This window comes from uncultured Rhodococcus sp., assembly GCF_963525155.1.
GTDB classification, from domain to species: domain Bacteria; phylum Actinomycetota; class Actinomycetes; order Mycobacteriales; family Mycobacteriaceae; genus Rhodococcus_F; species Rhodococcus_F qingshengii.
In genome coordinates, this window is the sequence record NZ_CAURKP010000007.1 from 1 (window position 1) to 55,561 (window position 55,561).

Genomic DNA, 55,561 nt, shown 5'->3' on the forward strand with positions numbered 1-55,561 from the left:
CTCGCCGACACCGCAGCCGCACGTAACTCAGAAGCAGACAACTGCCACAGGCGTCCGCGCAACCCCACCGCAGAACCCGACACCACATCCGACAACAGAACACTCATTGAATCCCCCGATCCCCTCCCCAAATCATACTCGAACATGCGTTCGAGTCAAGAGGTGCTTTCGGGCTCGCTCTAGGATCGCTGGATGTTCACGTTGACTACGGAACGCCTTGTTCTTCGAGATTTCACTGCCGCGGATGAAGATGCCGTCCATCAGTACGCGTCCGACCCTGCCGTCTGTAGATATGTTGATTGGGGGCCGAACACCCCTGCGATGACCAGGGCATTCCTGGCTGACATGGCACTCGAAGCTGCGCTCGTCGAACGTCGCACGTTCACCCTGGCCATCACGTCGAAGGCTGATGGAACGGTCATCGGTTCGGTAGCTGTGTGGGAAGTGTCCGTCGCGCACCGGCGGGCGGAACTCGGTTTTGTCGTGAACCCGAAGTTCCAAGGACGAGGTTATGCATCCGAGGCAGGGAGCGCGGTCCTGGGACTCGCCTTCGCTCGCCTTGGAGCACAGCGCGTGCAGGCAACGTGTCGTCCGGAGAACTCGGCGTCGGCGTCGGTGCTCACCAAAATCGGAATGGTGGAGGAGGGGCGGATGAGGGCTCACATGGTGATCCGGGGGACCGCGGTGGATTCGCTGCTTTTTGCTGCAACACGACCTGCCGCCGTACAGCCATAGACCGCGTCGGCTCACTTTCGTGACCTTCCCGGGCCCTGGTGCGATACTCGAACCATGTTCGAGGATGCCTTGCTCATCGACGCGGCCGGCCGGCCCACTATGCAGCATCACCAGGCCTTTTCTCGGGACTGGGACCGCATCAAGGAGTGGTCCGACAACATCTACATGCCGTATACGGTCACGCCGATCGGAAGCCGGTTGAAGCCGGCTTCGGACATGTACTCCGCGGCAGTCGGCAAGATCGACGTCACCAGATTCTGTTACGGGATTCCGGTCTCCGTCGGTGAATGTTCGCCTGAGGCCGGAAACATTCTGGTTCTGACGACTATCAGAGGCAACGGTCGACATGCCCTCGGCGGAGGAGCTGCGGTGAATACTGCCGTGGGGGAGACCTTTGTCGCCGACTGTAGCCGGACCGACTACTTCGTCGAATTCGACGAAGATCATCTGCAGCTGAATCTCACTGTGCCGCATCAGCTTGTCGCCGATCACGCCATGCAATGGTTCGGGTCGGTTCCCGACGACCGTCTGTGGCGGCACAAGTGCACCATTGGCGGGCGGGGCTCGAGTTGGCTGGCATTGATGGACTACGTCGTTCGCGCAATTGCAGAGTCGCCTGAGGCGATGTCGAGCGAAAGGCTGGGTGCCAGGGTTCAAGAACTCATCGCGGCTCAGCTTCTCGACGAGTGGGCGACGCAGGCCGGGTTGCAACTCGGCGTCGACGTCGCCTCCGCCGAACCGGCCTACGTGCGATCGGCAGAGGAGTACATCGATACGTTTGCTCGCTCGGTGCCGACGGCGTCGGAGGTCGCGGCTGCGGTGGGTGTCAGTGTCCGGGCGCTCACTGCGGGATTTCGACGGTACCGAGACACCACGCCGGGGCAACGATTGCGCGCGCGTCGGCTGGAGGGGGTACGCAGCGAACTGTTGCGTTCCGATGGGAGAACCGTTTCGGAGATCGCAAACGCCTGGGGCTACGTCAATCTGGGCATGTTTGCAGCCGCCTACCGGAAACGGTTCGGAGAGTTGCCTTCCGAGACTCGGAACCCACTCTGAGGGCAGTTGTTTGAATGGTCATGACGATCGGTTTACGCACTCGATGAACTGCCGTGATCCGTTGTTTCGTGTCGGAGCGTTCTGCAAGGATTGAAATCGAACGTGACAGCAATACCACGAGCTAGGAGTACGTCATGGCAACTCGACTCAATCCGTACATCAGCTTCAACGGCAATGCCCGTGAGGCGTTGGAGTTCTACAAAGAAATCTTCGGTGGCACGCTGGCGCTGAGCACGTTCGGTGAGTTCGGCAATCCCGGTGAAGGCGGCGACAAGATCATGCACGGAATGCTCGAAACCGATCAGGGATACACCCTGATGGGTGCCGACACTCCGCCCGGCATGCCGTACAACCCCGGCGACAACATCACGGTCAGCCTCAGCGGCGACGACGGCGATGTGCTGCGCGGGTACTGGGAGCAGTTGTCGGGAACGGGAACGGTGAGCGTTCCACTCGAGAAGCAGATGTGGGGCGACGAATTCGGCGCCTGTACAGACAAATTCGGCATTTCCTGGCTGGTGAATATCGGAGCGCCCCAGAGCTGACTCCAAGCTCTGCCCGGTTCTGCCGAAACGAGACAGTTTTCCTGCCGTTTCGAGGCAGAACCGGGTATGTGATCGCCGTTACATTCTGTTCGACAAGACAAGTTGCAAGTCGGATGGAGAAATGCAGTGACGATCGAAGATATTGCGCGGAAGCCCCTTTCGAAGCAGCACCTCGACGAAGTGCTGGCGCGAGCAACTCAGGGGGCTGACCGAGTCCCGGGTGTCGTCGCGATGATCACGGATCGAGAAGGCAACATCTACGAGGGTGCAGCCGGTGAGCGGACTCTCGGTCACGGCGTTCCGATGACCCTCGATACAACCTTTGCGCTCTTCTCCACCACCAAGGCGATCACCGGTACCGCTGTCCTGCAATGTGTGGAGGAGGGATTGCTCGATCTCGATGCACCTGCAGCGACCTATGTTCCCGACATCGGTGAGCTGAAGGTCCTGGACGGTTTCGACGCCGGTGGAGACCCCGTTCTTCGGGAACCAAAGCGTGACATCACCACTCGCATGCTGCTCCTTCACACTGCAGGGTTCGGCTACGACTTCTTCAACGAGTCGTACAACCGGCTCTCACAGGAACATGGGCAGCCCAGCGTGATCACGTGTAGCAAAGCGGCGCTCACGACACCGCTGCTCTTCGACCCGGGTGAGAAGTGGGAGTACGGCACCAACATCGACTGGGCCGGACAGGTCGTCGAGTCGATTCGAGGTCAGCGACTCGGCGATGTCATGCGCGAGCGCATCTTCGAACCTCTCGAGATGACGGATACGGCATTCACGATGAGCCCGTCGATGAAGGATCGACTTGCACCGATCCATCAGCGCGAGAGCGACGGAAGCCTCACTCCGCTCATCGGATTCGAGCTTCCGGCCGAACCTGAGGTACACATGGGTGGTCACGGTTTGCACGGCACTGTCGGCGACTACATGAAGTTCATTCGTATGTGGCTGAACGACGGCGCGGGCACTTCGGGTCGCGTGTTGTCGCCGGAGACGGTAGCTGCAGCCGTACGGAACGGTCTCGAAGGCCAGCACGTGGGGTTGTTGCCCGGAGTTCTCCCGACACTGTCCAACGATGCGGAGTTCTTCCCCGGCGTCGCCAAGGGATGGGCGTACTCCTTCATGACGAATGAAGAGGTGGCCCCCACCGGTAGGCCGGCCGGATCGCTGGCTTGGGCGGGTCTGGCCAACCTCTATTACTGGATCGACCGGCAGACCGGCGTCGGTGGGTTCTGGGCAACGCAGATTCTGCCGTTCGCGGACGCTGGATCCATCAACGGATACCTGGAATTCGAGACCGCCGTTTACCCGTAACCGGCTGGATTCCCGCTGTCCGGGATCGACTGTTTCTTTCGGGCTGGTTCGGAGTACGCATGCAGTACAGCGCATGCTGGCATACGACGAACTAGGAGACGGCATGAACAGCCTCGAAGGCAGCTTCGAAGGAAAAGTTGCACTGATCACCGGCGCCGCACGCGGTCAGGGGCGCGCCCATGCTGTCGCATTCGCGGAGCGTGGCGCGGACATCGTGATCTGCGACCGGTGCGAGAACAGTGATGTCGTCGCCTACCCCCTCGCAACCGAGGAGGACCTGAAGGAAACTGTTCGGTTGGTGGAAGCCACCGGTCGTCGGTGCATTGCCGTCAAGGCGGATACGGCTGATCGCGAAGCAATGGACGCGCTCGTTTCCCGCGCTGAAGCCGAGTTCGGCCGTGTCGACATCGCCGTCGCGAATGCCGGTGTGTCCGTGCCCGCTCCGATCACGTCGATGACGTCGGCACAGTGGAACGAAGTCATCTCGTCGAACCTGACCGGTGTGTTCAACACCGTTGCGGCCGTGTCAGGTGGAATGGCGGAACGTGGTTACGGTCGCATCATCACGATTTCCTCGATGATGGGTCGATCCGGTGGCACCCAGATGGCGGCGTACGGCGCCTCCAAATGGGGCGTCATCGGTTTGACGAAGAGTGTGTCGCTCGAACTGGCCAACTCGGGTGTGACCGTGAATGCTATTGCGCCGGGGAATATCTCGACGCCGATGATTCACAACGACATGATGTACGCGATGATGCGGCCTGACCTCGAATCGCCGACGGCAGACGACGTCGAACCCGTGTACGCGACTCTGCATGCGCAGCCGGTCGGTTGGCTGGATCCCTTCGAGATCACGCGAGTAGTCCTGTTCCTCGCCGCCGACGCGAGTGCCCACATGAGTGGCATCGTGGTTCCTGTCGACGCCGGAGTAGCCGCTCGCTCGAACGCTTGACGGACAAGACTGTTCGCGCGAAAGCGCGGACCGGGTGGGTCGTCGGCGTCCTGAGTCTGAGCGGTGTGGTGGTCGCGCTGCAACAGACCTTGGTGGTGCCGGTCCTGCCTGCGTTCGCGACGGCATCGGGAGTATCGTCCTCCACCGCTTCCTGGCTGGTGACCTCGACGTTGCTGACCGGTGCCGTCGCGACCCCTCTCATCGGCAGACTCGCCGACATGTTCGGAAAGCGCGCGATGATGCTCGTCTGCCTTGCCGTGATGATCGTCGGCTGCATGGTTGCTGCGCTCAGCCAGAGTTTCTGGTTACTGATCCTCGGACGCTCGTTGCAGGGGTTCGCGACGGCACTTCTGCCCGTCGGAATCAGCATCATGCGCGATGTCCTTCCTCCGGAAAAGCTCAGTGGTGCAGTAGCTCTCATGAGTGCGACGTTGGGGATCGGCGGCATGTTCGGTATGCCGATGGCGGGGGTGATCTCGGCGCACTGGGGGCTACCCGCGCTTTTCTGGGTCACCGGTGGATTCGGGGTTGTACTGATAGTCGTCTTGCCTCTGGTGGTGCCGGAATCGGCTGTGAAGAGTCGCGGACGCTTCGACTTTCTGGGGGCCACGGTCCTCACACTCGCTATGACTGCACTGCTGCTGGCCGTTTCGAAAGGAACCGAATGGGGCTGGGCAAGCCCCGAGGTTCTGGTTCTGATCGCGTCCGGCGTGGTCTTGCTCTGTGGATGGATTCCGTGGGAACTGCACACGCCGGCACCGCTGGTCGATCTGCGGACTTCCCTTCGCGCTCCGATTCTGGTTTCGAACGTCTGCGCAGTATTACTCGGTTTTGCCATGTTCATCAGCGCCTTGGCGGCAACGCAGGAACTTCAGTTGCCCCTGGCGTCGGCGGACGGTCTCGGACTCTCAGCCGCCGAAGCCGGATTGGCGATGATGCCGGGCGGAGTTCTGATGATCGGATTGGCGCCGGTGTCGTCGAAGGTGACGAGGCGATGGGGAGCGAAGGCCACGTTGGCCTCAGGAGCGATCGTCATCGCAATCGGATACGTCTTGCGTGTGCTGTTGACGCCGACGCTGGTCAATATCGTGATCGGCGCTGCCGTGGTGTCCGCAGGTGTTGCATTTTCCCTGGCAGCCATGCCGACGCTGATCACCGAATCTGCACCGATCCATCAGACTGCCTCGGCCAACGGATTCAACAGCCTGCTCCGTTCGGTCGGTACCTCCACCGGAAGCGCCGTTGCGGCAGCGGTATTGGCCAGTTCAACGGTGGTGATCGGTGCGAGCGCTGTGCCGACCCTGCATTCGTTCGCGGTTTTGTACTGGATCGGAGCGGGCGTATCGGCACTGGCGGCCGCGGTGACGTTGGCAGTGAAGGTGGAGCGGACGGGGGCGGTATCGCTGCCCGAGCTACCAATTGCAGCCGAAACCGATGGCGCAACGAAGATCGGGTGAGTCGACGGACGCACCCGATCTTCGTCGTCACCGTTATCTTCGACTGGAATCAACCAGGTACCCGAGACCGGGAGATCCTAGGTGACCCTGGGAGGTGATGTTTCTGGCAATCCGGGGGGTGGTGGTCTGTTCTGTGGTGCAGCGTTTCGGACTGTTGCGTGAAAAATCCTGGAATGTGTCGGCCTCCTGGGTCACACTGGGGAACGGACTACCGACGGATTACCGATGCGGGAGGGCTCATGACCGAAGCGATTGTGGCCGAGGGGCTGGTCAAGAAGTACGGCGACGTCACGGCATTGGACGGCATCGACCTGGAAGTGCGCGAGGGTTCGGTGATGGCTCTGTTGGGCCCCAACGGCGCCGGAAAAACCACTGCGGTAAGGATATTCACGACGCTGCTCATTCCGGACGGTGGACGCGCCAAGGTTGCCGGGCTGGACGTGGTCGAGGATGCGCGGGCGTTGCGATCCAAGATCGGTGCTTCGGGTCAGTACGCCGCGGTCGACGAGTACCTGACGGGCTACGAGAATCTGGACATGGTCGGGCGGCTGTATCACCTCGGCGCCCGAAGCAGTAAGGCCCGAGCGCGTGAATTGCTCGAGCAGTTCGATCTCGTCGAGGCTGGAGATCGGCCGGTCAAGGGCTATTCCGGCGGAATGCGGCGACGTCTCGATCTCGCCGGCGCATTGGTTGCTCGGCCGCAGGTGTTGTTTCTCGACGAGCCGACCACCGGCCTCGATCCTCGGGCGCGACTCGGTCTCTGGGACGTCATCGAAGGGTTGGTGGCTCAGGGGACCACGCTGTTGCTCACGACGCAATACATGGAGGAAGCCGAGAGGTTGGCCGACCAGATCGCCGTCATCGACCGCGGCTCGGTCATCGCGCGCGGTACTGCAGATCAGTTGAAGGCGCGGGTCGGGGGTGAGCGCATTGAACTGAGTGTGCACGAGGTCGAGCATCTCGACATCGTCCGCGAGGAATTGCGCTCGCTTGCCGTGGGGGACATTCAGGTTCAAGAGAATGTCCGTCGCGTCACCGTTCCTGTCGACGACGGCACCGACGCGTTGGTCGCGGCGCTGAATCTTCTGTCGGCACGAGGCATCCGCGTATTCGACGTCGGCCTGCGCAGACCCACTCTCGACGATGTCTTCCTCACACTGACCGGGCACCAGGCTGAACTGGAGGATCAGAAATGACCGTGCAGATGGCGCTCGAAGACGGTTTGACCATCGCCAGGCGAAACTTGATCAAGATCAAGCGCGTTCCGGATCTGCTGGTGTTCACCACTTTGTCGCCGATCATGTTCGTGCTCTTGTTCGCGTATGTGTTCGGCAGTGCGATCTCCGTCCCGGGCACGTCGTATCGAGAATTCCTGATCGCCGGAATCTTCACGCAGACGGTCATATTCGGTGCTACCTGGACTGGTTTGGGGATGGTCGAAGACATTCAGAAAGGAATCATCGACAGATTTCGATCGCTGCCCATGGCTCCGTCTGCCGTGCTGACCGGCCGAACATCGAGTGACGTGTTGATCAACGTCATCAGTTTGGTGGTCATGTCGTTGACCGGTCTTCTGGTCGGGTGGCGGATTCACTCCAGTTTCCTCGAAGCGGTGGCGGGTTATGCGCTGCTTCTGTTCTTCGCGTACGCGTTGTCGTGGGTCATGGCTGTTGTCGGGCTTTGGATCCGGACACCGGAGGTATTCAACAACGCGAGCTTCATCGTCATCTTTCCGCTGTCGTTCATCGCGAACACTTTTGTCGAGACCACCAATCTTCCCGGCCCGCTCAAAGTGATCGCCGAATGGAATCCGGTGTCGGCGGTGACTCAGGCGGTGCGTGAATTGTTCGGCAATACCAATCCTGCGATGACGGTTCCGGATGCGTGGCCGCTGCAGAATCCGGTCATCGCGTCGTTGTTGTGGACTTTCGGTTTGCTGATCGTCTTCGTGCCGTTCGCTATTCGTCGGTATCAGAAGGCAGTCAGCCGCTGACCTGGTGATTCCGGCCGGTAGGGTGGATGTGTGCCGGAGCCCGAACGCATCGACAAACGCAGCCTGAGATACGCCGGGCGACGTGAGGAGTTGCTCGACGCGCTGACCCGCTACGTCATCGACAACGGTGTCGGGGAGTTGACGGTGAGGCAGCTTGCCAAGGCCGTGGGTGTGTCGCATGCGTCGTTGCTCAACCATTTCGAGAGCAAGGAGAATTTGCTCTCCGAGGTCATCGAGAACATGCGTGGTGAGTCCATTCCGATTGCGGTGCCGATGAAACCGGGGGTCGATCCGGCGACAGTGCTGACTGCGTGGTGGACCGAACGTACGACGCCGGAGGTCCTGCCGCGGTTCCGGGTGATGGTCGAGATCTACGCCCTCGCGCTCGGCGACCGCGACCGCTACGGACGGTTCCTGGACCGTTTTGTGGGCGATTGGATCGAGGCACTGGAAGCCGGTCTACGACAAGCGGGTTGCCCCGAGGACGATGTTGCCTCTGTCGCTACTCTGTTGCTCTCGCAAATGCGGGGTCTGTCGATGGATCTTCTGGCCACCGGGGACCGGGCCCGCGTCGATCGTGCGTTCGGGCTTTTTGTCGACGGCTTTGCCGCCCGCGCTCGGGAGTGGTCCACGCCAAGATCCGATCGCCTTCAACGCTGACCGATCACCACGGTCGACGCGGTCTCGCAGTAGGTTGCCACCCGAGTGAGAAACCCTCCCCGAGTGAATGTTTCAACAGTCATTTCGACCTGCTCCGTACTCGTCTCGACGAGAAGACAGCCACCCGGTCGTAGCCACGGCGCGGCGTCCGCGATGATGCGACGCTGCAGGTCCAGTCCGTCGGTACCGCCGTCCAACGAGACCAGCGGTTCGTGAAGACGGGCTTCGGGCGGCATCAGCCTGATCGATTCGGTGGGGACGTAAGGTGCATTGGCGACGACGACATCCACGCGACCGAGTAATTTCGTCGGCAGTGGTTCGAAGAGATCGCCTTCGAGTACACGCTCGGGCGGTGTGATGTTTCGGCGAGCGCACCGCACTGCGGCCGGTTCCACGTCTACCGCGTACAAATCGACGGCGTTGAGCGTCGACTGCAGGACAACACCGACAGCTCCTGAGCCGCAACACATGTCGACGACGACGCTTCCTGGGGTGACAAGTGAGCAGGCCTGCCGGGCGAGGAACTCGGTGCGCCGGCGTGGGACGAAGACTCCGGAGTCGATGTGAATGCGCAAGCCGCAGAACTCGGCCCATCCGAGGACGGGTTCGAGTGGTTCGCCGGCAACTCGTCGGTCGACCATCGCGTCGAGTTCATCGCGAGAGCGTGCGGTGTGAAGAAGTAGGCGAGCCTCGTCTTCGGCGAAGACGCAACCTGCTGCTCGGAGGATCGCGGCCACCGACTTCTGCTGCGAAGCAGGGAAGGTCGGGAGATCAGGTGCTGACATGAGAGAGCCTTTCGGCCTCCTGATCTCGCTGGGACCTGCACGTATCGAACACTGCCACCCTACCCGAGCAGGCGTGTCACGACGGTAGATGCGGAGCGGGAATCTAGGTTGACCAATTGGTAAGGCTGTTCTATGGTCTGAACTCGATCGGCTGATGTGGGACCGATCACCACAGATGCACCGTCACCGCAATCGTAGGAGAAGTACGTGAGTAAGCGACTGGGTAGGACGCTCGTCGGGCTGAGTGCGAGTGCATTGGTGGCGTTGACAGTTGCGGCGTCGGCCGGAGCGGAACCGAATGATGCTCCGGGTGCTGTCGTGAGTCGGGAGTTACTCGGTCCCGATCGGGTGATCCCGGGTGCCGTGAGCGCAACAAAGCTGACGTACTGGTCGACGGGCCCGAAGGACGCGCCGATGACGAGTACCGGTGTGGTGTATCGCCCAGAGGGATCTCCGCCCGAGGGTGGTTGGCCGGTCATCTCCTACGCGCACGGGACGGTGGGTGTCGCGGATCAGTGTGCGCCGAGCAGCAGTGTTCCACTCGAACGGACTGCGACGCATCTGGGTCACTGGCTGGAGCAGGGATACGCGGTCGTGACCACCGACTACGTGGGGCTCGGAACACCCGGTGTTCACCCGTATCTCGACGGTCGTTCCGCTGCACACAGCGTTGTGGACATGGTGCGTGCCGCTCGTGCGGTCGACGACGACCTGTCGAGCGCATGGGTTGCGATGGGGCAGTCGCAGGGCGGGCAGGCGACTATGTTCACCGCTTCGCTTGCCACTGATTACGCGCCGGAGTTGGACTACCGCGGCGCTGTCGCCACTGGTGTCCCCTCGAACATCGAGAATCTTCTACCGCTCGGTGGTCCGGCTTTCCCGGCGCTTCCGCTCAAGGGTACGACGGTCTACATCGCGAACGTTCTTGACGGACTGCGTGCTTCGCGGCCGGATATCGACATCGACTCGTATCTGACCCCGCTCGGCAAGACCATCCTCGACGACGTCGAGAACAACATGTGCTACACCGAGGCGCGCACGAAGTACGGAACCGTCACACTCGGGCAGGTGCTGACGAAGTCGCTGGACAATCCAGTATTCATGGAGGCTGCGCGTGACCTGCTCACTGTGCCGACCGCAGGATACGACCGCCCGTTCTTCATCGGTCAGGGGTTGTCGGACATCGATGTTCCGGCACCGCTGACACTGAAGTTCGCGGCCGACCTTACTGCCAACGGTGTCGACTTTGCATTCCATACCTATCCCACTGATCATCTGGGAACCGTTCCGGCTTCGGTTCCAGACAGTACCCCGTTTGTCGCGGCACTGTTCTCTGGTCAACGACCCTGCACCGGAAGCCTCTGCTGACCAACATCTTTCAGGTGGCACCAACTCCGCGCAGATAGATGTCGATCGGGATCCGAAGTTGCCGAACGGTTTCGGAGGAGCGGGGATCTCGGCTACGCGCTCCGAGGCAGTAGTCGAAGATCAAGCCCTCCAGAAGGCTCAGAAAATTTGCGGCGGCGACGTCAGGATCGTCAACGCCAACGATGTCGAAGACAGGCCTTGCCTTCTCCCGTGAAAACAGGCTGTCTTCGAGGAGTTGGTGCAATGCCGAATCTCGGGGAGTTTCCAAGAGCAGTGCATATCTCGCGATCAATTCGTGTCTGCGGTGCGAAAGAAGATCATCGAGATACTCGGCCGTCAGGGCAGCAGGATCGCTGGGCCTCTCGCGGAGTTCGTCGAATATCGAACGTGACCGGTGCACGATGTGCAATGCGGTTGCTTCGAGTAGTGCCTCGCGAGTGCGGAAATAGTACGACGTCGAACCGGCAGGAAGTTCCAGGGACTGATCAACCGCCCGATGGGTGAGTGCACGCGGGCCCTGCTCGGCGATGATCGTGACGGCGGATGCCGCGATGAGGGCTCTGCGATCGGGCTTCATGTCGTTCCTTGCTGTCGATGTTGCATGCTGCCGGAGCTGCATGCTGCAGATGGTGCGTCGTGAGGGTCACATTGACTCGATTTGCCTTCGATCACTAGCCTCGACTCTACAGACGTAGAGGAGTCTTATGCTACTGGACAAAGAGCAGTTGGCGGCACGCGAAGCCCTCGACGCACTGCAGGCCCGGATCTCGGGCGGTGAGGTCGGGGGTGGGATCTATCTCTGGGGTAGCGTCGGCCGCGGGAAGACGATGCTCATGGACGAGTTCTACGACAGGCTCCCGGTCAGCAAGCGGCGCATTCACTTTCATCGGTTCTTTGCAGATCTGCACTCTCGGGCGCATGAACTCGGCTCGATGGGCGTGGCACTGGATCACGTCGTCGATGGAATCCGTGTGCTCTGTTTCGACGAGTTCCACCTCGACGACGTCGCCGACGCCATGTTCATGGCAAGGGTTCTCGACACAATCGTCGCGAAAGGCGTGACTGTTGTCGTCACGTCCAATGTCCCGCCGACCGATCTTCTTCCGAATCCGCTTTTTCACGAGCAGTTCGTTCCGTCGATCGAGTTGATCGAGCGGACTCTCGAGGTGATCGAGTTAGGTGGCTCCGTCGACTATCGGACGGCGGGACAGCCAGGTGCCGGGGACTACCGTTTTGCGACAGGGGAATTCCTCGTCAGCTCGGGAATCGCGTGGCCTTCGGGCGAAAGTGTCGAATTGACGATAGGCACACGCACATTGGAGTGCTCGGCGATTCGAGACGGTGTCGTCTGGTTCGACTTCGAGGTGCTGTGCGCTGGTTCGACCTCGGCTGCCGACTATCTCGAGCTCGCCTCCCGCTTCGACGACTGGGTCATCTTCGGAGTACCGGTGCTCGCCGAAGCTTCGGAATTTGCCCTTCGCCGTTTCGGAAATGTCGTCGATGTTCTCTATGACGTCGATGCGCGGCTGACGATCTACGCCGACGCTTACGTCGAAGAAGTAGCAGGCAGCCTTCGGGACGTGCCCGGGTTGGCGCGCCTCTACAGTCGTCTGTCGCTACTGGCGAGGACGGCGATGGACAGCGTCAGTTGAGGAGCAGCGTCAATTCCAGGTGAGATCGCCGGTCGCGGCGCTGGGCGTGAGTCCGAACATGCTGTGGCAGATCCGGTTGAGATGGGCGCTGTCGGTGAAGCCGGCCTCGTGGGCACTGGTTGTCAGGCTTGCGCCACTGCTCATCACTTCCATGGCACGTCGTAACCGTAACCAGCGGATGTAGGTCGAAAAACTCATCTGCAGTTGATCGTTGAAGATTCTTCCCAGCCGTCCGGGCGAGATGGAGACCAGCGCGGCGGTGTCCGTCACCGTTATCGGCCCCGAAAGTCGCTCGGGCAGTATCGTCAGAGCATGCTCGAGTGCAGGGTGAAGAGCGCGTACGCTCGACGGCTGCTTGCTTTCGGACAGTGAATCGATCAGCCTCGCTGCGTATTCCAGATCCGAATCAGCGCCACGGTCCGTCATCGCTACTGCGGTCCGCCCACGGTCCGACCAGTCGGCCACACCACCGTGCTCGGATACAGGCGGCCTGATGCGCCGGCCCATTCCCGTGGTGGAGTCCACGTAAATCGCTCGTCCCCGTGCGCCCTCGGAGGCGGACAACGCGTGGACCGCCCCGGACGGAATGACCACGGACCGCACGACTTCACTGTGGCCGTCCCAGTCCGTGACAGTGACGTCCCCGTCGTCGACGATCATGATCTGAACAGCGGCGTGCGAATGCATGTGCGCGGATCCCACAGCGCCGGTGAACATGAGAATTCCGGGCTGCATGTGGACGGCGCCGGACCAGGTCATGTCGGAAATCATAGTGACGACCCTGACAGAGCTCGGGGTCCGGTCATCCTCCGGTAGGACCGAGCTCAGTCCGAAGATCGTGCGCTGGGCCGATGTGTTCGCGAAGGGTTCACGAGAAGGTGGAATCATGAACAACGCACAAGCACCCGCAGTCCTGTCGGTCCACGCGCTGGGCAAGTCGTACGGCGACGTTCCAGTGCTCCGAGGTGTATCGCTGGAAGTGCGCGCCGGTACTGCTACGGCCATCATGGGTCCTTCAGGGTCGGGCAAGTCGACTCTGCTGCATTGCATGTCAGGAATCGTCAAGCCCGACTCGGGAGCAATCCTGCTGAGCGGCAGGCATATCGAGAACCTCGGTGAGAACGACCGCAGCCGCCTCCGACGCGAGTCGTACGGATTCGTTTTTCAATCGGGCCAACTGTTACCGGAGCTTCCGGCGATCGAGAACGTCGCTTTGCCCTTGGTGCTCAACGGGTTGTCCATCGCCGAAGCCAAGCGGACGGCGCACGGCTTCTTCGCGCCATTGGGACTGGACGGTCTGCAGGACCGTCGCCCGGGTCAGATGTCGGGTGGTCAGTCGCAACGTGTGGCGATTGCGCGAGCGTTGGTGACCAAACCCGCCGTTCTCTTCGCGGACGAGCCGACCGGTGCCCTCGACGCGCAGACGAGTTGGGAAGTGATGAGGGTGTTGCGTGATTCGGCTCAACAGATCGGTTCTGCGTTGGTCGTCGTCACCCACGATGCCGAAGTCGCCCGGTGGTGTGATCGCACGATGATGATGCAGGCCGGTTCGCTCGTCGGGACACAGGTGGCGGCATGAAGGCCACAGCGCGCGTTGCATTGATGACGGTGCGAGGTGAAGGCCGAAAGGCCTTGAGTACCTTCGCGCTCCCAGTGTCCGCATTTGCCGCCTCGACGACGTTGTTGCTGACGGTGCTCGGCGGCTACGGTGCATTTGCGGGCAGATCGAGCGAACCCGAAGCCGAGGCGTACCTAGCGCTCGCAGGGGTTGCTTCGGTGTTGATGATCGTTCCAGCCGTCACTCTCGGTCTGGCGGCGGCCCGCTTGGGCGCGCGCCGTCGCGACGAACGACTTGCCTCGCTGCGACTCATCGGATCCACCCCTCGCCAGATCGTTGCGCTGTGCGCTGCGGAATCGGGTATCCAGGGCTTGGCCGGTGCGTTGATCGGTGTGGTGGGATACCTCCTCGCGTTGCCGCTCGTAGCTCTCTTGAGATTTCAAGGTCGGACATTCGAGTGGAGTGAGCTTTGGGTAGGCGCACTTCCGCTGGTGGGCATCGTATTCGGAATGACCATCCTGGCTGCTTTGACGTCGATGCTCGGGATGCGCCAGGTGTTCGTGAGCCCGTTGGGCGTCACGGCGGGCAATCCCAGCGCCGCACCGAAGATGATCTTCGCTGTGGCTGGGGTGGGGGTTCTTGTGGGATGGAGTGCATTCGGGGGCTCCGCGGCAAGCATCGCGGCAATCCTGGTGGGCCTTGGTGTCTGCTTCGCCGTTGTTGCGTTGGTCGGTCCGTTCGTCATTTCGCTGCTTGGACGGATCATGCTCAAATGCGCCAAAGACGGTGCTTCGCTGATTGCGGCGCGTCGGGTCTTGGACAATCCGAAGGCTGTGTGGCGCACGGTCAGCGGTGTGACGATGGCCAGCTTTGTTGCCGCAGGCACGTCTCTCCTCGCCGCGATAGGCAACGGGGAGGGACAGGATTTGCAGCCTGGGCAGGAGTTCCTGTTCGCGGACATGAGAACCGGGGTGTTGTTCACTCTCGGAGCAACATTCACGTTGGCGGCCATCTCGTCTGCGCTCACCCAGGTATCCGGGATCCTCGACAACCGTGAGCTGTATCGGAGTCTGACTTTGGCCGGCACACCTGTCGAGGTGATGGACAGCGCCCGCATGAGGCACGTTCGCACTCCCGTGGTGGTGATGGCACTGGCCGGTGCCGGCGCTGCACTGCTGTTCCTCTTCCCACTGGCAGGGGCAGCCGTATTGACCACTCCGATGGCGCTGGTTCAGTTGGGCGTCACCCTGGCGGTGGGGATCGCGTTGGTGTTGGCCAGTGCGTTTGCAGCCAAGCCCGTCATGCGACGGGTACTCGCGGGCTGAATCTCCGCCCCTCGTCCGTCAGTTCTGTCTCCGGAACGGTTCGGCCAACTGGCCGAGGTAGTCGTCCGGGTAGTCGGGCTTGGCCGCCATTCCGAGATCGTCACTGCTGAATCGCTTTTCCGGATCGAAAGAATAAGTGCGGAACAGGTGATCCCAGATCAGAGTGAACAAACCGAAATTGACGTCACCGATTCCCGCCCACTTGAGGTGATGGAATCGGTGGCCGGCGTTGAGGGCGAGTATCGGGCGCAGGGGGCCGATGCGGTAGTCGGCATTCGAATGCTGAAGCAGGAGTTGGACAGCGACACAAACCGCGAGCGCCGAGGCAACTGGAACGGGCATCCCGAGGAGGATCAGTGGCAGGACGCCACCGGCGGTTTCGAAAGTCTGATGCACGGGGTGCTTCATCAGTCCGTTCATACCGTAGAACCGTTCGAGGCTGTGATGAACCGCGTGGAAACGCCACAACCATCCAACCTTGTGGCTGATCAAATGCACCACGGTGATGCCGAAATCGGCAACCAACACTGCGAAGACGACCTGAAGGACAAACGGAAGACCGCTCGGCCACAGCCCGTCGAACGGAATCACCGCGGCCATCAACGGGATTACCGCGACGCTGACCAAGATGAGGGATTCGTTGACAAACGCATGGACAGCGTCGCGAAACCTGTCCGGTCCCGGGGCATTCCACGAAGATTCGTAGGGAAGCGCCCGTTCGGCCGCGAAAGAGCAGGCCACTGCGAAGAGAATCAATGCCACCAGTGACCATTTCGGCGCGCCGGATGCCGCGAGCGCGATTGCGGCTCCGTTGATTCCCAAGAGCATGAACGGGACGTACCCGTATCTGACGATGAAGGTGAGCATGTGATCGATGGTGCTTGATAGCGGTTGCTCTCGACTTGTACGAATCGGTCGACTTTCAGTCAGCCGAACAAGCGGTGTCGCGTTACTTCGTCAGCACGGTGGCGAGTGCAGCGCTCAGATACGGAGTGATGTTCTCGACGACCCGTGTCACGATCGCAGTGGCGACGTCAGCCGGTTGCAGTGGCACCGACGGTGTCTGCGGCAGCGCCGGGGGAGCAGGCGGAGCGGGCTCGGACATCATCGGCGTGTAGGTGTTGTGCTTCGTGAAGTAGCCGAAGACCGAATCCACGAACACCTCGGGCGCATCACGCGGCTTGGGCATGTTGCAGATGCCGTCACCCTCGATGCAGACTTCCTGTACTGCGATGTCTCCGAATCCGCCGCGTGCTCCGGACATCGTCGCTCCCGGAACGACATTGGGCACTACGGTTTCGATGCCCCCGGCCGAGTTGCGAGGGTCGGCGTAGAGGACGCCTTCGACTTGCGACTGCGGAATGGATCCGTCGCGTGCGATGTCACCGAGCACGTCGCCGGCAATACGCGCTCCCTGTGAGTATCCGGTGACGACGATCTCGCTGCCCGGGCACTGAGCGTGGAAAGCGTTGACTTCAGTGCGAAGCGTCTGGGCGCCGGCGGCAACGCTCTGGTCGTACGTCTGTTCGCCGAGCGGCCAGAAGCTGGCGGGGTAGGTCACCGGCTTGGAGGCGTAACCCTGGGCCACGTAGCGGTCGGTGACGGGTTGCGTCGTTTGTCCCGTCGGATCCCACGTTCCGCCGACCGCGAATACCGCACCGGCCGGGCACGACCCACCGTCATTCGGGTCCGCTCCGGCAGGTACCGACATCACAAGAGTCACCCCCGCTGTGACCGCAACCGTGCATGCCACTGACATCGCGTATTTCCTCATCGGGCCTGTCCCCATCTATCTACGTTCTCGTTCACTGGCGAGACAACCCGCGGTCCGACGCGTTTCGTTCGGTACTGAAGAGAATGGTGATGGGGCGATAAGTCCTGGAGGTAATCCGTGCGTAAACAGGAAGTTGCCGACCGGCGCTGTTTACTACCAGCGTGTGTGGGGCGTCACGGCGTCGGTACCTGCGGCGGGTGATCCGGCTCGAGGAGGGTTCCGATCTCCTTCCCCATCGACACGGCGTTGTTGAGGTCCGCGTTGGTTGTCGGCCCGAGTGTGGCGTAGACGACGATCGTCGTCTTCGAGTCGGGGTAGTAGAGCGCGAGACCGTTGTAACCGCCGTACGACGGGTTCATCACCAGCCAGCCGTCGAGGTGCCCGGTCCCGAAGGAAAAGAACTTGTCCGCCGTCATACTTCCCAAGCCCGCAGTCGTCGGCGCCATCTGCTGCTCGAAAGCCTTGTCGGATAGTAACTCTCCCGTTCCCAGCGCGCGCACCCACTTTCCGACGTCGGCGACAGGCGCGTTCATGTTTCCGCTGTGCAGGAACGCCGTCGGATTCCAGAAAGTGGAGTCTTCGAATACTCCACGTTCATTGGTGTAACCGTGCAGGATCGGTTCGTCCATCTGCGACGTGAGTACAACGCTGCTGTGATCCATCCCGAGTGGATCGAAGACGCGCTGCTGAAGTAGTTCGCCCAGCGGTTTTCCAGTCGCTTTCTCCATGACGTCGCCGAGCAGCGTCAGGTCGCTGTGCGCGTACGCCCAACTGGTGCCGGGTTCGAACAACGGCGGGCGGGAGTTGGCAAGATCCAGGATCTCTCGAGAAGTCCAGCCCTTCATCGGGTTGTCCGTGAAGAGTTTGAGGAACTGTGGATCGGTCACGTAGTCGGAGATGCCCGACGTGCTGTTGGCCAGCATTCGCGGAGTGATGGTGTCTGCGCGTGGAAAGTTCGGTTCCCACTTCGCGATCGGTTGATCGAGGGGAAGCGTTCCCTCTTCGTCGAGTTGCAGCAGGACTGTCGAGAGCATCGGTTCCATCGGTTGGCCGACGCGCAACTGCATGTCGGTTGTCGCCGGAACTCCGACAGGGGACTCTCCGACGGCGCCGAGAGCAACTTCGTCGTCGCCTCGCCACACCCCGAACACAGCGGCACTGAGGCCCAAGTCGGCCACTTGGCGGCGGACGATGTCCGTGATCTCGGTGGATTCTCGACTGCTCGAGGTGCTGGGGGAGGCGCTGCCCGTGTTTGTTGCGGAGTCATCGTCGGAACTGCACGCAGCGGTTGCAATGGCAACGGTCAAGGCGATCGACAGAGCAGACAGTCGCACCCGAGCGCGGTGGTGGGAGGAGGTCATGCCTGCGATCCCTTCGATGTGGAAATCGAGCAACCGACGCCGAGCAATGTCCCAATTGGCCGAATTTACCGCAGTTGGAAGGAGGAGGGGTCAGATCGACCGTATAGGCGCAACTGCTGTTCCAGTGCAGTCCTCATTCGGGTGCCGCGTCCGGTTCCTCTCGCAGGTCCTGCGCTTGCTGAAGCTCGGCGTTGATGCGACGAGCCTCGGTGAGTTGGTCTTCGAGGATGATGATGCGGCAAGCCGCGTCGAGCGCCGTGCCGTTGGCTACGAGTTCGTGCGCGCGGGCTGCGATGCGCAGCTGGTAGCGGGAGTAGCGGCGATGTCCGCCCTCAGAGCGTTGCGGGGTAAGCAGTTTCGCGGCATCGAGGCTACGAAGGAAAGCTTGCCTGACACCGAGGATCTCGGCCGCATGTCCCATGCTGTACGCAGGATAGTTCTCGTCGTCGAATCTGCCGGAGGGGTCCCCCGGTGGTGTATCTGCCGGAATGGCTCGCTTCTTTCGCTGAACGGACGGGGCCCCCGGCGCGAGGAGCGCCGGGGGCCGGATGGGGTTGAACTTACTTACATAACTGCATTCTTTCGAACTTCCGGACTCGCACAAGACATCCGGTAGCCGCTTTGAAGGGGGGTGCCGGGTCCGACTACACACTCACACACGAATTCGGCCCCGGCACGTCCCTGCCCTGCGGTACTGCTTGCGGGTAGTTCATCTCTCCCGCATCTCTTGACTCGTTCCTTGCTACGAGAAAAAAGATACAACAGCCTCGCGAGAATGTCTACCCTGACCGCTGTAGATATTTTGTTGCGAACATTCTAGGTGTTGATATTCAGGAACGGCCTGGTCGCCGGGGGTGAGAGCGCTCCATGTGAGTCATAGGAGATGGATCTGGGACAATGCTCCGATGCGAAATACCCCGAAGTTCGAGTCGTTGTTGCGCGCCCGCGCGGAGAGGGAAGAGCGCACCGGCTCCTCCGAGCATCCAGCTGGTGGCGCGCCGAACCCCGGAGAGGACTCGTCGTCGTCCGAGCCGGGGGCACGCAGCGACAGCGCCACGATTCGGTCGGCTCGGTCCGAGCTCTCAACTCATGCCAGGGCAGTGGAAAGTATGCACGAGGCGATCCATCCTGATCGCGATTGAGGCAGCTGCCTCGTCGGGATGCGGGGGGACTCCTTCATCCCGCTCACTGCAACGCACGACGGCCGCCGCACTCCCGAAAGTAAGGGGAGTGGCGACGACCGTCGAGTTGTCAGAGTGTGCGCTCAGTACTTGAACCTCAAGGCAGCAACTGGTCCAGGAAGGTGTTGCTGAAGACCTTGTGCGGATCCAACGCGTTGAATGCGGCGTTGGCGGTGTCCCAGTTGTCGCTCGATGGGACGCCGTCGCGGTAGGTCTGGGGGAGGCCCTGGGTGATGATCGGGGTGTCGGTGTACGGCTTGTCGGGGCCGAACGCCCAGCCTTTGGACCACTCGGGGCGGAAGGTGGCGTCGTTGTTGTTGTAGTGATTACGCATCCACTGTTCCATTTCGCGGTAGAACGCGAACATGCCGGGGGTTCCGGGGACGCCGAGGACGTTGAGCCAGATGGCAGTGTCCCATTCCGGATGGTCGGGGCGCGGGCGCATGGCCGAGATGGTGGGGGCGCCTGCCGAGTCGACCTCGACCTCGGATGGTTGATCGAGGCCGCAGCAACGGATTTCGACGGGGCCGTTGAGGGGGAACTGTCCGATGGAGCGGTAGTACTCCATGCGACCGTTGAACCACTGGGTGAAGTCGTGGATGACCTGGCCGATGTTGGCGCGCGAGGTGATGACGGCTCCGCCGCCCTCGGTCAGACGCAGGGTGGTGGCCCGGATGTAGAACTGGACGTCCTTGGACCATCCCCACAGGTCGTTGGAGAACGTCGCGGCGAGTCCGGCAACGGTGGTGGCGTACATGATCTGCCCGAATGCCGGTGCGATGCCCGGGTTTCCGGCGTTGATCTGCCCGATCATGTCGGTGACCGGCTCCGGGAGGTTGTCGGAGAAGATGTAGTTGTAGGGCCCGGTCACCTCACGCGAGAACGGCGGCTTGGTGGGTGCAAGTGACCACACCTTCATCCACGGGCGTTCGGTGAAGGGGTACCAGATTGCTTCTGCGCGACCGTTTTCGCGGACGAACTTCTCGAAGGTGCGTCCGGACGCTCCGCGGGCGCCGAAGAGTTCCTGCCATCCGATGTCGGTGTGGCTGACGCAGCGCATGCGGTAGTTGGGGGCGGCCTGCAAGGTGACGGAGGTGAGGAAGGTGCGTCCGAGGTGAGTCAGCAGCGGCTTGATCGCCGCGTCGCTACGTGCATACGTCTTCAGCGCGTACTCGCTGCCGTTCCAGACCACTGCGGTCAGGGACGTGACGAGGTTGGAGAGTGAGCCGAAAGTCTGTCCGGGAACGTGTGCTTCGCCTTCGGCGGGGAGCGCTGCGCCGTGAGCGTCGACGGCGAGGCAGCCGGCGATGGTCAACACACCGGGCGCCGGCAGGTTCGCGAACCCGAGGCCCTGTGCCTGCAGTGCGGTGGTGATGGCGTCGAGGGTCGCGCCGGGTCCTGCGGTGACGGTGGCTGGGCTGCCACCGGCGTTGACGGAGACTCCGGTGAGGTGGACCGTGGTGTCGGCGAGGATGACCTTGTCGACCGGCGCACCGTTGACGATGGTCAGCGGCGTCCAGCCGTGCATGGCACCGCGGGGACGAATGGTGTAGCCGTTGGCATGGCCCCAGTTCGCGAGGCGGACTACGTCTTCGGGCGTCTTGGGCGAACAGGTCCAGATCGCGTCGAGCATGATCTCTTTGGACCAGTTCTGATATGCCTGCTGGTACAGCGCGATGCCTTCGGGGAAGGCAGGCGGCGGTGTGAGGGTGGACACGGGACCACCCGCGGAGCCGGAAGAGCCGGCGGGGACGGCGTAGGCCGGCGTCCAGCCGGCGAATGCGGTCGCTGCCACGGCGCCGGCTCCAGCGGCCATGAAACCTCGTCGGGACAGTCGGAACTTTTCGTCTTGTGCCGTCATCTTCGGGCTACTCCATCGGGTTCGAGAACTACGGTGAGTTCTAACAGGTGGGTATCAGACAGGTTGGTATCAGACAAGAGTGAGAACTACGTCAGCCAGGGCAGGAGCTTCGCGCTCCAGTACAGAAGCTGAGATCAGGAGTCGCCCATTGTCTTTCCAGATCTGGATACTCAAGTTCTCGCCGGGAAATACGACCCCGGCAAAGCGGGCCCGAAATCCGGCTACCCGACTGCTGTCGCCGTCGAGCATGGTATCCACTGCGGTCTTGCAGACCATTCCGTAAGTACACAGTCCATGCAGGATAGGCGCTGGAAAGCCTGCCGCGGAGGCGAATTGCGGATCCGAGTGCAACGGATTCCGATCACCACACATCCGGTACAGCAAAGCCTGCTGTGGAAGCACAGGCGTCACCACTGTCTCATCTGCTTCGCGATCCGGAAGCGTAATCGACTCCGACGGACCACGTTCACCCCCGAAACCACCCTCGCCGCGGGCGAAAATGGACGAGCGAGCTGTCCACAGCGGGTTGCCCTCGGCGTCGACCGTGACGGATTCCTGCACGATCACCGCGGCCTTGCCCTTGTCCCAGACCTCGGCGATTCGAGTTGTGGTGCGGCCACTTCCACTTGCCGGGATCGGCTGATGGACAGTCACTTCCTGGCTTCCGTGCACCACCTTCGCCAGATCGATTTCGACGCCGGGAAACGACACCTTCGGTGCTTCGGTGGCGTGGAAGTTGGCGGCGACGGTGGCAAAGGTGGGTAGTACCTGAGGCTTTTCGTCGTCGAGGTATCGAAGCTCGTTCGGATCAAGCGGACGAGCACCTGCCCCCAGTGCCAAGTGGTAGTGCTGCACGTCCGACGGGGTCCACGAGAACTCTTGTGGCGCAAGCTCGGCGCCGAGTGCGATCTTCGGATCAATTGGCATGGTCGACCGCCGTCTTTTCAGCTGCCGGTGCTTCGGTTGTCTCGGCCTTCTTCGCACGCTCGACGATGTCGAGTACGGCCAGGTAGCCGAAAGTCATTGCGGGACCGATGGTCGCGCCTGGTCCGGCGTAGGTGTGGCCCATGACCGGAGCGCTCGCGTTGCCAGCCGCGTAGAGGCCGTCGATGACGCTTCCGTCTTCGCGTAATGCTCGGCCGTTGACGTCGGTGCAGATTCCGCCCTTGGTGCCGAGGTCACCCGGAACCATCTTGATGGCATAGAACGGAGCCTTGCTGATTTCGGCGAGGCTGGGGTTCTTCAGTCGGGGATCGCCGTAGTACGCGTCGTAACCACTGTCACCGCGTCCGAAGTCCTCGTCCTTGCCGTTGCGCGCGAAGCCGTTGAACCGATCGACGGTTTCGGTCAGCGATGCGACGGGAAGCCCTGTCTTCTCTGCCAATTCGGCGATGGTTCCCGCCTTGACCACGATGCCGGCCTTGAGCCAGCGGCCGGGGAAGGGGGAGCGGGGAGTGATACCGGCAAACGTGTAGCGGTTGCGGTAGCGCTGATCGAGAATCATCCACGTCGGGATGTTCTCGCCGGGGCCCTCGCCCTGACCGTACTCACCGCCGTACATCGCATGGGTCGCCTCGACGTACGGAGCAGCCTCGTTGCCGAAGCGCTTGCCCGACATGTTGACCATCATGCAGCCCGGGAGGGTGCGCTCGGAGAGAGCGAACCACGGTCCGCCGGTCAACGGAATGGACGGGCCCCACCAGGCGTCGTCCATGAAATCGACTGCAGCGCCGACTTCTTGGCCTGCGCGGATGCCGTCGCCGGTGTTCGCCTTGGCGCCGACGGTCCATTCGGTGCCGATGGGCCCACGCTGGTACTTCTCACGCATTTCCTTGTTGTGCTCGAATCCGCCCGATCCCAACACAACTCCGTGGCGAGCGCGGATGACCTGCTCCTCGCCGTCGACGATGACGTTGACGCCGCGAACTGCGCCGTCTTCGGTGTACAGGGAGGTCAGCGGGGTGTTCAGCAGGATGGGTACTCCGGCGGACTGAAGTCCGAGTCGAATACCGGCGACCAGTGCCTGGCCGCGGACCAGCAGATCCTTCTTGGTGGCCTTCGCTGCGAGGAATCGCATGCCGACCTTCATGGCGCGCAGGGGTCCGCGAGGATTGCGCATCAGCAGGTTGAGCCACTTGTAGTCGGCCTGGGTGATGACGAAGTTCTTGGGGGCCTTGACGTAGTCGGGCTCGAGGTTCTTGCGGTCGGCGCCCAACTTGTTGCCGTCGAACGGGGTGGGCTCGACACTGCGGCCACCGAGGCGTCCGCCGGGTGCTTCCGGGTAGTAGTCGGAGTAGCCGGGAACCCACTGCAGCTCGAGCGGGCTGTTCTTCAACACGAACGAGAGCATCTCGGGACCGCGCTCGAGATAGGTGTCGATGCGTTCGGGAGCGACGACGTCGCCGATGATGCTGTGCAGGTAGGAACGTGCGGCCTCCGGTGTATCGGTGACACCGTCCGCTTGAAGTGCCTCGTTGTTGGGGATCCAGACCCCACCACCGGAACGGGCGGTCGATCCGCCGTAGTGGGCGGCTTTCTCCACGATGACCACACTCAAGCCCTGGTGGGCTGCGGTCAAGGCCGCTGTCATACCTGCGGCACCACTGCCGACGACGACGATGTCGTATTCCTGCTTGCTCATGTAGAACACGTTATAGAATGATGGGGGTGTCAGTCCATGCTTTCTGCCAGGAAGTATTTCCGGACGTTGTCATTGATAACGAAACACGTTGCAGTGAGATTGAGGATGGTGCGGTGTGACCTGGGATACTTCGGTTGACGTCCTTGTGGTCGGGTTCGGTGTGGCGGGCGCCAGTGCGGCGCTCGAAGCTGTAGCGGCCGGTTCGTCGGTTTTGGCAATCGACCGAGCACTCGGTGGTGGTGCCAGCACGATTTCCGGAGGAATCTACTACGCCGGCGGCGGCACCGTGATTCAAAAGGAAGCCGGTGTCGAGGACAGTCCCGAAGCCATGCTCGCCTACCTGAACCGCGAGGTCGGTGACGCGGTGACGCCGCAGACTCTGCGCCGGTTCGTCGACGAGAGCCCGGCGTCGATCGACTGGCTGCGCAGTCACGGCGTGCCGTTCGAGGCCTCACTCTGTCCGTACAAGACGTCGTACCCGAGCAACAAGCACTACCTCTACTTCTCGGGTAGCGAATCGGCCGGCGGGTTCCGTGACATCGCAAAACCTGCTCCGCGTGGTCATCGCGCCAAGGGGCGTGGCACGTCGGGAAAGATGCTGTACGGCCCGCTCGCGAAGTCCGCGGAGGCGAAGGGCGTCCAGTTGCTCGGACAGACGCGAGCGGACCGGCTGATCATCGAGGACGGCCGGGTGATCGGCGTCGAAGCACTGACGCTGCGTGACGCACCTGCCGGAGTTCGTCGCCGTCACGCGACGCTCGGGTCCCTGTCCTCCAAGCCCGGCGTCTACGCACCGCAGTTGCGCACGATTCTCGACGCACTCATCGCGAAGATCGAGAAGAAGCACGCCAAGCGGATTCGCATCCAGGCGCGCGGCGGCGTGATCCTGAGCGCCGGCGGCTTCGTGTCCAATCGCGAGATGATGCGCACCCATGCCCCCGCCTACAAGGGCGGTATCCCGCTCGGCACGTCCGGGGACGACGGCAAAGGCATCAACCTCGGTATCGAAGCCGGGGGAGCCACCGACAAGCTCGGCAATGTGTCCGCCTGGCGATTCATCGTCCCGCCGAGTGCTTTTCTCGGTTCCATTTTGGTGGGTGAATCCGGTGCGCGAATCGTCGACGAGTCCCGTTACGGTGCCGCTCTCGGTCAGGCGATGGCGGAGAAGAGCAGCGGAATCGGTTGGCTGCTGGCAGATTCCGAACTCGTTCGCGAAGCGAAATCGCAGATAAGTGACCAGTCGATGTGGTTCCAGCGGGTGCAGACCACCGGAATGATGCGTACTGCAGTGCGTGGCAACACCATTGCCGAGGTCGCCCGCAAAGCGGGGATAGACGTCGCCGGCCTTCAAGCCACCGTCGACGCGCACAACTCCGCTGCCGCTGCCGGACAACCTGATCCGATGGGTAAACCGTCGGACTTCGTCAGGCCGATACTGTCTGCGCCGTTCACGATGTACGACGTCTCGATCAAGCCCAACATGATGAATCCGTGCCCGATGCTCACGCTCGGTGGATTGGTGGTCGACGAATCGTCCGGCATGGTGAAAAACGAGGCCGGGGAGGGTATCCCTGGTCTGTACGCCGCCGGCCGTACCGCGGTCGGTATCTGTTCCAACTCGTATGTGAGCGGCTTGTCGCTCGCCGACTGCGTGTTCTCCGGACGACGAGCCGGTCAGCATGCAGCCGCATTCTCCACAGTCGGAAAGGCCTGAACGATGCTCTCGACGCAGATCCGCGGCGAACTTGCCGACCATCTCGACTCGGCGGAACGGGATCGCGCTCCGATCAGCCCGCTGATCGCCACGTATCCGGACATCGACGTCGTCGACGCCTACGAGATCCAGCTCATCAACATCAGGCGTCGTGTTGCCGGTGGCGCAAAGGTGGTCGGACACAAGGTCGGACTCTCGTCACTGGCGATGCAGCAGATGATGGGCGTCGACGAGCCAGATTACGGTCACCTGCTCGCCGAGATGGAAGAGTTCGAGGACCGTCCGGTCGACACGTCGCGCTTCTGCTTCCCACGCGTCGAGGTGGAGGTCGCCTTCATTCTGGGAGCAGATCTGCCGGGCGCCGGGTGCACCGAACAAGACGTCATCGACGCCACTGTCGCCTATGCGCCGTCCATCGAGTTGATCGACAGCCGGATCAAGGACTGGAAGATCGGCCTCTCGGACACCATCGCGGACAACGCCTCATCCGCCGGGTTCATTCTCGGCAAGGAACGAGTTCGCCCGTCGGACATCGACATCAAGGCGATCGATGCGGTGCTGACCTGCAACGGCGAGCGGATTGCGGAGGGGCGCAGCGATGCGGTTCTCGGTAACCCGGTCACCGCTGTCGCATGGTTGGCGCAGAAGGTCGACACGTTCGGAGTTCGGCTCAAGGCCGGCGACATCGTTCTGCCGGGTTCGTGCACGCGAGCGATCGACGCTCATCCAGGCGACAACTTCCGAGCCGAGTTCAGCGGCCTCGGTTCCGTCTCTCTTCAGTTCACGTAGGAGTAGTCATGACCAAGGCAAGTGTGGCGATCGTCGGATCGGGAAACATCAGTACCGATCTGTTGTACAAACTGCAGCGTTCCGAGTGGCTCGAACCGCGATGGATGATCGGAATCGATCCCGAGAGTGAAGGATTGGCGCGCGCCCGCAAGATGGGACTCGAGACCTCCGCCGAGGGCGTCGACTGGTTGCTGAACCAGGCGGAGAAACCGGACCTGGTCTTCGAGGCGACGTCGGCATACGTGCACCGCGAGGCAGCACCACGCTACGAGGCCGCCGGTATCCGTGCCGTCGACCTGACTCCGGCCGCGGTCGGCCCGGCTGTGGTTCCGCCCGCGAACCTGCGTGAGCACCTGGACGCACCCAACGTCAACATGATCACTTGCGGTGGGCAGGCAACCATTCCGATCGTCTATGCGGTGTCGCGTGTCGTCGACGTGGCGTACGCCGAGATCGTCGCCTCCGTTGCATCATTGTCCGCCGGCCCGGGAACTCGCGCGAACATCGATGAGTTCACCAAGACCACCAGCCGCGGTATCGAGACCATCGGCGGCGCACAGCGCGGCAAGGCGATCATCATCCTCAACCCCGCGGACCCGCCGATGATCATGCGCGACACAATCTTCTGCGCTATCCCCGAAGACGCCGATCAGGCCGCGATCACCGACTCCATTCACCGCGTCGTCAAGGACATCCAGCAGTACGTGCCCGGCTACCGGTTGCTCAACGAACCGCAGTTCGACAAACCGAGCGTCGTTTCCGGTGGCTATGCAACGGTCACCACGTTCGTCGAAGTCGAAGGCGCAGGCGATTTCCTGCCGCCGTACGCGGGCAACCTCGACATCATGACGGCAGCAGCCACCAAGGTGGGCGAGGAAATCGCCCAGAAGCTTCTGAGTGTGAAGGCATGAGCGACATGATTCATTTCGATTCGAGCTGGGACATCCGCGTCACCGACACGTCGCTGCGCGACGGCTCCCACCACAAGCGTCATCAGTTCACCGTCGACGAAGTACGAGCCATCGTCGGTGCCCTCGACGGAGCCGGAGTGCCGGTCATCGAGGTCACTCACGGCGACGGCCTCGGCGGATCCTCCTTCAACTACGGCTTCTCGAAGACTCCCGAGCAGGCACTGATCAAAGCTGCAGTCGAGACGGCGACCAACGCGAAGATCGCCTTCCTGATGCTGCCCGGATTGGGCATCAAGGACGACATCGTCATCGCACAGGACAACGGTGCGTCCATCTGCCGCATCGCAACTCACTGCACCGAGGCAGACGTATCCATCCAGCACTTCGGCCTCGCGCGTGAGCGTGGACTCGAAACAGTCGGATTCCTCATGATGGCTCACTCGATTCCGCCGGAGAAGCTGGCCAAGCAGGCTCGCATCATGGCCGACGCGGGTTGCCAGTGTGTGTACGTGGTCGACTCGGCCGGCGCGCTGGTACTCGAGCAGGTATCCGATCGCGTCGAGGCGCTGGTTCAGGAACTCGGCAACGACGCTCAGGTCGGCTTCCACGGCCACGAGAACCTGGGCCTGGGCGTCGCCAATTCCATTGCGGCAGTGCGGGCGGGCGCCAAGCAGATCGACGGTAGTACCCGTCGGTTCGGTGCCGGCGCCGGCAACGCCCCGGTCGAGGCCTTCGTCGGTGTCTGCGACAAGATCGGCGTCAAGACCGGTATCGACTTCTTCGCCATCGCCGATGCAGCCGAAGATGTTGTGCGCCCGGCAATGCCGCAGGAATGCCTGCTCGATCGTCAAGCGCTGATGATGGGCTACGCCGGCGTGTACTCGAGCTTCCTCAAGCATGCCGAGCGTCAGGCCGAGCGGTACGGAGTGTCGTCCGCGGAACTGTTGGTGCGCGCAGGTAAGCGCAAGTTGGTCGGCGGCCAGGAAGATCAGTTGATCGACATCGCGCTGGAACTCCAGCGCGAAGCAGCGGCTTCCTAGCCCATGGCAGACGTACTGGCCGGAAAAGTGGCCTTGGTGACCGGCGCGTCCTCAGGGTTGGGGCGCGCCGTCACCGAGATTCTCCACCGCAGGGGCGCACAGGTTTTCGGTATCGCCCGCGACAAGGAAAAGCTGCGACAGTCGATGGTCGAGGTGGTCGGCGCGGATGGAGAGCGTCGTTTCGCGGCGACGGACGTCTCGGATTCCGCTCAGTGTGATGCGGCCGTGCAAGCGTGTGTCGACGAACTCGGTGGTATCGACATCCTCGTCAACGTGGCGGGATCGCACTCGCTTCGTCACACGGCGGATATTGCGGATTCCGAATGGGCACATGACCTTGCGGTCAATCTGAACGGACCGTTCTTCCTTTCCCGAGCAGCACTGCCGCACTTGCTGGAACGGGGCGGCAACATCGTCAACGTCTCCTCGATCGCGGGACTGGAAGGGCAGGCGTACTCGGCTGGATACTGTGCTGCCAAGCACGGACTCATCGGACTGACCCGAGCGATGGCGATGGAGTTCACCGGAAAGTCTCTGCGTGTCAACGCAATCTGCCCCGGCGGCATGATGACTCCTCAAGTCACCGGATTCACCTTCCCCGACGGAGTCGACTTCGACCTCGTCATGAAGGTTGCCTCGCCGCGTGGCTTGATGGAAGCCGAGGACGTTGCGAAGATGGTGGCTTTCGTTGCCTCCGACGACGCCTCGGCGATACACGGGGCCGTTTACTCGGTCGACAACGGAAAAATGGCATGACCCCGTTGGTCTCGGGACCGATCTTCCAGATCTGCTGGGTGGTCGAGGACATCGAGGCTGCCGAACAGGAGTTCACTCGGCAGTGGGGAGTGGAGCGATGGCTACGTATGCCAGACATCGCCTTTGGTCCCGAGACCACAACGTATCGCGGGGAGCCAGCGGACTATGTCGTGCACGTGTCGATCGGATATGCGGGCAGCCAACAGCTCGAGCTGATCCAACCAGTATCCGGACGCAACCTGTACACGGAGTTCCTGGAGACTCACGGCGTCGGAGTTCATCACATGGCTTGGGTTCCAGACGATTACGAGGCGACGTTGCTAGAGGCCGAGCGTCGCGGAATGTCGGTGGTGCAACAAGGTCGGGTAGAGGGCGCCGGCATGGAGTTCTCCTACCTCGATGCCGGGCCGTTGGGTGGGTACGTCGAGTTGATGAAGCTCTCACCCGAGATCCGGTTGATGTTCGCTTCGCTCATTCCTGATTGACGGCAAACACTTTCGCGAAGTAGTCGGAAACGTTCTCCGGGTGACCACGGAATCCGAGGTAGCCGTCGGGGCGAATGACCAGCGCCGCCGTACCTTCGACCCCATACGCGGCGCATAGCTGCGAGTCGTTGTCCTCGATGATCGGCACCAACGAATCGACGGTCACGGTTCCCGGTGGCACTATCGCGTAGACGTCCAACATGCGGTGCGCTGATCGAATGGCGGCGTCGGCGACCTTCTCGAGGCTGTTGATACTCTCCGCGGATCCGTCCGAAGTCAGCAGTAACGTGTGGTCGACTCCGGACAGCAAGTCGAACAACCGAATTGGATACTGCACACCGTCTCGGCGCATTCCGCGTGCATCGGGTGCACGCTCGCCCGGTTGAACGTGTGGACTCGAAGAATTACGCCCGGTGTTCAGCGGACTCTCCGAGTAGTCGATCAACAATTGAGCCTGGCGCCGCATTGCCGTGTCGATGGAAGACTCTCCCGAACCGATTCCTTCTCGAGCATTTCGGACGGTCATCCCGACGACTTCTTCACCGACCGGCCGTCTTTCGGCATCGTAGGTCTCGAGAAGATCTGCTGTTGCAACGCCTTTGACGGCGAGCGCTACCTTCCATGCGAGGTTGTGGGCGTCCTGGATGCCGGTGTTCATGCCCTGCGCTCCAGTCGGGGGATGGATGTGCGCGGCGTCGCCGGCGACAAAAACCCGTCCGCGACCGTAAGCGTCGACGATGCGGTGGCTGATGCGGAAGACCGAGGACCATCGCAGCATCGAGGCGGTTGTCGGTTCTGGGGACAGTCTGTCGAGCACGGCCTGGATGTGATGGAGTTCCGGTGTCTTGCCGGTTGAAAAACCGTGTTGTACAGCGGCTTTGTTCGACGATTCGTCCGGCATCAACTCGTCCGGAACGAGCATCGACATGCGGTACCGCTTGTGTCCGGGAAGTGGGATGCAGACGAGTAGGTCGTCGGTGGTTCCGTCGTCGGTGGTGTGGTTGGCGCGGACGGAGTAGCCGCTGGGGATCGACCAGTCGACTTCGACGTCGCCGAGCATGTAGCTCTCGGCAAACGCGCCGCCCTCGAAGCTCAGGCCCAGCCCTTTGCGGACCACGCTGTGCGCGCCGTCGGAACCCACCAGGTACCGGGCTGTCACAGTGCTGCCGTCGCTGAGGGTGCAGGTGACGGCGTCGTCGGACTGTTCGAATGCAGTGAGGCCGACTCCGCGTTCGACGGTTGTTCCCAACTCGGTGAGGCGCTCGGTGAGGATGCGCTCCGTCGAGTACTGAGGCAGACAGAGAAACCAGTAAGGAACGTCCTCGGGGAGGGTGAGGTCGACGCGGCCGACCTCGACGCCGTTCGTGTACATGATCTGACCGCGCATCAATGTCGAGGCGTCGAGTGCCTGGCGGAGCACCCCCATGTTCTCGAAGAGTTCGAGAGTGCGTGGCTGAATCCCGACGGCTTTCGCGTATTGCCGCGGTTCGTCGAGCGGGTCGATTATTCGACATGAGATACCGCGTCTGCGCAGCTCGATCGCGGTGGTCAATCCGATCGGGCCGGCGCCCGCTACCAATACGTCGGTATCCATGAGGAACCACTCACGTCGGGGACAGTCGGTCATTTCAGTATGGGTACGCGAACTTTTGTTTTGGGGAAATTCGCGCAGATCGGGCATTTTGGGGCTTTCCACACGGGTCGCAGACGTTGAGGTCGTGGGAAGATCGCGACGTGAAGGCAGGCGAGTTGCATCATGAGCCGCCGGGGTACCGGTGCCCGTTCTGTCGCTTCGCGCTGGGCGAGTTCGACGAGCACAACGCGTCGACCGACCTGGTTGCTCGAACCGACCACGCAATCGCTCGGATTTCCCCGAAGTGGTGGCCGGGCAACCCCGGCCACGTACTTGTGTCGCCGATCGAGCACTTCGAGAATCTCTACACTTTGCCCACGAGCGTCGGGCACTCGGTTTTCGACCTGGTTCAGGCCGTGGCTGTTGCAATTCGTGAAGCCTACGGCTGCGACGGCGTCTCGACCCGGCAGCACAACGAACCGGCGGGCAACCAGGACGTCTGGCACCACCACGTCCACGTATTTCCGCGATACGAGGACGACCACCTGTATTCCCGGCATGGCGAGGCGGCCTACGTTCCGCCTGAGGCGCGAGCGCCTTTCGGCGCACTTTTGCGCCCTCGATTCCTTGAACGCTGATCTGCCGCCACATCCTAGTGATGTACAAATCTGCGTGTTTGTAAAACTTTCACCTCAAAAATCGTTGACAAAACGCCATCCTTTGTCCACTCTCTATACATAGATGTTGTTCGTGTCGCGGATTACCGCGCAGGACGCACTCACTGATCCGAACGAGAACTGGAGAATTCGATGGCGGCGTTGGTGTACACCGAGCCAGATGGTCGGCTCGCAACTTGGAGAGACCGGAAACGCTACTTGTGGCTGTTGGCGCTGATTCCGTCATCGGCAACTTTCATCGCCGTGGGGCTTGTTACCGCCACCGGATGGAATGTCTTCTGGTGGACCGGCCCACTGATCGCGTTTGCTCTCATTCCCGTCATCGACATCCTGGCGGGTGAGGACGGGAAGAATCCGCCCGACGAGGTGATCGACGAACTCGAGAACGACCGCTTCTACCGGTGGTGCACCTACGCCTATCTGCCGCTGCAGTACACGGCCTTCTTCCTGTCCTGCTACATCTGGGCGCGTTGGGATTTGAGCGTTCTCTCCAATATCGGACTCGCAGTGACGATCGGTGTGACGGCCGGAATCGGCATCAACACAGCCCACGAACTCGGGCACAAGAAGGAGAGCGTCGAGCGCTGGTTGTCCAAAATCGTTCTCGCTCAGAGTGCTTACGGTCACTTCTACCTCGAGCACAACCGTGGCCACCATGTGCGAGTGTCGACTCCGGAAGATCCGGCGACCTCGCGCTTCGGTGAGACCCTCTACGGTTTCTGGCCGCGCAGCGTCGGCGGGGGATTGAAGTCGGCGTGGCATCTCGAGAAGACCCGCTTCGAGCGTTTGGGCACCACGCACTGGAGCATCAAGAACGACGTGCTCAACGCCTGGCTCATGTCGGTTGTTCTGTTCGGTGTCGCGCTTGCAGTATTCGGGATCGGCATCGCGCCGTACCTCGTGATCCAGGCGTTCATCGGGTTTTCGCTGCTCGAAGCGATCAATTACCTCGAGCACTACGGACTCCTACGTCAGAAAACCGCAAGCGGACGGTACGAGCGATGCACGCCGGCGCACAGCTGGAACAGTGATCGCATCTGCACTAACGTCTTCCTTTATCACTTGCAGCGGCACAGCGATCATCATGCGAATCCGACACGGCGCTACCAAGCGCTTCGCAGTATGGAAGAGGCGCCTCAGCTCCCGAGCGGCTACGCCAGCATGATCATGCTCGCCACAGTTCCGCCCCTGTGGCGCAAGGTGATGGACCACCGCGTTCTCGAGCACTACCGAGGCGACATCACCCAGGTCAACATCGCGCCGAAGAAGCGGGCCAAGATCCTCGCGGCCTACGGGGTGAACGCATGAACGCCTACACCTGCCCGATCTGCGATTACACCTATACCGAATCGACAGGCGCTGCGCGAGAGGGCTTTCCGCCCGGCACGCCGTGGTCGAGCATTCCGGACGACTGGTGCTGCCCCGACTGCGGCGTGCGCGAGAAGGTCGACTTCACCCTCGTCACGCAATCCTGATCGAAATATCCACCGGTGAAAGGAAAACCGATGTCCGAGACTGCCACTGCTTACAAATTGTTCCGCTGCCTCCAGTGCGGGTTCGAATACGACGAAGCGATCGGCTGGCCCGACGACGGTATCGAGCCCGGCACTCGCTGGGACGAGATCCCCGAAGACTGGTCCTGCCCTGATTGTGGCGCTGCCAAAGTCGATTTCGAAATGGTGGAGGTGGACCGCTGATGACAGCGGTCAGCGAGCCCGACACACGCACCGTCGTGATCGTGGGCACGGGCATCGCCGGTTCCGGTGCCGCGCAGGCCCTGCGCAAGGAAGGGTTCGGCGGCAGCATCATCCTGATCGGCAGCGAACCTGAGGAGCCGTACCGCCGCCCAGCGCTGTCGAAGGAGCTACTGTCCGGGAAAGCGTCGATCGATCGGGCTCGGTTGCGGCCGTCGACTTTCTGGACCGAGCAGAGTATCGATCTTCGGATCGGCGCAACTGTCACGAGTATCGACACAGATTCCCGCACAGTATGTTTAGCCGACGGTGACAGCATCGACTACGACGTTCTGATTCTTGCCACGGGTGGACGGTCCCGACGGTTGACCGCGGAAGATTCTGAGCGCGTTCACTATCTTCGGGATATCGCAGACATGCGACGCTTGCAATCCCAGCTGATCGAAGGATCCTCGCTACTGGTGGTCGGCGGTGGCTTGATCGGATCGGAGGTGGCATCAACGGCACGTGACTTGGGTTGCAGTGTGCAGGTTCTCGAAGCGCAACCGCTGCCCCTGTCCAGGCTGCTTCCACCGTCGATAGCGGAGAAGATCGCCGCGCTGCACAACTTGGCCGGCGTCGCCTTGCAGACGGGAGTCGACCTCGAGACGCTGACGACAGGTGTCGACGGTGTCACCGCACGCGCGTGTGATGGACGCGAGTGGACAGCGGACTTGGCCGTGGTTGCAATCGGATCCTTGCCCGATACCGATGTGGCTGCTGCGGCGGGTATTGCGGTGGACAACGGGATTTCGGTAGATCGATACCTCCGGACCTCCGTCGTTGATGTGTACGCGATCGGCGATGTGGCCAACGTGCCCAACGGTTTTCTCGGCGGCATGCACCGTGGTGAGCACTGGAACACCGCGCAGGACCACGCAGTTGCAGTTGCCAAGACCATCGTCGGGAAGGAAGAACCCTTCGAATCCGTCCCTTGGAGTTGGTCGAACCAATTCGGCCGCAACATTCAAGTAGCTGGTTGGCCAGGCGCGGACGACACCGTAATAGTTCGAGGAGACTTGGACTCCTATGACTTCACTGCGATCTGCATGCGCGACGGAAATATCGTCGGTGCTGTGAGCGTAGGCCGGCCGAAGGACATTCGCGCCGTCCGAACCCTTATCGAACGCTCGCCGGACATCAGCGCCGACGTACTCGCCGATTCGAACAGGGATCTGACCGAACTTGCGGCGGGTCTTGTCGCCTCACCGGTGCTCTGAGTGCACTCGTGACTTCTGTGGCTTGCGTGTCCACCGTTTTGACACCGAGCACGGGCGATGGAAATCTTCCCGATATGTCCACCGCTCGTGCCCGTGTCCCGTACCACGAGGCAGCTCGTCAACTCCTCCGTGCGTCAGCGCTCGACGCCACACGCGAACTCTTGACCGAGAAATCGTGGAACGACATCACGATGGCGCATATCGCGGAAGCTGCGGGTATGAGCCGGCAGACGTTGTACAAGGAGTTCACGTCTCGCCAGGGATTGGCGTCCGGATACCTCATCCGGTTTGTCGACGAGTTTCTCGAAGAAGTGGAACGCGAAGTAACGCTGCATCATTCGGATCCGCGTGGCGCGGTCTCGGCTGCATTTCGTGCCTTCTTCGACGCCGGTGCCCGGGATCCGATGGTGGTCAGCATTGTCGGTCCCCGGCCGCAGCACGACCTGCTGAGCTTGGTCACCACTGACGGGACTCCGCTGCTCGAACATGCGAGCGCGAGGTTGGCCGAGATCTTCATGACCAGTTGGGCGAACGTCGACCGCATCCATGCCGAGATGTTCGGCAGCACGATAGTGCGTCTGGCGATCAGTCACGTGACGTTGTCTTTCGGTACCCCCGATCAGATCGCCGAGAACCTGGGGGAGATGTTCGGGCCGTTCCTCGATCAGGTCATCGGTTCGGGCACAGTCGAACCGAACTGAGCCGACAGGATCGATACGGTTTCCGGGCTAGGACGGAAGTTCGATCGAGCGTGATCGCCGTAGTTCTTTGGTGGGAAATATCGTCGTTATGTGTGAATCCGCGTCTCACTTCTCGGTAGCGTGCCGGGCGTAGATCGAGGTGCGATCCACAGGGGTGGCTCTCGTGAATTTCCGTCAACGGTGGAGGAATTCGAAGATGAAGAGCCGCAACAAATCTCGAGTGATGTCGACAGTCGCGCTAGTTGCAACATTTGTCATGGCCGGTGCAGGTGTGGCAATTGCCGACGAATCATCGTCAGGGTCTTCCGGCAGCGGATCGCTCGGTTCCTCCGGTGCGGCAGCGGTTGATCCGTTGACCTTCGACGGTTGGGGCACGTGCCCGATCGAGGATCTCGAGGTGACGACGTGCGCCAGCGTCGTAGTTCGCGGAGGGACCATGAAATTGGGCGCACTTTCGGTGCCGATCCCGGACGGAAGCCTCAAGGTTGCGGGCGGAGTGAAATACGCGACCCAGCCGGACAACAGTTTCATCGAGACGTTCGTCGCCAAGCAGGACGGGTCCAACGGGGTCTATTCCAATCCGATTTCGGTACCCGGAGGTGCTCTCGGGATCGATACTCCGCTGGGACTGACTCAGATCAGCGCGACGGTGGAATCGGTGGGAGTCCCGGATCTGAAGGTTCTCGAGCAGGAACTCACCATGCCTGTTCGATTGAAACTGTCTAATCCCTTGCTCGGTGACGATTGCTACATCGGTTCGGTTTCGAATCCGATCAACCTTCACCTGACCACAACCGGAAACCCTCCGTCGGAACCTATCGGTGAGTTCCCCGGTGCAGTGTTCCCGGCAGTCCCACATTCGGATGCGGTGTTTGCGGCGCCGGGAGCCAGCGGGTGTGGACCGCTGGGTGCGCTCAACTGGGCCGTGAATCTACGCGGGGGAGTGCCGGCGGCCAGCGGAAAGAACTCTCTCACCACGTCGAGCGACGTCTACGCGGTGGCCGCACGAAAGGTGCGACCGCCTGCCTGACGGACGCGCAGTCGCTGGAACGTAAAACGAGGGCCGACCCGTGGTGGGTCGGCCCTCGTTCTACACAATCAGGTCAGCTGACCTCGGGATCACGCACCGTGATGGTGCCGTCCCTTACTGCGTCCGCGATGCTGTCGTGCAGTTTCGGGCAACCGTCTTTCAATGCCGTCGACTGCCCGGAAGCAATTGCCTCTTTGAAGGTGTGGCAACGCAGCGCCGGGTCGGAAGTCCACTGCACGCTGGTGTGTTTGTACGTGTTCTTGCGAACCAGTACGCACGCGCCGCATGCCTTGCAGTCGACTTCCTGCAGACCCGAGTCGAGGTATTCGTGCTTGTCCTCGATCGTCTGGGCCGCGATCGCCTCGAGCCGTTCCGTTTGCCCGGCAAAGTCCGGTGCCTTGGCCCAACGAGCCCACCGTGCGTCGGTTCCGATCGAGGCGCTCACGACTAGACCTCTGCTTCCTTCTTTGCCGCTTCTGCTGCAGCTTCCTTCTCGGCCTTCTGGCGTGCGAGGTTTTCCTCGACCTCGGCGTGCCAGGCTTCGTTTGCCTTGGTGGTGTCCACCTCGAACTCGAAGCGCTGCGTCATCTTCTCGGTGACGTCGGCCTTGTCCACGTAGAACTGCTCGTACCAGCGTCGTAGCTGGTAGACGGGGCCGTCTTCTTCGCAGAGAAGGGGATTCTCGATCTTGGTCTTGTTCTTCCAGATCGCGACGTCCTGCAGGAATCCCTCGCTGATGCCCTCGGTGAACTTGCCGGCCAACTTGTCGGCCATCTCGTCGGAGACACCCGTCGGCTTCTTCACCGTCACGCCCCACTGCAGCACGAACGAGTCCGGGCTGATCGGGTAGTGGCAGTTGATCAGAACACTCTCGACCTCGTATCCGCTGTAGCTGTTCCACAGGGGATTGACCATGTACGACGGTCCGTAATACGCAGCTTCGGAGCGAAGCAGCGTGTCGCCGCCGTACTGGGAGGCCATTCCGATGTCGGGACGGCCCGTGGTGTTGAGGTACTGAGTGGCGATCTCACCTTCGAAGACGTTCTTGAAGTACGTCGGGAAGGCGTAGTGGATGTAGTAGAAGTGCGCCATGTCGACCACGTTGTCGATGATCTCGCGGCAGTTGGACCCCTCGATGACCATGGAGTTCCAGGTCCAGTCGGTCCATTCGTCGCTGTACGCGCCCTCGATACGAGGAATCACGATCTCTTCGGGCGGCGGATTGCCCTCGGGGTCGTTCCAGACGAAGAGCTGACCGTTCTGCTCGAGGGTCGTCCACGCGCGGGTGCGTGCGAGCGGAGGCACGCGGCGGGCATAAGGAATGCCGGTGCACTTGCCGTTGCCGCCCCAGCGCCAGTCGTGGAAGGGGCAGGCGATGGAATCGCCCTTGACCTCGCCTTGTGTGAGGTCACCACCCATGTGACGGCAGTATCCGTCGAGAACTTTGATGTCGCCCTTGCTGTCGGCGAACACCACGAGCTTCGTACCGAAAGCCTCGATCGCGTGCGGTTTGCCGTCCTTGAAGGTCTTCAGTAGACCCAGGCAGTGCCAACCGCGGGCGAAACGAGTTTGCACCGTTCCGACGTCGATCTCGCGAATCTGCGCCATTGTGACCTCACATCCCTTCTAGCTGTTAGTAGAACACGTTATAGAACTCGATCCGGTTCCGCCAGATTTTGGGGGCACTTGTTACAGCATTGCGGCCACAAACGGGACCTTTGTCAGCGTCTCGACAGAAAAGAGAACGTGTTCTAGTCTCAAGTGTAAGTGAACCAACCGATCGAGGAAGACGGGAGCGTCGAAGTGGGTAACCATGACAGCCACGAGGTGATGCAGAGGCTCGACGCACTACTGCCGGCACTGCGCGAGCGCGCACAGGAGACCGAGGATCTGCGTCGTATCCCCGACGAGTCCATCAAGGCTCTTCAGGAAACAGGCTTCTTCCGCTTGCTGCAGCCGAAGCAGTGGGGCGGATACGAAGCCGATCCGGTGCTGTTCTACTCCGCGGTCAAGAAGATCGCCAGCGCGTGTGGTTCCACAGGGTGGGTCTCCTCGATCATCGGGGTACACAACTGGCACCTCGCCCTCTTCTCTCAGCAGGCGCAGGAAGACGTGTGGGGCAACGACACTGACGTTCGCATCTCGTCCTCTTACGCCCCGATGGGTATGGGTGAAGTAGTCGAGGGCGGATACAAGGTCAACGGTGCGTGGGCGTGGTCCTCGGGTTGTGACCATGCCAGCTGGGCCGTTCTCGGTGGTCCGGTGTTCAAGGACGGCCGCGCAGTCGATTTCGTGAGCTACCTGATTCCTCGCGAGGACTACCAGATCGACGACGTGTGGAATGTGGTCGGTCTGCGTGGAACCGGCTCCAATACCGTTGTGGTCAAGGATGTTTTTGTTCCCAAGCATCGCGTGCTGAGCTTCCGGGCGATGAGCGAACTGACCGCCCCGGGCCTCGAGAACAACACCGCGCCGGTCTACAAGATGCCGTGGGGAACCATTCACCCCACGACGATCTCGGCACCGATCGTCGGAATGGCTTACGGAGCTTACGAAGCGCACGTCGAGCACCAGGGCAAGCGTGTGCGCGCTGCGTTCGCCGGCGAGAAGTCGAAGGACGATCCGTTTGCCAAGGTGCGCATCGCCGAGGCGTCCAGCGACATCGACGCCGCGTGGCGTCAGCTCTCCGGCAACGTCGCCGACGAGTACGCGTTGATCCTTGCGGGCGAAGAGGTTCCGATGGAACTGCGGCTGCGCGCTCGACGTGACCAGGTGCGCGCCACGGGCCGCGCGATCGCCTCGATCGACAAGCTCTTCGAGAACTCCGGCGCCACGGCGCTGCAGAACGGCACTCCTATCCAGCGTTTCTGGCGCGATGCTCACGCTGGTCGCGTCCACGCCGCCAACGATCCCGAACGCGCCTACGTCATGTTCGGAACCGGCGAATTCGGTCTGCCGATCACCGACACGATGGTCTAGAGGAGGCTCAGTGACAACCACCGAAGAAGCCCTCACCTACGAGTCCACTTCACGGTTCGCGCAAGTGCGCCCCGATCTGAAACTGCACTTCCACGAGGCGGGCGTCGGAAACGACAAGACCATCGTGCTGCTGCACGGCGGTGGCCCAGGCGCGTCGTCGTGGTCTAACTTCGCCCGCAACATTCCGGTGTTGGCGAAGAGCTTTCACGTCATCGCGGTCGATCAGCCCGGTTACGGGCAGTCCGACAAGCCGACGGAGCATCCGCAGTACTTCGTGCACAGTGCGTCGGCGCTCAACGATCTCCTGGACACGCTCGAGATCACCGGTCGCGTTGATCTGCTGGGCAATTCGCTCGGTGGTGGCGCTGCTGTTCGCTTTGCGCTCGACTACCCGGACCGTGCGGGTCGCCTCGTTCTGATGGGCCCCGGCGGTCTGAGTGTCAACCTGTTTGCGCCGGACCCCACCGAGGGCGTCAAGAACCTCGGAAAGTTCAGCTACCAGCCCACCCGAGAAAACCTCGAAGCATTCCTGCGGATCATGGTCTTCGATCAGAAGCTGATCACGCCGGAACTCGTCGACGAACGTTTTGCTGCCGCCAGCACTCCCGAGTCGCTGGCTGCGGCCAAGGCGATGGGTAAGTCCTTCTCCAGCGGTGACTTCGAGCTCGGCATGCTCTGGCGCGAGGCGTACAAGCTTCGTCAGCGTGTGTTGCTGATCTGGGGCCGTGAGGATCGGGTCAACCCTCTCGACGGCGCACTGGTCGCGCTCAAGATGATCCCGCGCGCGCAGCTCCACGTCTTCGGCGGTTGCGGTCACTGGGCGCAGCTCGAGAAGTTCGACGAATTCAACCGGCTCGCAACCGACTTCCTGCTCGACGGAGGTAAATGATGGGTATTCGATCTCTGGCGTACATGCGCATCGGGGCCACCGACATGGCTGCGTGGCGCGAATACGGACTCAAGATCCTCGGAATGATCGAGGGCAAGGGCGTCGACGCGGAATCGCTGTATCTGCGTATGGACGACTTCCCGGCGCGACTTGTCATCGTTCCGAACGACACGGACCGTCTGCTCGTCTCGGGTTGGGAAACCGCGAATGCCGCTGAGCTACAGGATATCCGTGACAGGTTGTCGGCAGCCGGTGTTCCGTTCAAGGAAGGCACGGCGGAGCAGCTCAAGGACCGTCGCGTCGTCGAGATGATCGCGTTCGAGGACACCTCGGGTAACTCCCTCGAGGTGTTCCACGGCGCTGCTCTCGAACACCGCCGGATCGTGAGCCCGTACGGGCACAGGTTCGTGACGGGCGAGCAGGGGCTCGGCCACGTCGTGCTCACCACCGACGATGACGATGCTTCGCTGCGGTTCTACCGCGACGTACTCGGATTCAAGCTTCGCGACTCGATGCGTCTGCCTCCGCAGATGGTCGGCCGGCCCGCGGACGGCGACCCGGCGTGGCTGAGGTTCCTCGGCTGCAACCCGCGTCACCACAGCTTGGCGTTCCTGCCGTTGCCCAACCCGACGGGCATCGTGCACCTGATGCTCGAAGTGGAGAACTCCGACGACGTCGGACTGTGCCTCGACCGGGCACTGCGCAAGAAGGTCAAGATGTCGGCGACTCTCGGTCGCCACGTCAACGACGAGATGCTCTCGTTCTACATGAAGACTCCAGGTGGGTTCGACATCGAATTCGGTTGTGAGGGGCTAGAGGTCGAGGACGAAAACTGGATCGCGAGGGAAAGCACGGCCGTGAGCCTGTGGGGTCACGACTTCACGGTGGGAATGAAGCCGTGAGTTCGCCCGACGCGTCGGTGAGTGCGGAGCAGGCGATCGATCCACGCCAGTTCCGCACGGTTCTCGGGCAATTCTGCACGGGTATCACCATCATCACGACAGTCGACGACGGTGAGCCTGTCGGGTTCGCATGTCAGTCTTTCGCGGCCCTGTCACTCGACCCGCCTTTGGTGTTGTTCTGCCCCACCAAGGGTTCTCGGTCGTGGGCGGCAATCGAGCGGACCGGTAAGTTCGCCGTCAACGTGTTGGCGGAGGAACAGCAGGCGGTGTGTGCTCGTTTCGGGTCACGTGAGCCGGACAAGTTCGCCGGCATCGATTGGACGCCATCGCCTCTGGGCTCGCCGATCATCGACAAGTCCCTTGCACACATCGACTGCACGGTGGAAACCGTCCACGACGGCGGCGATCACTACGTCGTCTTCGGTCGGGTTTCGTCGATGAGTGAGATCAAGACCGAACGCCCGCTGCTCTTCTATCGCGGGCAGTACACGGGCATCGAGCCGGACAAGACTGTTCCGGCTACCTGGCGTGACGATCTCGAAGCGTTCCTGACGACAACGACAGAAGATACCTGGCTGTAGGGGGCACAGGGCCGGAGGCCCTACAGAGAAAAACAGGTATGACAGAAGTCGTCACCGAACGGCGTCAACAGGATGCTACGACGCACTATCTTGTTCGATCGTCCGGCTCGCTTGACCGCCTCGATCACCGACGGCTGTACCTCGACCACCTGGTACCGGTCGGCCTCGACGGGCTCGCGTGAGAACGCCACCAAACCGAGCCGATGCAGGTTGTTCAGGTAGGCGCTGATGCGGTCCAGATGACGACAGCCTGCCAGTTCTCCGATCATCGACAGACCCTCGTCGATCATCTCCGAGCCGACGCCGAACGGCCGCGCCGTACGTACGTCCACGCTCGGTTGCGCACCTGAAGTGGCCAACAACCGAAGAATTCGAGCTTCGTCCGGCGCGATCTCGTCGAGGATCCGGTCGTAGGCCGGGTGCAGATCGTCGCGATCGGTCACGTCCGCGGAACGGTCCAGCAATCTGTCGCCACGTGCCCGCAGCGCCGCGAGAGTGGCCTCCACGCTCTGCTTGCGATTGGTACGAGTTGCCATTGCTGCCCGTAGGTTCTCGGTCCGCGAGCCGTCTCCGTTGGAGTTCTCGGCCCGACGTTCGGATTGAACATTGGCCGATTCAGCGGCCTCTGCCGCGGCTTCGGCGGCAGCCTGAACGATCTGCCGCGTCGCCTCCTTCGCCGTTCCGAAAGCCCACCCTGTCAGCTTGATCGACGTGAGCGTCGTCGTGGCGGTCAGCCCGACAAGGCTACGGATCAGACGCTTTTCGACGGATTCGACCGGCGTGATGTCCGCAGCCCAGTCGTACGATTCCGCTTCGACGATCATGCGATGGTCGTGCTCACTCATGCTCATACTCCGAATATTGCGAGGTGTAGGAAACCGGCAAACGAGCCCAGCACGGCCCCGTGTACGAACAACAGCCACTCGTCCTGCTTGACGGCTGAGCGTAGTAGTTCGCTGAAATCTTCCGGTGAAAGGATGCTCATGCGTTCGGTGACGAAGACACGAATCTTCTCCGACTGGTTCTCGGCGAACTCCGCGTCCTCGAAGACCCTTGGGTACAGGTCGAGCACTTCGGTGGTGGCCAGGCCGGGCAGACGCTTGTAGCTCTGCGAACCAACGGTCATCTTGACCACCGACTTTGCCCAGCCGGCTGCGTCGTCGACGGATTCGCGCAGTACCTGATCGAGCATCCGCCGCGTTCGGTCCGAGCGGGGACCTTCGAGGAGTTCGGTGCCGATGTTCTCGAGCGTCACGACGTGATCGGCGAGGGTTTTTGCGTACCCGGCGATGATCTCGGTGCGTCGCTTCAGGAAGAGCCCCTGCCTCCACGGCACCCAACGGTTGGGGGTGATCGGCTCGAAGATCATCGTGATGCCGAGGTAGTTCACGATGTATCCGATGATCACACCGCCGATGGGAAGCACCCACCACTGCGGAACCAGATGGAGGATTCCGACGAGCACGAAGCCCATCGGGAATCCGAAGTAGAAGCCGAAGTTCTGCATGAACCTGAGCTCTTTGTTGCCCATCGTGCGGAAGATGTCGTTGAGCAGTTTGGGGTGCGAAGAGAGGTAGCGGATCACCATCAGCTTCGCGTCGATGAACTCGTCGATGTCCTCTTCGATGCGGTCGGTGATCATGCGCACGCTGGCCGGCAGATCGTCCTCCACTTTGCGGAAGACGGCTTCCTTCACCGACGTCGGAAGGTTGTGCCAGAGCTGAGGATTCTCGGCCGTCATGATTCTGGTGACCACGCCGCGCACTTCACTGCGAGAAATGTTCACCAAGTGCTCGGCGATGCTGTCCGGGTCCAGGACGCGATAGAAATCGGCGATGCTGCCGACTTTCGCGAGGGATTTGTCGACGGCGATCGACGCCATCTTCTCCGCCCGCGAGGGGACGATGCCTTGCCAACCGAATCTGCCGTCGCTGGTGATCGCGGGGATCACCTGGACGCGTCGGGGGAGGAACGGGAAGAGCAGTTTGAGGCCGGGCACTTTGATCCCGTGGAAGTTGATCGGCGCAAACAGCATCAGGACGCCCGACCAATTGGTGATGTACCCGATGATTCCGGTGAACAAAGGAATGGTGATCAACTGTTCGAGCAAGTGGTCCGGCACCGTCGCACATCCTCCTCATATCCGAGAACCTCACGTTCGGACATGATTGCCGAAACTTCGCTCTTCGTGGGTGTTTCGTTGGCTACTGCTGCGCCTTCCCAGTTGCGTCAGCATAGAGGCCCGACAATTCGGGCTGTAGGTGGGTAGGAAGTTGATGTAACCTCACGTACATGGTCAGTATTGCGCACAACACGACGACGCCGGTTCTCTTCCGGCGCATCGTTTAGCAACTGCTGACCGAACCCTTTCAGCCCCGGGAGTTATCGCCCCGGGGCTTTCCTGTTTCGTCGCTCCGTGTGCGTCTCCCCTTGAACGATTCGGAGAGCTCTCATGAGCATTGACCACCGCGAACTCGGGCGCGACCTGGAGTTTTTCGCCACCACCCCCATAGTCGGAGCCGGCCTCCCACTCTGGTTACCGGACGGCGCCGTCATCAGGAACGAACTCGAAAAGTTCGCCGCCGAACAAGCAGCGCGATCCGGATGCCGGGGTGTCTATACCCCCGTTATGGCGAAGAAAGAGTTGTACGAGAGATCTGGGCATTGGTCCAAGTTCTCGGACGACATGTTCCCCGAAATGAAGATAGGCGGAGAGTCATTTCTCCTTCGTCCGGCTAACTGTCCCCATCACGCTCAGGTATTCGCCGCTCGCGGTCGTAGTTATCGCGAGCTACCTTTCCGCGTTCGTGAACTCGGCTCGATGTTCCGTAGCGAACTCTCCGGAGTTCTCAGCGGATTGAGTCGAGTCCGACAGATCAATCTCGACGACGCACATGTCTTCTGTAGTCGTGAACAAGTGCAAGCGGAAGTGATCGTCGCGCTCGACGCGATCGAGCGCTGCTACTCGACTCTGGGGATTGCCGAACGGAAGTACCGCCTCTCGATCAGAGGGGGAGAGGGGCAGTACCTCGGCACCGACGAGCAGTGGGCGGACGCCGAGGATCACCTTCGCGGGGCGCTGAATGCACGCTCGATCGAGTACGTGGAAGCGAAGGGGGAGGCAGCGTTCTACGGTCCCAAGATCGACGTCCAGGTGCGAGACGCGCACGGCCGCGAGGAAACACTCTCGACCGTGCAACTCGACTTCAATCAACCGGAGCGGTTCGACCTCGAGTACACCGCTGAGGACGGATCCAAGGTTCGCCCCGTCATGATCCATCGGGGCTTGCTCGGGTCGATGGAACGCATGACTGCGCTTTTGATCGAAAGGTTCGAAGGGCGGATGCCGCCGTGGCTGGCACCCAACCAAGTCTCGATTCTGCCCGTCGGCGACCGGCACCAGGTTGAGGCCGAGCGTTTGCGGGCCGATCTCGAGGCTCGCGATGTTCGAGTGGCGATCGCGCCTGACGGATCGTTGGGACGTCGCATCCGCGAGGCACGCACTCACCGTGACCCGTACATCGCGGTGATCGGGGACAACGAGGTGCACGGCGGCACCGTCGACGTTCTGGTCCCCGCGCGTGGTGGGCGGGCGGTCGTCGACGCGGGTGTGTTTGTCGCTCAGGTGGTCTCGGGCATCAAAGAGCGTGCGCTGCTTCCGGCAGCTTTCTAGCCGACGGGAAGCTCGTGGAGGGCGCGCACCAGTGGCGCGAGTTCGGGTGTCTTGCATGCCTCGTCGAGTGCGGCTTCGAGGGTGGCGTCGTGCGTCGGCCGTGCGCTTTCGAGAAGCTCGCGGCCGGCCGGCGTCAGTTCGGTGTAGATGCCTCGACGGTCGTCGGCGCACAGGATGCGCGTCAATAGTCCTCGATCTTCGAGTCGATTGACCAAGCGCGTCGTGGCGCTGCTGCTCAGTGCGGCAGCGCGAGCCAACTGAGCCATCCGCATGTGCCAGCCGTCCTGGCGGCTCAACGCGTCGAGGACGGTGTATTCGACGACGGACAGTTTGTGCTCACGCTGGAGCGCGCGTTCCAGTTCGGTGTCGAGGGCGCCGTGCAGTGCTGCGAGCGTGCGCCACCCTTGCGAACGGATTTCGACGGCGTCGTCGGCGATCCCCATGTGATTCTCCTTGTCCGTTTCCTGCGACTCCAGGTTACCAGCTTGCGCATGTAGCGCGCGCGTGCAACTATTTATAGCGCGCCTGCAACTAATGCACACGCCCGCTAACGGCTTACGCGTAAATCTGTGAAAGGAACATCGAGATGCCATTGGGTCTCATTGCCCTCGCTATGGGCGGGTTCGGGATCGGCCTCACCGAATTTGTCATCATGGGCCTCCTGCCCGAGGTCTCGGCTGATTTCGAGGTCACCGAGTCCGTCGCGGGCTACCTGATCTCGGGCTACGCACTGTCGGTGGCGATCGGCGCGATCCTCCTGACCGCTGCCGTCACCCGCTTCGAGCGCAAGAAGGTCCTTCTCTCGCTCATGGTGCTGTTCGTCATCGGCAACCTGATGTCTGCGCTCGCGCCCTCCTACGAGGTCATGATGGGCGGACGCATCGTCGCGGCACTGTGCCACGGTGCGTTCTTCGGAATCGGCTCGGTGGTTGCCGCCGACATGGTGGCGCCCAACAAGCGCGCCGGCGCCATCGCGATGATGTTCGCGGGCCTGACCATCGCCAACGTTCTCGGCGTTCCGTTCGGCACGCTGCTGGGCCAGCAACTCGGATGGCGCTCGACGTTCTGGGCCATCACCGTCATCGGCGTCATCGCGCTCATCGGAATTGCAGCACTCGTCCCGACGACACCCGCCAGCACGACCGGCGGCGGATTGCGCGGAGAGTTGGGGGCGTTCCGCAACAAGCAGGTATGGCTCTCGATCGTCATCACCATCCTCGGCTACGGCGGAATGTTCGGAGCGTTCACCTACATCGCCTTCACCCTCACCGAGGTGACCGGCTTCGCGACGTCCAGCGTTCCGTGGCTGCTCATCCTCTTCGGCTCGGGCCTGTTCGTCGGCAACTTCCTCGGCGCCAAGGCGGCCGACCGTTCGCTCACGAAGGCGCTGGTCTGGATTCTCGCGATCCTGACCGTCGTTCTGATCGTGTTCGCCGCCACCGCGGAGAGCAAGGCCATGACTGTGATCTCGCTGTTCTTCATGGGCGCCTTCGGTTTTGCGACGGTTCCCGGTCTGCAGATGCGGATCATGAACTACGCGTCGGCCGCACCGACCATGGCGTCGGGTGCCAACATCGCCGCCTTCAACGTCGGCAACGCACTCGGGGCATGGCTGGGCGGAATCACCATCGCCGCGGGACTCGGCTTCACCTCCCCGATCTGGATGGGAGCGGCAGTCACTGTCGCCGGTCTGCTGGTCTTGCTCGTCGCGGCGAAGATCGACCGCCCGGCAGCGTCAGAGCCGTCGACGCCGACCACCTCGCTGCACCCGACCGCCGCCTGAACCTGGCCATTGCGCTCTGACCCCATCGCGTGAACGTATCGCTCCCCTTGTTGAACAAGGGGAGCCTTACGGTCACGCGGGGCAGGGGTGGCGGAATTCGGCGGTCACCCCGGAGAAAGGCGTGATCGCGCCGCTACCCCGAGCCTTCGACGCACCGAAGTGTTGGACTCGATACGTACCCGCCGGAGTATCGGCCGGAACATCCCACGTGATGCGCGCGACGGAACCGTTGCTCCCGACCCGGCGCCAGTGCAGTTTGGTGGACCAGTCGTTGTCGTCGGCGACCCGTGTCCAGGATCCGCCGGTATTTCGCTGGATCTCGTAGAAGGTCCCGTTTCGGTGAGTGTCGTTCTTGGGGTGGCCGGTGACGAACTCGACGGCAACCTGCGCACCCGGTGAGCTGTCGCCGGGCTGGACGGTTGCATCGCCGACATGTGGTCCCGGCAAGGGCTCGTCGAAGTCGACGCCAGGTCCGAAGCTGGGTTGGAACCCAGACAGGTCGGCCGGAGCGGGGCCGCGAGGAGGTTCGGTGCCGTCGCGCATCGCGGCTGCAAGGGAGGCATACCCCTGCTGATAGGCCGGTAGTGTGTAACGGCCGAACATCGTCGAACCGCCCTCGTACTGCTGCGAATCGTATTCCTGTGGTGTGGTGCAGTAGCTCGAGTACGAGTTCGCGTACCCCTGGAAGATGACGTTCTCGAGGGGAACCCCAAGCTCCTCGGCGACGGTTCGACGCACTCGTAATCCGGAGACGATGGTGAATTCCGCAGGGCCACCGACGATGTAGAACTGACCGATCCGCAGGATTTGGATCTTGAGTACGTTCGGCACCCATCCGCCCGGTGGCAGCAGGCCGACCGGAACGACTACGAGTTTGGGCGCCTGTGCATCCTGAAGCCATTGAGGCACAGGAGCATCCATACCGCCCAGGGCGTCGATCATGGGGTTTCGGGTGCCCTCGGGGAAGATCGGGATTGCCGGTCCGTCCTCGACGCTTCCGGCGCTCATTGCCGCGCCGATCGCAGCCGGCGCGGTGCGATGCTCGCGCCCGTCGGGGGTGAATCTTCCACTCACCACCTGATTTGCCATGTCCAGGTACATGATCCGACTGTCGACACCACCGGTGACGGTGTCGGACGCCGCGTCGAAGGCAGTTCGAGCCGCCGCTACCTGGCGCAGCCCGATGATGCGTGCGTTCTCGAATTCGTCTTCGGTCGGTCCGCGTCCGGGCTCGAGGAAGAGGTTCGGTGACATGTCGCCGCTGTTGGTCTGCGGAAAAGCAGCAATGAAGCTGGTGTCGCCGTCGAGGTAACGCACACCCCGGTCGTCGTGCTCCCAGAAGTACGCCGCGGCGCCCTTGTTGTCCCCGGAGATGAGATGGTTCTCGTTCGTGAGCGAGGCGCAGTGGGTGGCGAACCAGTTGATCGCTCCGATGTCCTTGCTGCCCCGACTGATCCGCATGACACGCATGTGGTGGTCGTTGCCACCGGGGTAGTAGGCCTTGTCCTCTTCGGGATTGAGGTCGAACGCCACTCGCGATCGGTTGACGCTGGCATCGGTGAGATCGGACCGCCCGAAACGGACCGTGCCTGGCGCCAGGTTCTCGTGCGCAGCGCTGATCGCCTCGACCATGCCGTTGACCTCGGCTTCGAACACCTGCAGTTCGAAGCCGAGAACTGCGAGGTTGTACGCGTAGTTGTGCGAGGCCCCGCCACATGCCGCGTGTGAATGGATGGCCGTCAACATGACGTTGCGTTCGGTGTAGATGTCACCGAAACTCCCGGCCAGTCGGCGCAGGACCTCGTCGTGAACGGACTGGAAGATCATGCAGTTGTCGACGCACACGTAGGCGACCCGCGACCCGCCGGACTCGAAGATGAAGGCGCGTGCGCGCATTCGCTGGTGCAGGCCTTCGGCGCGTTGATCGAAGCTCGAGTAGCCCATCATGCCGACTTCGGCGACCGGTCCGGTCACGTCGGATGTTCCGACGCCCACCTGCAGTGACGCCGACGACTTGTCGGTGCGTGCGGGTGAAACGGTGCGTGCCGGCGAAGCTGCGACGGCCTGGTTCGTCGACAGAGCGGCGAGCGCAGGTGCGGCGGCAGCGCCTGCCAGTACGGTGCGTCGGGTGATCTGCACGAGTGTCCTTTCGGGCGGTCTGACGCGAGTTGGTCAACCGTCCAGGAGTGTAGCCCGAGTCACACGTGACCGAAAGGGGTGCCGTCGGCCGACACTCAGATTGTTGTGGCCTCCCCGAACGTCATCGCCAGGTTCTTGATGGTCGTGGTCATCAGGGCCCGGCGGGGGAGTCCCAGTTTCCGAAGCTCCGCCGCCATCGGGTGACTGCCCAGTTGAACCTCGGCTCCACCAGGGCGAGATTTGACGCCGGTCGGTGCCATGTCCCACGACGTGCACCTGGTGGCGCCGTCGAGATGTGAGTACGCGGCCAACGACATGTTGGCTCCGCCGCCAGGCACGCTGACGCCGGATTTCACACTCAACTGTGTGATGAGTTTGCCGTCGCGAGAGACGGATCCGCGCTTGACCGAGCCGACGTGCTCGGTGTCGAACTCGGCGAGCACCTTCGGGAATCCCCAGATTTCCCGGCCGGCGGCCTTGGTGAACTCTCCGTCCACCGGCAACTCGTGAATGAGTGCCCCTGCTGTTCCGGCAGCGAGCGAACGTAGATCTCCCAGCACCGAGGTTTCGGGAGGCGCAGTGTGGCTGCGCACCATGTACGTCACTCCGAATTCGTTGTACGGCCCCAGATCCCCGTCGATGTAGTCGACAAAAACCAGGCCGCACAGCGCCCGGCCGGGGCGGTACTGGAGCACGGTCAAGCCGGTGTAGTCGATGATCGACTGCGCGGTTGTGCTCGGTACCGAGTACAACGCCATGAAGGCCGACGCGATGCGAACTTCGACGGGCATCTCGACCCTCTTGCCCAGAATCGTGTAGCTCATGGCGCCACCACCCCGCGGAGTCCGTCGGAGCCGTAGACGGGTTCGAGCATCGAGCGGAAATCCGGTCCGCGGCGCAGCATTTGGCCTCCGTCGACGTTGATGATCTGCCCGGTGATCCAGGTGGAGTGCGGTCCGAGGAGGAAGGAAGCGAGTCCGGCGACGTCCTCGACCTCGCCGACGCGTTCGAGCGGCGTGTTGGCCAGGTAGTCGTCCAGGATGGGGCCACCGTCGGTGATGAGCGCGACCAGATCCGTTCGGGTCAGCCCCGGGCGGATCGCGTTGACACGAATGTTGCTGGCGCCCAGTTCGTCTGCTGCCAACTGCACCAGGTGGTCGACGCCGGATTTCGAGACTCCGTACGCGCCGAACCAGCGATGTGTGTTGCTGCTGGCGATCGACGAGATCGCGACGATGGATCCACCGCCTCCTGCCACCAGTGCCCGCGCGCCGTGCTTGATCGTCAGCATGGTCCCCGTGACGTTGAGGTCGACGGTGCGGCGCCAGGCGTCGACGTCGAGTTGCGTGACCGGTGCGATGGTTTCGTTCCCGCCGGCGCAGGCCACGACTCCGTCGAGCTTTCCGGTGACGGAGACCGCCGCGGCGACAGCGGCGACGACGTCTGTCTCGATCGTGACGTCGGCGGGGGAGACGCTGACCGATCCTGCGGCAGTCGCCTGCCGGATCGATTCGGCGGCAGCATCGAGTTTCGCCTTGTTGCGTCCGCAGATCGTGACGTGAGCGCCAGACGCAACCAGCGAACGAGCGATGCCCAGGCCGATGCCACTACCGCCGCCGGTCACCAGTATCGATGTGCCGGCGAAAGTGGGTATGCCCGCTGAGGCGGTGTCGTCGTCCATGCGTGTCTCCTGGTCGTTGCTCCGGCGGGCTCGCGTGCTGATTCTGGAGGATTTCCGATTCGGCTTCGGTGAAAACGCCCCACGCTATATAGGAACAGGTTCTACTTATTGAGGCAAGGGTTGTGCGAGAGGCGGAGTGATGGCTACCAGACCGACCTTCGATTTGATCGACGGGCGCTTCTACAGCGGAGACCTCGGCAATGTGCGCGACGCATACGCCTGGATGCGTGATCACGAGCCCGTGTACCGAGACGACGCCAACGGAATCACCGCGGCCGCGAGTTACGACGCCGTCGTCGCAGCCGAGCGGGATCCCGAACTGTTCTCCAACGCCGGTGGCATCCGCCCCGAAACCGGTCCATTGCCGCAGATGATCGACATGGACGACCCGCAGCACCTCACACGTCGACGCTTGGTCAACGCGGGTTTCACACGTAAGAAAGTCGAAGCCAAGGCCGGCCGTATCCGGGAGATCTGCGATCAACTGATCGACGCCGTCTGTGAGAAAGGAGAAGCCGACTTCGTCGCAGACCTGGCAGCACCGCTTCCCATGGCCGTCATCGGCGACATGTTGGGTGTCCGTCCGGAGGAACGCGCGTTGTTTCTGCGGTGGTCGGACGATCTGGTGAAGGCATTGGGAAGCAACGCTTCCCAGGATCAACTGCAGGCCATGATGGTTGCGTACGTCGATTTCACCGCGTACATGATGCGAACCATCGCCGAGCGGAGGAGCGACCCGGCCGACGATTTGGTGAGCACGTTGATTCACAGTGCGGTCGACGGCGAAGCCCTCTCCGATCAGGAAATCGTCAACGAATCCCTGCTGATCCTGATCGGCGGTGACGAGACCACACGGCACGTGCTCAGCGGCGGCATGGAACAGCTACTGCGCCATCCGGACCAGCGCCGGGAGCTAGTCGACGATCCCGATACCATTCCCTTGGCAATGGAGGAGATGCTGCGGTGGTCCTCGCCGATCAAGAACATGGCTCGAACTATGACCCGTGATACCGATTTCTTCGGTGCGCAACTGAAGGCGGGTGAGAAGATGCTGCTGCTCTTCGAATCGGCAAATTTCGACGAGTCCGTGTTCCTGAACGCCGAACGGTTCGATATCGGCCGCACACCGAATCCACACGTGGCCTTCGGCTTCGGAACGCATTTCTGTCTGGGTAATCAGCTGGCCAGGCTCGAGGGACGGATCATGTTCGAGCAACTCTTCGCCAGGCTGCCGGGAATGGAACTCGCCACCGACGCGCCGTTGCAGCGGCGTGCCGCCAACTTCGTGTCCGGTCTCGAATCGATGCCGGTGAGGTTTACCGCTTCGGCGTCGTCAGCCGGGTAGCTGGCAGTTGGGCGGCGCAGCATCTTCGGATAGGGGGCTGCCCGCCGGATTGACGTAGACGACCTCGAGCACCAATGGTGTTGTCTGAGAGTTATTTCCGATGTGCACATGATCTGAACCGCTCGGTTCGATCAAAGTATTTCCGGCGCTGTAGATCCCGTCGACGGAGCAATCGGATCGGTAGTGGCTCAACGTGCCCTGCGCGATCAGCGCGTAGAGCGTCCCGTCGTGGAAGTGCCAACCGGTGGAACCGCCGGGGTCGATGGTGATCTGGCGCAGGATGTAATCCTTGCCGTCGAAAGTCACCTGCCCGAGGATTTCACCGTGTACTCCAGTGCTCGGTGTTGCCGACGCATTGATCGGCGTCAGCGACAGTCCGATCGCTGCGGACACTGCAAGCAGAACCTGATGGCGTTTACGCATGAGCGGCCCTCCCAGACGGATGTGCTCCTGAGTGTCCTCCGTCGATGCCCGGTTTATCCCAGTTTTCGTGGATCCAGCACTGCGAAGGCAGAGGTATGCCCTTGAGAGGCGGTTACGCTCGTGCCATGCAGCAAGTCGCGACGAGGCGCCGGAGCCAGCCGCCGCCTGCGCGCTTCATGTTCGAGGCATTGATCGATCCGTACCGCCAGCCCGCCCGGCACTGGCTGGAACTTCTCGAGAGCGAGATCGCACCGGAGACCGTCAGGGCTGAAGAACCGGAGCTGGTGATCTGGTCGTCGATCTGGCCGGACCGACCCGACGCCGTCATCCGATTCGACATCGAGCCGGTCGGAAACAGCACGATGCTGCGTTGGACGCTCTTCTTGGACGATCCGATACCGCCCGAGGCAGAGGTTGTCAGCATGCGAAAGCGGCTCAATACCTTGATAAATGCGAATCTGAGGTCGATCTTCGGCTGACGTGGCGGTCGAATCGTCAAACCACCGGAAGAAGAATCCATGTCGGGCCCGTTCATCGCACTGTGAAGCGGCAAGGAAGCTCACACTCATCCGTGTATTGGCAGTTCCTCCCACAATGAGAGCACTGCCTCTACCGTCGATGTTATGGATCATCGTGCACAAGTATCCGAGTTCCTGCGCACTCGCAGGGACCGGATCAAGCCGGAACAGGCGGGGATTATCGGGGGCGGTCGTCGCCGGGTGTCCGGACTGCGCCGAGAAGAAGTCGCTTTTCTTGCAGGTGTAAGCGTGGAGTACTACGCCCGGATGGAGCGAGGCGACCTGGCCGGTGTTTCCTCCGAAGTTCTCGACAGTATTGCCAAAGCCCTCCAACTCGACGACGCGGAGATCGACCACCTGGCTGATCTCGCTCGCGCCGCTGGGCCCCCACCGCCGCGCCGACGCACCCGGCCCGGAGAGCAGACCGTCAAACCCACCTTGCAGCGTTTTCTGGATTCGGTGACGGGCGCGCCGATGTGGGTGCGGGATCAGCGCATGGACTTCGTTGCTGCAAACTCGCTCGGGCGGGCGCTGTACTCTCCCCTCTTCGATGACCCGGCAAACCATGGAAACTCCGCCCGGTTCACATTCCTCGATCCTGCTGCGCAGACCTTCTTCCCCGACTGGGAGCGCAATGCCGACGACATCGTCGCGACGCTCCGCATCTACGCCGGGCAGAATCCGCTCGATCGGCGGTTGACCGATCTGATCGGCGAACTCGTCACGCGCAGTGAGACTTTCCGGCGCAGGTGGGCAGCTCACAATGTGCGCCACCATCGGGCGGGGATCAAACGTATCCACCATCCTGCGGTCGGCGATCTCGAATTGTCCTACGAAGCGATGGGCCTGCCGGCGAACCCGGATTGGTTCATGTTCGCCTACACCGCTGAACCTGGCAGCGCCTCCGAAGACCGTCTCAAGCTCCTCGGCAGTCTCGCTGCCACTACACCACCGAAAACAGACGTAAGGAAATGAGCATGAATCTCACTTTTAACAACGGAATCGAAATGCCCGCTCTGGGTTTCGGAGTCTTCCAGACCCCGCCGGAGACCACATCGTCGTCCGTCGCCGAGGCGCTGCGCGTCGGTTACCGATTGATCGACACCGCGGCTTCCTACTTCAATGAACGAGAGGTCGGTGAAGGAATCCGTCGCAGTGGGTTGGATCGGTCGGAAGTGTTCATCGAGACGAAGCTCTGGATCAGTGACTACGGCTATGACGAGGCTCTGCATGCGTTCGACAAGAGCGCGGGCAAGCTTGGTGTCGAACAAATCGACCTGCTCTTGCTGCATCAGCCCCTCACCACCGATTTCGGGAGGACGATCGGCGCATACAAGGCGCTCGAGACGCTGCTCGCGGATGGAAGGGTTCGCGCGATCGGTGTCAGTAACTTCATGCCAGGCGACCTCGCAGCGCTCCTCGAACAGACCGATGTGGTGCCTGCTGTGAATCAAGTCGAGGTGCATCCCTACTTCACTCAGCCCGAGGTGCAGAAGGCGAATGCGGAGCACGGCGTGCTTACCCAAGCTTGGTCACCGATGGGAGGGATCACCAGCTACCGAGGCGACAGCAGCAGGTCGACGTTCAATGATCCGGTGATCGGCGAGATTGCAGACGTTCATGGCAAAACTCCCGCGCAGGTCATGTTGCGCTGGCATGTGCAGGAGGGGCGGTCGGCCATCCCCAAGTCCGTCAACCCGGAGCGGATCGCGTCGAACTTCGATGTGTTCGACTTCGAACTCAGCACCGCTCAACTCGGTGCAATCGACGCGCTCGACACTGGCGTGCGCGGCGG

The 55,561-nt window shown here is 61.9% G+C and carries 57 protein-coding genes (1 of these 57 cut by a window edge); 37 read left to right on the plus strand and 20 right to left on the minus strand.

What is annotated here, in order from left to right; all coding sequences use genetic code 11:
- Positions 1-192: 192 nt before the first annotated feature.
- From RWT78_RS02895 to RWT78_RS02935, 9 genes are all read left to right on the plus strand, one after another.
- The gene (locus tag RWT78_RS02895) at positions 193-735 is read left to right on the plus strand and encodes a GNAT family N-acetyltransferase (RefSeq protein WP_003945747.1); all 543 of its coding nucleotides are present in this window, start codon (positions 193-195) and stop codon (positions 733-735) included.
- A 54-nt stretch (positions 736-789) separates the two neighbouring features.
- A complete protein-coding gene (locus RWT78_RS02900) occupies positions 790-1,791 on the plus strand; it encodes a helix-turn-helix domain-containing protein (RefSeq protein ID WP_314673736.1) in 1,002 nt (333 codons plus the stop codon).
- A gap of 134 nt (positions 1,792-1,925) precedes the next feature.
- On the plus strand, positions 1,926-2,336 hold the full coding sequence (locus RWT78_RS02905) for a VOC family protein (RefSeq protein ID WP_047269632.1): 411 nt from the start codon (positions 1,926-1,928) through the stop codon (positions 2,334-2,336).
- A 180-nt stretch (positions 2,337-2,516) separates the two neighbouring features.
- Positions 2,517-3,656 carry a serine hydrolase domain-containing protein gene (locus RWT78_RS02910; RefSeq protein WP_399551190.1) on the plus strand — a complete coding sequence of 380 codons (1,140 nt, stop codon included), beginning with the start codon at positions 2,517-2,519 and terminating at the stop codon, positions 3,654-3,656.
- 103 nt (positions 3,657-3,759) lie between these two features.
- Positions 3,760-4,608: a mycofactocin-coupled SDR family oxidoreductase gene (locus RWT78_RS02915; RefSeq protein WP_314673751.1), complete on the plus strand. Its 849-nt coding sequence runs from the start codon at positions 3,760-3,762 to the stop codon at positions 4,606-4,608.
- A complete protein-coding gene (locus RWT78_RS02920) occupies positions 4,605-6,065 on the plus strand; it encodes an MFS transporter (protein WP_142006468.1) in 1,461 nt (486 codons plus the stop codon). Before RWT78_RS02915 ends, RWT78_RS02920 begins: the two co-directional genes overlap by 4 nt.
- Before the next feature lie 239 nt (positions 6,066-6,304).
- Entirely contained in the window at positions 6,305-7,261 is a 957-nt protein-coding gene (locus RWT78_RS02925) for a daunorubicin resistance protein DrrA family ABC transporter ATP-binding protein (protein WP_003945489.1), read from the plus strand.
- Complete coding sequence (locus tag RWT78_RS02930) at positions 7,258-8,058, plus strand: ABC transporter permease (RefSeq protein WP_003945537.1); 801 nt, start codon at positions 7,258-7,260, stop codon at positions 8,056-8,058. The genes RWT78_RS02925 and RWT78_RS02930 overlap by 4 nt, the downstream gene beginning before the upstream one ends.
- Before the next feature lie 30 nt (positions 8,059-8,088).
- Positions 8,089-8,718: a TetR/AcrR family transcriptional regulator gene (locus RWT78_RS02935; protein WP_064688618.1), complete on the plus strand. Its 630-nt coding sequence runs from the start codon at positions 8,089-8,091 to the stop codon at positions 8,716-8,718.
- Here RWT78_RS02935 and RWT78_RS02940 read toward each other — a convergent pair.
- A complete protein-coding gene (locus RWT78_RS02940; RefSeq protein WP_003945879.1) occupies positions 8,709-9,503 on the minus strand; it encodes a putative protein N(5)-glutamine methyltransferase in 795 nt (264 codons plus the stop codon). The genes RWT78_RS02935 and RWT78_RS02940 overlap by 10 nt on opposite strands.
- 207 nt (positions 9,504-9,710) lie before the next feature.
- On the opposite strand from RWT78_RS02940, the gene RWT78_RS02945 reads away from it, so the two are divergent.
- Positions 9,711-10,871, plus strand: a complete 1,161-nt coding sequence (locus tag RWT78_RS02945; protein ID WP_054831896.1) for a lipase family protein — start codon at positions 9,711-9,713, stop codon at positions 10,869-10,871.
- A 10-nt stretch (positions 10,872-10,881) separates the two neighbouring features.
- Here RWT78_RS02945 and RWT78_RS02950 read toward each other — a convergent pair whose 3' ends face one another.
- On the minus strand, positions 10,882-11,448 hold the full coding sequence (locus RWT78_RS02950) for a TetR/AcrR family transcriptional regulator (protein ID WP_054831897.1): 567 nt from the start codon (positions 11,446-11,448) through the stop codon (positions 10,882-10,884).
- A gap of 127 nt (positions 11,449-11,575) precedes the next feature.
- Between RWT78_RS02950 and zapE the strand changes: the two genes are divergently transcribed.
- Positions 11,576-12,523: a cell division protein ZapE gene (gene zapE / locus RWT78_RS02955; protein ID WP_314673774.1), complete on the plus strand. Its 948-nt coding sequence runs from the start codon at positions 11,576-11,578 to the stop codon at positions 12,521-12,523.
- Between the two features lie 9 nt (positions 12,524-12,532).
- On the opposite strand, the gene RWT78_RS02960 is transcribed toward zapE, so the two are convergent.
- On the minus strand, positions 12,533-13,282 hold the full coding sequence (locus RWT78_RS02960) for an AraC family transcriptional regulator (protein WP_162113954.1): 750 nt from the start codon (positions 13,280-13,282) through the stop codon (positions 12,533-12,535).
- Between RWT78_RS02960 and RWT78_RS02965 the strand changes: the two genes are divergently transcribed.
- Positions 13,257-14,102 carry an ABC transporter ATP-binding protein gene (locus tag RWT78_RS02965; protein WP_019746872.1) on the plus strand — a complete coding sequence of 282 codons (846 nt, stop codon included), beginning with the start codon at positions 13,257-13,259 and terminating at the stop codon, positions 14,100-14,102. The genes RWT78_RS02960 and RWT78_RS02965 overlap by 26 nt on opposite strands.
- Positions 14,099-15,406, plus strand: a complete 1,308-nt coding sequence (locus tag RWT78_RS02970; protein ID WP_162113955.1) for an FtsX-like permease family protein — start codon at positions 14,099-14,101, stop codon at positions 15,404-15,406. The genes RWT78_RS02965 and RWT78_RS02970 overlap by 4 nt, the downstream gene beginning before the upstream one ends.
- Positions 15,407-15,424: 18 nt before the next feature.
- Here RWT78_RS02970 and RWT78_RS02975 read toward each other — a convergent pair whose 3' ends face one another.
- From RWT78_RS02975 to RWT78_RS02990, 4 genes are all read right to left on the minus strand, one after another.
- Positions 15,425-16,273 carry a sterol desaturase family protein gene (locus RWT78_RS02975; protein WP_020906136.1) on the minus strand — a complete coding sequence of 283 codons (849 nt, stop codon included), beginning with the start codon at positions 16,271-16,273 and terminating at the stop codon, positions 15,425-15,427.
- Between the two features lie 82 nt (positions 16,274-16,355).
- On the minus strand, positions 16,356-17,165 hold the full coding sequence (locus RWT78_RS02980; protein ID WP_003945630.1) for a PE-PPE domain-containing protein: 810 nt from the start codon (positions 17,163-17,165) through the stop codon (positions 16,356-16,358).
- Between the two features lie 188 nt (positions 17,166-17,353).
- Positions 17,354-18,541: a serine hydrolase gene (locus RWT78_RS02985; protein WP_050794088.1), complete on the minus strand. Its 1,188-nt coding sequence runs from the start codon at positions 18,539-18,541 to the stop codon at positions 17,354-17,356.
- 133 nt (positions 18,542-18,674) lie between these two features.
- Positions 18,675-18,962 (minus strand): MerR family transcriptional regulator, encoded by a 288-nt coding sequence (locus tag RWT78_RS02990; protein ID WP_003945791.1) that lies wholly within the window; start codon positions 18,960-18,962, stop codon positions 18,675-18,677.
- 484 nt (positions 18,963-19,446) lie between these two features.
- On the opposite strand from RWT78_RS02990, the gene RWT78_RS02995 reads away from it, so the two are divergent.
- Positions 19,447-19,683, plus strand: coding sequence for a hypothetical protein (locus RWT78_RS02995; RefSeq protein ID WP_314673787.1), 237 nt, complete (start codon positions 19,447-19,449; stop codon positions 19,681-19,683).
- 136 nt (positions 19,684-19,819) lie between these two features.
- Here the strand turns inward: RWT78_RS02995 and RWT78_RS03000 are convergent, their stop codons facing one another.
- The 3 genes from RWT78_RS03000 to kstD form a co-directional block, all read right to left on the minus strand.
- On the minus strand, positions 19,820-21,583 hold the full coding sequence (locus tag RWT78_RS03000; protein WP_095970925.1) for a cholesterol oxidase substrate-binding domain-containing protein: 1,764 nt from the start codon (positions 21,581-21,583) through the stop codon (positions 19,820-19,822).
- A gap of 69 nt (positions 21,584-21,652) precedes the next feature.
- Entirely contained in the window at positions 21,653-22,510 is an 858-nt protein-coding gene (locus RWT78_RS03005) for a MaoC/PaaZ C-terminal domain-containing protein (RefSeq protein WP_003945880.1), read from the minus strand.
- On the minus strand, positions 22,500-24,224 hold the full coding sequence (gene kstD, locus RWT78_RS03010; RefSeq protein WP_198402588.1) for a 3-oxosteroid 1-dehydrogenase: 1,725 nt from the start codon (positions 24,222-24,224) through the stop codon (positions 22,500-22,502). Before kstD ends, RWT78_RS03005 begins: the two co-directional genes overlap by 11 nt.
- A 115-nt stretch (positions 24,225-24,339) precedes the next feature.
- Here kstD and RWT78_RS03015 point away from each other — a divergent pair, with 115 nt between their 5' ends.
- The 6 genes from RWT78_RS03015 to RWT78_RS03040 are packed head-to-tail and all read left to right on the plus strand — an operon-like array spanning position 24,340 to position 29,919.
- Entirely contained in the window at positions 24,340-25,938 is a 1,599-nt protein-coding gene (locus RWT78_RS03015; protein WP_003945578.1) for an FAD-binding protein, read from the plus strand.
- Positions 25,939-25,941: 3 nt separating this feature from the next.
- A complete protein-coding gene (locus tag RWT78_RS03020) occupies positions 25,942-26,727 on the plus strand; it encodes a 2-keto-4-pentenoate hydratase (protein ID WP_003945480.1) in 786 nt (261 codons plus the stop codon).
- Positions 26,728-26,735: 8 nt separating this feature from the next.
- Positions 26,736-27,638: an acetaldehyde dehydrogenase (acetylating) gene (locus RWT78_RS03025; RefSeq protein ID WP_003945771.1), complete on the plus strand. Its 903-nt coding sequence runs from the start codon at positions 26,736-26,738 to the stop codon at positions 27,636-27,638.
- Positions 27,635-28,678 (plus strand): 4-hydroxy-2-oxovalerate aldolase, encoded by a 1,044-nt coding sequence (gene dmpG / locus RWT78_RS03030; RefSeq protein ID WP_208689882.1) that lies wholly within the window; start codon positions 27,635-27,637, stop codon positions 28,676-28,678. The genes RWT78_RS03025 and dmpG overlap by 4 nt, the downstream gene beginning before the upstream one ends.
- Positions 28,679-28,681: 3 nt before the next feature.
- Positions 28,682-29,434, plus strand: coding sequence for an SDR family NAD(P)-dependent oxidoreductase (locus RWT78_RS03035; protein ID WP_019746895.1), 753 nt, complete (start codon positions 28,682-28,684; stop codon positions 29,432-29,434).
- Positions 29,431-29,919 carry a VOC family protein gene (locus RWT78_RS03040; protein ID WP_064112422.1) on the plus strand — a complete coding sequence of 163 codons (489 nt, stop codon included), beginning with the start codon at positions 29,431-29,433 and terminating at the stop codon, positions 29,917-29,919. Before RWT78_RS03035 ends, RWT78_RS03040 begins: the two co-directional genes overlap by 4 nt.
- Here the strand turns inward: RWT78_RS03040 and RWT78_RS03045 are convergent.
- Positions 29,906-31,513 (minus strand): FAD-dependent monooxygenase, encoded by a 1,608-nt coding sequence (locus RWT78_RS03045; RefSeq protein ID WP_314673904.1) that lies wholly within the window; start codon positions 31,511-31,513, stop codon positions 29,906-29,908. The two genes, RWT78_RS03040 and RWT78_RS03045, sit on opposite strands and share 14 nt — an antisense overlap.
- A 140-nt stretch (positions 31,514-31,653) precedes the next feature.
- Here RWT78_RS03045 and RWT78_RS03050 point away from each other — a divergent pair, with 140 nt between their 5' ends.
- The 7 genes from RWT78_RS03050 (at position 31,654) to RWT78_RS03080 (ending at position 36,853) form a co-directional block, all read left to right on the plus strand.
- A complete protein-coding gene (locus tag RWT78_RS03050; RefSeq protein ID WP_054826824.1) occupies positions 31,654-32,130 on the plus strand; it encodes an HIT family protein in 477 nt (158 codons plus the stop codon).
- 171 nt (positions 32,131-32,301) lie between these two features.
- Positions 32,302-33,477 (plus strand): alkane 1-monooxygenase, encoded by a 1,176-nt coding sequence (locus tag RWT78_RS03055; protein ID WP_003945652.1) that lies wholly within the window; start codon positions 32,302-32,304, stop codon positions 33,475-33,477.
- A complete protein-coding gene (locus tag RWT78_RS03060; RefSeq protein ID WP_314673806.1) occupies positions 33,474-33,644 on the plus strand; it encodes a rubredoxin in 171 nt (56 codons plus the stop codon). The genes RWT78_RS03055 and RWT78_RS03060 overlap by 4 nt, the downstream gene beginning before the upstream one ends.
- Before the next feature lie 30 nt (positions 33,645-33,674).
- Entirely contained in the window at positions 33,675-33,866 is a 192-nt protein-coding gene (locus tag RWT78_RS03065) for a rubredoxin (RefSeq protein ID WP_007734094.1), read from the plus strand.
- Entirely contained in the window at positions 33,866-35,122 is a 1,257-nt protein-coding gene (locus RWT78_RS03070; RefSeq protein ID WP_314673812.1) for an FAD-dependent oxidoreductase, read from the plus strand. Before RWT78_RS03065 ends, RWT78_RS03070 begins: the two co-directional genes overlap by 1 nt.
- A 74-nt stretch (positions 35,123-35,196) precedes the next feature.
- On the plus strand, positions 35,197-35,823 hold the full coding sequence (locus tag RWT78_RS03075) for a TetR/AcrR family transcriptional regulator (protein ID WP_007734097.1): 627 nt from the start codon (positions 35,197-35,199) through the stop codon (positions 35,821-35,823).
- Between the two features lie 196 nt (positions 35,824-36,019).
- Complete coding sequence (locus RWT78_RS03080; protein ID WP_003945441.1) at positions 36,020-36,853, plus strand: hypothetical protein; 834 nt, start codon at positions 36,020-36,022, stop codon at positions 36,851-36,853.
- A 73-nt stretch (positions 36,854-36,926) separates the two neighbouring features.
- Here RWT78_RS03080 and RWT78_RS03085 read toward each other — a convergent pair whose 3' ends face one another.
- Together RWT78_RS03085 and RWT78_RS03090 are read right to left on the minus strand one after the other, a co-directional pair.
- The gene (locus tag RWT78_RS03085) at positions 36,927-37,298 is read right to left on the minus strand and encodes a hypothetical protein (RefSeq protein ID WP_007734099.1); all 372 of its coding nucleotides are present in this window, start codon (positions 37,296-37,298) and stop codon (positions 36,927-36,929) included.
- 2 nt (positions 37,299-37,300) lie between these two features.
- Positions 37,301-38,461, minus strand: a complete 1,161-nt coding sequence (locus RWT78_RS03090; RefSeq protein ID WP_003945847.1) for a Rieske 2Fe-2S domain-containing protein — start codon at positions 38,459-38,461, stop codon at positions 37,301-37,303.
- Between the two features lie 195 nt (positions 38,462-38,656).
- On the opposite strand from RWT78_RS03090, the gene hsaA reads away from it, so the two are divergent.
- Genes hsaA through hsaB form a run of 4 tightly spaced genes read left to right on the plus strand, consistent with a single transcriptional unit; the run spans position 38,657 to position 42,204 of the window.
- Entirely contained in the window at positions 38,657-39,832 is a 1,176-nt protein-coding gene (gene hsaA / locus RWT78_RS03095) for a 3-hydroxy-9,10-secoandrosta-1,3,5(10)-triene-9,17-dione monooxygenase oxygenase subunit (RefSeq protein WP_039973406.1), read from the plus strand.
- A 10-nt stretch (positions 39,833-39,842) separates the two neighbouring features.
- A complete protein-coding gene (gene hsaD / locus RWT78_RS03100) occupies positions 39,843-40,721 on the plus strand; it encodes a 4,5:9,10-diseco-3-hydroxy-5,9,17-trioxoandrosta-1(10),2-diene-4-oate hydrolase (protein WP_003945808.1) in 879 nt (292 codons plus the stop codon).
- Positions 40,721-41,623: an iron-dependent extradiol dioxygenase HsaC gene (gene hsaC, locus RWT78_RS03105; protein WP_003945585.1), complete on the plus strand. Its 903-nt coding sequence runs from the start codon at positions 40,721-40,723 to the stop codon at positions 41,621-41,623. Before hsaD ends, hsaC begins: the two co-directional genes overlap by 1 nt.
- Entirely contained in the window at positions 41,620-42,204 is a 585-nt protein-coding gene (gene hsaB / locus RWT78_RS03110; RefSeq protein WP_003945677.1) for a 3-hydroxy-9,10-secoandrosta-1,3,5(10)-triene-9,17-dione monooxygenase reductase subunit, read from the plus strand. The genes hsaC and hsaB overlap by 4 nt, the downstream gene beginning before the upstream one ends.
- Before the next feature lie 20 nt (positions 42,205-42,224).
- Here the strand turns inward: hsaB and RWT78_RS03115 are convergent, their stop codons facing one another.
- Positions 42,225-43,049, minus strand: a complete 825-nt coding sequence (locus tag RWT78_RS03115) for an Abi-alpha family protein (RefSeq protein WP_003945623.1) — start codon at positions 43,047-43,049, stop codon at positions 42,225-42,227.
- Positions 43,050-43,051: 2 nt separating this feature from the next.
- Entirely contained in the window at positions 43,052-44,326 is a 1,275-nt protein-coding gene (locus RWT78_RS03120) for a DUF445 domain-containing protein (protein ID WP_003945674.1), read from the minus strand.
- A 330-nt stretch (positions 44,327-44,656) separates the two neighbouring features.
- On the opposite strand from RWT78_RS03120, the gene thrS reads away from it, so the two are divergent.
- Positions 44,657-45,877 carry a threonine--tRNA ligase gene (gene thrS / locus RWT78_RS03125; RefSeq protein ID WP_003945523.1) on the plus strand — a complete coding sequence of 407 codons (1,221 nt, stop codon included), beginning with the start codon at positions 44,657-44,659 and terminating at the stop codon, positions 45,875-45,877.
- Here the strand turns inward: thrS and RWT78_RS03130 are convergent.
- On the minus strand, positions 45,874-46,320 hold the full coding sequence (locus RWT78_RS03130) for a MarR family winged helix-turn-helix transcriptional regulator (protein WP_003945852.1): 447 nt from the start codon (positions 46,318-46,320) through the stop codon (positions 45,874-45,876). The two genes, thrS and RWT78_RS03130, sit on opposite strands and share 4 nt — an antisense overlap.
- A 143-nt stretch (positions 46,321-46,463) precedes the next feature.
- Here RWT78_RS03130 and RWT78_RS03135 point away from each other — a divergent pair, with 143 nt between their 5' ends.
- Complete coding sequence (locus RWT78_RS03135) at positions 46,464-47,660, plus strand: MFS transporter (protein ID WP_003945903.1); 1,197 nt, start codon at positions 46,464-46,466, stop codon at positions 47,658-47,660.
- 72 nt (positions 47,661-47,732) lie between these two features.
- On the opposite strand, the gene RWT78_RS03140 is transcribed toward RWT78_RS03135, so the two are convergent.
- The 3 genes from RWT78_RS03140 to RWT78_RS03150 form a co-directional block, all read right to left on the minus strand.
- Positions 47,733-49,799 carry a neutral/alkaline ceramidase gene (locus tag RWT78_RS03140; protein WP_314673839.1) on the minus strand — a complete coding sequence of 689 codons (2,067 nt, stop codon included), beginning with the start codon at positions 49,797-49,799 and terminating at the stop codon, positions 47,733-47,735.
- 95 nt (positions 49,800-49,894) lie between these two features.
- The gene (locus RWT78_RS03145; protein ID WP_314673841.1) at positions 49,895-50,623 is read right to left on the minus strand and encodes an acetoacetate decarboxylase family protein; all 729 of its coding nucleotides are present in this window, start codon (positions 50,621-50,623) and stop codon (positions 49,895-49,897) included.
- Entirely contained in the window at positions 50,620-51,480 is an 861-nt protein-coding gene (locus RWT78_RS03150; RefSeq protein ID WP_003945714.1) for an SDR family oxidoreductase, read from the minus strand. Before RWT78_RS03150 ends, RWT78_RS03145 begins: the two co-directional genes overlap by 4 nt.
- A gap of 139 nt (positions 51,481-51,619) precedes the next feature.
- Between RWT78_RS03150 and RWT78_RS03155 the strand changes: the two genes are divergently transcribed.
- Positions 51,620-52,825 carry a cytochrome P450 gene (locus tag RWT78_RS03155; protein ID WP_162113966.1) on the plus strand — a complete coding sequence of 402 codons (1,206 nt, stop codon included), beginning with the start codon at positions 51,620-51,622 and terminating at the stop codon, positions 52,823-52,825.
- Here the strand turns inward: RWT78_RS03155 and RWT78_RS03160 are convergent.
- Positions 52,814-53,248 carry a cupin gene (locus tag RWT78_RS03160; RefSeq protein ID WP_003945598.1) on the minus strand — a complete coding sequence of 145 codons (435 nt, stop codon included), beginning with the start codon at positions 53,246-53,248 and terminating at the stop codon, positions 52,814-52,816. The two genes, RWT78_RS03155 and RWT78_RS03160, sit on opposite strands and share 12 nt — an antisense overlap.
- 125 nt (positions 53,249-53,373) lie before the next feature.
- Between RWT78_RS03160 and RWT78_RS03165 the strand changes: the two genes are divergently transcribed.
- The 3 genes from RWT78_RS03165 to RWT78_RS03175 form a co-directional block, all read left to right on the plus strand.
- Positions 53,374-53,727, plus strand: coding sequence for a hypothetical protein (locus RWT78_RS03165; RefSeq protein ID WP_314673845.1), 354 nt, complete (start codon positions 53,374-53,376; stop codon positions 53,725-53,727).
- Positions 53,728-53,871: 144 nt separating this feature from the next.
- The gene (locus RWT78_RS03170) at positions 53,872-54,741 is read left to right on the plus strand and encodes a helix-turn-helix transcriptional regulator (protein WP_314673847.1); all 870 of its coding nucleotides are present in this window, start codon (positions 53,872-53,874) and stop codon (positions 54,739-54,741) included.
- Positions 54,738-55,561 carry the 5' portion of an aldo/keto reductase gene (locus tag RWT78_RS03175; RefSeq protein ID WP_314673849.1) on the plus strand. The gene runs 58 nt beyond the window's last position, so 824 of the gene's 882 nt are visible here — the first part of the coding sequence; its start codon is at positions 54,738-54,740; its stop codon lies off the right edge, out of view. The genes RWT78_RS03170 and RWT78_RS03175 overlap by 4 nt, the downstream gene beginning before the upstream one ends.

Bases quoted from the DNA above. Each gene is read 5' to 3' on its own strand.
- RWT78_RS03060 (WP_314673806.1), top strand. From the start codon at position 33,474: ATGAACGCCTACACCTGCCCGATCTGCGATTACACCTATACCGAATCG.
- RWT78_RS02900 (WP_314673736.1), top strand. From the start codon at position 790: ATGTTCGAGGATGCCTTGCTCATCGACGCGGCCGGCCGGCCCACTATG.
- RWT78_RS03035 (WP_019746895.1), top strand. From the start codon at position 28,682: ATGGCAGACGTACTGGCCGGAAAAGTGGCCTTGGTGACCGGCGCGTCC.
- RWT78_RS03155 (WP_162113966.1), top strand. From the start codon at position 51,620: ATGGCTACCAGACCGACCTTCGATTTGATCGACGGGCGCTTCTACAGC.
- thrS (WP_003945523.1), top strand. From the start codon at position 44,657: ATGAGCATTGACCACCGCGAACTCGGGCGCGACCTGGAGTTTTTCGCC.
- RWT78_RS03150 (WP_003945714.1), bottom strand. From the start codon at position 51,480: ATGGACGACGACACCGCCTCAGCGGGCATACCCACTTTCGCCGGCACA.
- zapE (WP_314673774.1), top strand. From the start codon at position 11,576: ATGCTACTGGACAAAGAGCAGTTGGCGGCACGCGAAGCCCTCGACGCA.
- RWT78_RS03045 (WP_314673904.1), bottom strand. From the start codon at position 31,513: ATGGATACCGACGTATTGGTAGCGGGCGCCGGCCCGATCGGATTGACC.
- RWT78_RS03090 (WP_003945847.1), bottom strand. From the start codon at position 38,461: ATGGCGCAGATTCGCGAGATCGACGTCGGAACGGTGCAAACTCGTTTC.
- RWT78_RS02985 (WP_050794088.1), bottom strand. From the start codon at position 18,541: ATGACCTCCTCCCACCACCGCGCTCGGGTGCGACTGTCTGCTCTGTCG.
- RWT78_RS03080 (WP_003945441.1), top strand. From the start codon at position 36,020: ATGAAGAGCCGCAACAAATCTCGAGTGATGTCGACAGTCGCGCTAGTT.
- RWT78_RS03025 (WP_003945771.1), top strand. From the start codon at position 26,736: ATGACCAAGGCAAGTGTGGCGATCGTCGGATCGGGAAACATCAGTACC.
- RWT78_RS03065 (WP_007734094.1), top strand. From the start codon at position 33,675: ATGTCCGAGACTGCCACTGCTTACAAATTGTTCCGCTGCCTCCAGTGC.
- RWT78_RS02905 (WP_047269632.1), top strand. From the start codon at position 1,926: ATGGCAACTCGACTCAATCCGTACATCAGCTTCAACGGCAATGCCCGT.
- RWT78_RS03130 (WP_003945852.1), bottom strand. From the start codon at position 46,320: ATGGGGATCGCCGACGACGCCGTCGAAATCCGTTCGCAAGGGTGGCGC.
- RWT78_RS03170 (WP_314673847.1), top strand. From the start codon at position 53,872: ATGGATCATCGTGCACAAGTATCCGAGTTCCTGCGCACTCGCAGGGAC.
- RWT78_RS03005 (WP_003945880.1), bottom strand. From the start codon at position 22,510: ATGCCAATTGATCCGAAGATCGCACTCGGCGCCGAGCTTGCGCCACAA.
- RWT78_RS03040 (WP_064112422.1), top strand. From the start codon at position 29,431: ATGACCCCGTTGGTCTCGGGACCGATCTTCCAGATCTGCTGGGTGGTC.
- RWT78_RS02895 (WP_003945747.1), top strand. From the start codon at position 193: ATGTTCACGTTGACTACGGAACGCCTTGTTCTTCGAGATTTCACTGCC.
- RWT78_RS02975 (WP_020906136.1), bottom strand. From the start codon at position 16,273: ATGCTCACCTTCATCGTCAGATACGGGTACGTCCCGTTCATGCTCTTG.
- RWT78_RS02950 (WP_054831897.1), bottom strand. From the start codon at position 11,448: ATGAAGCCCGATCGCAGAGCCCTCATCGCGGCATCCGCCGTCACGATC.
- RWT78_RS03165 (WP_314673845.1), top strand. From the start codon at position 53,374: ATGCAGCAAGTCGCGACGAGGCGCCGGAGCCAGCCGCCGCCTGCGCGC.
- RWT78_RS03075 (WP_007734097.1), top strand. From the start codon at position 35,197: ATGTCCACCGCTCGTGCCCGTGTCCCGTACCACGAGGCAGCTCGTCAA.
- RWT78_RS03000 (WP_095970925.1), bottom strand. From the start codon at position 21,583: ATGACGGCACAAGACGAAAAGTTCCGACTGTCCCGACGAGGTTTCATG.
- RWT78_RS02940 (WP_003945879.1), bottom strand. From the start codon at position 9,503: ATGTCAGCACCTGATCTCCCGACCTTCCCTGCTTCGCAGCAGAAGTCG.
- RWT78_RS03115 (WP_003945623.1), bottom strand. From the start codon at position 43,049: ATGAGTGAGCACGACCATCGCATGATCGTCGAAGCGGAATCGTACGAC.
- RWT78_RS03055 (WP_003945652.1), top strand. From the start codon at position 32,302: ATGGCGGCGTTGGTGTACACCGAGCCAGATGGTCGGCTCGCAACTTGG.
- dmpG (WP_208689882.1), top strand. From the start codon at position 27,635: ATGAGCGACATGATTCATTTCGATTCGAGCTGGGACATCCGCGTCACC.
- hsaC (WP_003945585.1), top strand. From the start codon at position 40,721: ATGGGTATTCGATCTCTGGCGTACATGCGCATCGGGGCCACCGACATG.
- RWT78_RS02930 (WP_003945537.1), top strand. From the start codon at position 7,258: ATGACCGTGCAGATGGCGCTCGAAGACGGTTTGACCATCGCCAGGCGA.
- RWT78_RS03020 (WP_003945480.1), top strand. From the start codon at position 25,942: ATGCTCTCGACGCAGATCCGCGGCGAACTTGCCGACCATCTCGACTCG.
- RWT78_RS02925 (WP_003945489.1), top strand. From the start codon at position 6,305: ATGACCGAAGCGATTGTGGCCGAGGGGCTGGTCAAGAAGTACGGCGAC.
- RWT78_RS03145 (WP_314673841.1), bottom strand. From the start codon at position 50,623: ATGAGCTACACGATTCTGGGCAAGAGGGTCGAGATGCCCGTCGAAGTT.
- RWT78_RS02915 (WP_314673751.1), top strand. From the start codon at position 3,760: ATGAACAGCCTCGAAGGCAGCTTCGAAGGAAAAGTTGCACTGATCACC.
- RWT78_RS03135 (WP_003945903.1), top strand. From the start codon at position 46,464: ATGCCATTGGGTCTCATTGCCCTCGCTATGGGCGGGTTCGGGATCGGC.
- RWT78_RS02960 (WP_162113954.1), bottom strand. From the start codon at position 13,282: ATGACCTGGTCCGGCGCCGTCCACATGCAGCCCGGAATTCTCATGTTC.
- RWT78_RS03160 (WP_003945598.1), bottom strand. From the start codon at position 53,248: ATGCGTAAACGCCATCAGGTTCTGCTTGCAGTGTCCGCAGCGATCGGA.
- kstD (WP_198402588.1), bottom strand. From the start codon at position 24,224: ATGAGCAAGCAGGAATACGACATCGTCGTCGTCGGCAGTGGTGCCGCA.
- RWT78_RS02980 (WP_003945630.1), bottom strand. From the start codon at position 17,165: ATGTCAGTGGCATGCACGGTTGCGGTCACAGCGGGGGTGACTCTTGTG.
- RWT78_RS02990 (WP_003945791.1), bottom strand. From the start codon at position 18,962: ATGGGACATGCGGCCGAGATCCTCGGTGTCAGGCAAGCTTTCCTTCGT.
- RWT78_RS02995 (WP_314673787.1), top strand. From the start codon at position 19,447: ATGCGAAATACCCCGAAGTTCGAGTCGTTGTTGCGCGCCCGCGCGGAG.
- RWT78_RS02965 (WP_019746872.1), top strand. From the start codon at position 13,257: ATGTGGACGGCGCCGGACCAGGTCATGTCGGAAATCATAGTGACGACC.
- RWT78_RS02970 (WP_162113955.1), top strand. From the start codon at position 14,099: ATGAAGGCCACAGCGCGCGTTGCATTGATGACGGTGCGAGGTGAAGGC.
- RWT78_RS03070 (WP_314673812.1), top strand. From the start codon at position 33,866: ATGACAGCGGTCAGCGAGCCCGACACACGCACCGTCGTGATCGTGGGC.